This is a genomic window from Pseudomonas sp. FG35, assembly GCF_057809295.1.
Map to the genome: position 1 here is coordinate 230687 of NZ_JBMDJR010000001.1, position 56065 is coordinate 286751.

At 60.5% G+C, this 56065-nt stretch carries 55 protein-coding genes (2 of these 55 cut by a window edge); 16 read left to right on the forward strand and 39 right to left on the reverse strand.

All coding sequences use genetic code 11. The features are described 5' to 3' along the window. Positions 1-2247 carry the 3' portion of an AAA family ATPase gene (locus ACODTD_RS01055; RefSeq protein ID WP_489104321.1) on the forward strand. Its footprint begins 192 nt before the window's first position, so 2247 of the gene's 2439 nt are visible here — the last part of the coding sequence; its start codon lies beyond the left edge, outside the window; its stop codon occupies positions 2245-2247. A gap of 68 nt (positions 2248-2315) precedes the next feature. Here ACODTD_RS01055 and ACODTD_RS01060 read toward each other — a convergent pair whose 3' ends face one another. The 7 genes from ACODTD_RS01060 to ACODTD_RS01090 form a co-directional block, all read right to left on the reverse strand. Beyond that, positions 2316-2951 (reverse strand): hypothetical protein, encoded by a 636-nt coding sequence (locus ACODTD_RS01060; RefSeq protein ID WP_489104322.1) that lies wholly within the window; start codon positions 2949-2951, stop codon positions 2316-2318. Positions 2952-3137: 186 nt separating this feature from the next. Then, on the reverse strand, positions 3138-3617 hold the full coding sequence (locus ACODTD_RS01065; RefSeq protein WP_489104323.1) for a hypothetical protein: 480 nt from the start codon (positions 3615-3617) through the stop codon (positions 3138-3140). 107 nt (positions 3618-3724) lie between these two features. Continuing rightward, entirely contained in the window at positions 3725-4492 is a 768-nt protein-coding gene (gene phnE / locus ACODTD_RS01070; RefSeq protein ID WP_489104324.1) for a phosphonate ABC transporter, permease protein PhnE, read from the reverse strand. Then, positions 4489-5316: a PhnE/PtxC family ABC transporter permease gene (locus tag ACODTD_RS01075; protein ID WP_489104325.1), complete on the reverse strand. Its 828-nt coding sequence runs from the start codon at positions 5314-5316 to the stop codon at positions 4489-4491. Before ACODTD_RS01075 ends, phnE begins: the two co-directional genes overlap by 4 nt. Continuing rightward, entirely contained in the window at positions 5310-6107 is a 798-nt protein-coding gene (locus ACODTD_RS01080; RefSeq protein ID WP_440811605.1) for a phosphonate ABC transporter ATP-binding protein, read from the reverse strand. The genes ACODTD_RS01075 and ACODTD_RS01080 overlap by 7 nt, the downstream gene beginning before the upstream one ends. After that, on the reverse strand, positions 6104-6955 hold the full coding sequence (locus ACODTD_RS01085; RefSeq protein ID WP_489104326.1) for a putative selenate ABC transporter substrate-binding protein: 852 nt from the start codon (positions 6953-6955) through the stop codon (positions 6104-6106). Before ACODTD_RS01085 ends, ACODTD_RS01080 begins: the two co-directional genes overlap by 4 nt. A gap of 109 nt (positions 6956-7064) precedes the next feature. Continuing rightward, entirely contained in the window at positions 7065-7904 is an 840-nt protein-coding gene (locus tag ACODTD_RS01090; protein ID WP_489104327.1) for a type 1 glutamine amidotransferase domain-containing protein, read from the reverse strand. Positions 7905-8005: 101 nt separating this feature from the next. Here ACODTD_RS01090 and ACODTD_RS01095 point away from each other — a divergent pair, with 101 nt between their 5' ends. Beyond that, positions 8006-8932: a LysR family transcriptional regulator gene (locus tag ACODTD_RS01095; protein ID WP_285355354.1), complete on the forward strand. Its 927-nt coding sequence runs from the start codon at positions 8006-8008 to the stop codon at positions 8930-8932. A 6-nt stretch (positions 8933-8938) separates the two neighbouring features. On the opposite strand, the gene ACODTD_RS01100 is transcribed toward ACODTD_RS01095, so the two are convergent. Together ACODTD_RS01100 and ACODTD_RS01105 are read right to left on the reverse strand one after the other, a co-directional pair. Then, the gene (locus ACODTD_RS01100; RefSeq protein ID WP_489104328.1) at positions 8939-9931 is read right to left on the reverse strand and encodes a zinc-binding dehydrogenase; all 993 of its coding nucleotides are present in this window, start codon (positions 9929-9931) and stop codon (positions 8939-8941) included. Between the two features lie 116 nt (positions 9932-10047). Beyond that, on the reverse strand, positions 10048-10944 hold the full coding sequence (locus ACODTD_RS01105) for a LysR family transcriptional regulator (protein WP_489104329.1): 897 nt from the start codon (positions 10942-10944) through the stop codon (positions 10048-10050). A 164-nt stretch (positions 10945-11108) separates the two neighbouring features. On the opposite strand from ACODTD_RS01105, the gene ACODTD_RS01110 reads away from it, so the two are divergent. Then, positions 11109-11858, forward strand: coding sequence for an SDR family NAD(P)-dependent oxidoreductase (locus ACODTD_RS01110; RefSeq protein WP_201818234.1), 750 nt, complete (start codon positions 11109-11111; stop codon positions 11856-11858). Position 11859: 1 nt separating this feature from the next. Here ACODTD_RS01110 and ACODTD_RS01115 read toward each other — a convergent pair whose 3' ends face one another. The 3 genes from ACODTD_RS01115 to gstA all read right to left on the reverse strand — a co-directional run bounded on the left by ACODTD_RS01115 (position 11860) and on the right by gstA (position 13891). Continuing rightward, complete coding sequence (locus ACODTD_RS01115; protein ID WP_489104330.1) at positions 11860-12531, reverse strand: paraquat-inducible protein A; 672 nt, start codon at positions 12529-12531, stop codon at positions 11860-11862. Further along, a complete protein-coding gene (locus ACODTD_RS01120) occupies positions 12528-13124 on the reverse strand; it encodes a paraquat-inducible protein A (protein ID WP_011333863.1) in 597 nt (198 codons plus the stop codon). The genes ACODTD_RS01115 and ACODTD_RS01120 overlap by 4 nt, the downstream gene beginning before the upstream one ends. A 152-nt stretch (positions 13125-13276) precedes the next feature. Continuing rightward, positions 13277-13891, reverse strand: a complete 615-nt coding sequence (gene gstA / locus ACODTD_RS01125) for a glutathione transferase GstA (RefSeq protein ID WP_489104331.1) — start codon at positions 13889-13891, stop codon at positions 13277-13279. A gap of 108 nt (positions 13892-13999) precedes the next feature. On the opposite strand from gstA, the gene ACODTD_RS01130 reads away from it, so the two are divergent. Then, the gene (locus ACODTD_RS01130) at positions 14000-14902 is read left to right on the forward strand and encodes a transcriptional regulator GcvA (RefSeq protein ID WP_489104332.1); all 903 of its coding nucleotides are present in this window, start codon (positions 14000-14002) and stop codon (positions 14900-14902) included. Between the two features lie 123 nt (positions 14903-15025). Further along, complete coding sequence (locus tag ACODTD_RS01135; protein ID WP_489104333.1) at positions 15026-15451, forward strand: cupin domain-containing protein; 426 nt, start codon at positions 15026-15028, stop codon at positions 15449-15451. Between the two features lie 65 nt (positions 15452-15516). Here ACODTD_RS01135 and ACODTD_RS01140 read toward each other — a convergent pair whose 3' ends face one another. From ACODTD_RS01140 to ACODTD_RS01155, 4 genes are all read right to left on the reverse strand, one after another. Next, positions 15517-16632 (reverse strand): alkene reductase, encoded by a 1116-nt coding sequence (locus ACODTD_RS01140; protein WP_011333867.1) that lies wholly within the window; start codon positions 16630-16632, stop codon positions 15517-15519. 150 nt (positions 16633-16782) lie between these two features. Further along, positions 16783-19020 carry a xanthine dehydrogenase family protein molybdopterin-binding subunit gene (locus tag ACODTD_RS01145; protein WP_489104334.1) on the reverse strand — a complete coding sequence of 746 codons (2238 nt, stop codon included), beginning with the start codon at positions 19018-19020 and terminating at the stop codon, positions 16783-16785. Further along, positions 19017-19490: a (2Fe-2S)-binding protein gene (locus ACODTD_RS01150; protein ID WP_221614836.1), complete on the reverse strand. Its 474-nt coding sequence runs from the start codon at positions 19488-19490 to the stop codon at positions 19017-19019. The genes ACODTD_RS01145 and ACODTD_RS01150 overlap by 4 nt, the downstream gene beginning before the upstream one ends. Next, positions 19487-20746: a c-type cytochrome gene (locus ACODTD_RS01155; protein ID WP_489104335.1), complete on the reverse strand. Its 1260-nt coding sequence runs from the start codon at positions 20744-20746 to the stop codon at positions 19487-19489. Before ACODTD_RS01155 ends, ACODTD_RS01150 begins: the two co-directional genes overlap by 4 nt. A 309-nt stretch (positions 20747-21055) precedes the next feature. Here ACODTD_RS01155 and ACODTD_RS01160 point away from each other — a divergent pair, with 309 nt between their 5' ends. Continuing rightward, the gene (locus ACODTD_RS01160; RefSeq protein WP_489104336.1) at positions 21056-22255 is read left to right on the forward strand and encodes an MFS transporter; all 1200 of its coding nucleotides are present in this window, start codon (positions 21056-21058) and stop codon (positions 22253-22255) included. 100 nt (positions 22256-22355) lie between these two features. Then, positions 22356-23273 carry a LysR family transcriptional regulator gene (locus ACODTD_RS01165; protein WP_285355362.1) on the forward strand — a complete coding sequence of 306 codons (918 nt, stop codon included), beginning with the start codon at positions 22356-22358 and terminating at the stop codon, positions 23271-23273. A gap of 118 nt (positions 23274-23391) precedes the next feature. Here the strand turns inward: ACODTD_RS01165 and ACODTD_RS01170 are convergent, their stop codons facing one another. The 3 genes from ACODTD_RS01170 to ACODTD_RS01180 all read right to left on the reverse strand — a co-directional run bounded on the left by ACODTD_RS01170 (position 23392) and on the right by ACODTD_RS01180 (position 26360). Next, on the reverse strand, positions 23392-24594 hold the full coding sequence (locus ACODTD_RS01170) for an NAD(P)/FAD-dependent oxidoreductase (RefSeq protein ID WP_011333873.1): 1203 nt from the start codon (positions 24592-24594) through the stop codon (positions 23392-23394). 223 nt (positions 24595-24817) lie between these two features. Continuing rightward, positions 24818-25192: a response regulator transcription factor gene (locus ACODTD_RS01175; RefSeq protein WP_041475244.1), complete on the reverse strand. Its 375-nt coding sequence runs from the start codon at positions 25190-25192 to the stop codon at positions 24818-24820. 148 nt (positions 25193-25340) lie between these two features. Next, positions 25341-26360, reverse strand: a complete 1020-nt coding sequence (locus ACODTD_RS01180; RefSeq protein ID WP_011333875.1) for a GlxA family transcriptional regulator — start codon at positions 26358-26360, stop codon at positions 25341-25343. 275 nt (positions 26361-26635) lie between these two features. Between ACODTD_RS01180 and ACODTD_RS01185 the strand changes: the two genes are divergently transcribed. After that, the gene (locus ACODTD_RS01185; RefSeq protein ID WP_011333876.1) at positions 26636-27595 is read left to right on the forward strand and encodes an MBL fold metallo-hydrolase; all 960 of its coding nucleotides are present in this window, start codon (positions 26636-26638) and stop codon (positions 27593-27595) included. 144 nt (positions 27596-27739) lie between these two features. Here ACODTD_RS01185 and ACODTD_RS01190 read toward each other — a convergent pair whose 3' ends face one another. From ACODTD_RS01190 to ACODTD_RS01210, 5 genes are all read right to left on the reverse strand, one after another. Further along, the gene (locus ACODTD_RS01190) at positions 27740-28114 is read right to left on the reverse strand and encodes a response regulator transcription factor (RefSeq protein ID WP_064381874.1); all 375 of its coding nucleotides are present in this window, start codon (positions 28112-28114) and stop codon (positions 27740-27742) included. A 126-nt stretch (positions 28115-28240) separates the two neighbouring features. Beyond that, positions 28241-28765, reverse strand: coding sequence for a hypothetical protein (locus ACODTD_RS01195; RefSeq protein WP_285355371.1), 525 nt, complete (start codon positions 28763-28765; stop codon positions 28241-28243). 15 nt (positions 28766-28780) lie between these two features. Then, a complete protein-coding gene (locus tag ACODTD_RS01200; protein WP_489104337.1) occupies positions 28781-29491 on the reverse strand; it encodes a GlxA family transcriptional regulator in 711 nt (236 codons plus the stop codon). A gap of 47 nt (positions 29492-29538) precedes the next feature. Continuing rightward, a complete protein-coding gene (locus tag ACODTD_RS01205) occupies positions 29539-30993 on the reverse strand; it encodes a sensor histidine kinase (protein ID WP_011333880.1) in 1455 nt (484 codons plus the stop codon). Between the two features lie 346 nt (positions 30994-31339). Then, positions 31340-31987, reverse strand: coding sequence for a response regulator transcription factor (locus tag ACODTD_RS01210; RefSeq protein ID WP_011333881.1), 648 nt, complete (start codon positions 31985-31987; stop codon positions 31340-31342). A 402-nt stretch (positions 31988-32389) separates the two neighbouring features. Between ACODTD_RS01210 and ACODTD_RS01215 the strand changes: the two genes are divergently transcribed. After that, on the forward strand, positions 32390-33364 hold the full coding sequence (locus ACODTD_RS01215; RefSeq protein WP_011333882.1) for a LysR family transcriptional regulator: 975 nt from the start codon (positions 32390-32392) through the stop codon (positions 33362-33364). A 108-nt stretch (positions 33365-33472) separates the two neighbouring features. On the opposite strand, the gene ACODTD_RS01220 is transcribed toward ACODTD_RS01215, so the two are convergent. Together ACODTD_RS01220 and ACODTD_RS01225 are read right to left on the reverse strand one after the other, a co-directional pair. Continuing rightward, entirely contained in the window at positions 33473-34291 is an 819-nt protein-coding gene (locus tag ACODTD_RS01220; protein ID WP_489104517.1) for an alpha/beta fold hydrolase, read from the reverse strand. A gap of 345 nt (positions 34292-34636) precedes the next feature. After that, entirely contained in the window at positions 34637-36811 is a 2175-nt protein-coding gene (locus ACODTD_RS01225) for a TonB-dependent siderophore receptor (RefSeq protein ID WP_489104338.1), read from the reverse strand. 406 nt (positions 36812-37217) lie between these two features. On the opposite strand from ACODTD_RS01225, the gene ACODTD_RS01230 reads away from it, so the two are divergent. Beyond that, positions 37218-37658, forward strand: a complete 441-nt coding sequence (locus ACODTD_RS01230) for a hypothetical protein (protein WP_041475246.1) — start codon at positions 37218-37220, stop codon at positions 37656-37658. 121 nt (positions 37659-37779) lie between these two features. Here ACODTD_RS01230 and ACODTD_RS01235 read toward each other — a convergent pair whose 3' ends face one another. The 5 genes from ACODTD_RS01235 to ACODTD_RS01255 form a co-directional block, all read right to left on the reverse strand. Continuing rightward, complete coding sequence (locus tag ACODTD_RS01235; protein ID WP_064381867.1) at positions 37780-38199, reverse strand: organic hydroperoxide resistance protein; 420 nt, start codon at positions 38197-38199, stop codon at positions 37780-37782. A 302-nt stretch (positions 38200-38501) separates the two neighbouring features. Further along, complete coding sequence (locus ACODTD_RS01240; protein ID WP_489104518.1) at positions 38502-39419, reverse strand: AraC family transcriptional regulator; 918 nt, start codon at positions 39417-39419, stop codon at positions 38502-38504. An 81-nt stretch (positions 39420-39500) separates the two neighbouring features. Beyond that, on the reverse strand, positions 39501-39758 hold the full coding sequence (locus tag ACODTD_RS01245; protein ID WP_011333888.1) for an Atu4866 domain-containing protein: 258 nt from the start codon (positions 39756-39758) through the stop codon (positions 39501-39503). 19 nt (positions 39759-39777) lie between these two features. Then, the gene (locus ACODTD_RS01250; RefSeq protein ID WP_489104339.1) at positions 39778-40074 is read right to left on the reverse strand and encodes a hypothetical protein; all 297 of its coding nucleotides are present in this window, start codon (positions 40072-40074) and stop codon (positions 39778-39780) included. A 177-nt stretch (positions 40075-40251) separates the two neighbouring features. Then, positions 40252-41016: an SDR family NAD(P)-dependent oxidoreductase gene (locus ACODTD_RS01255; RefSeq protein WP_489104340.1), complete on the reverse strand. Its 765-nt coding sequence runs from the start codon at positions 41014-41016 to the stop codon at positions 40252-40254. Positions 41017-41300: 284 nt separating this feature from the next. On the opposite strand from ACODTD_RS01255, the gene ACODTD_RS01260 reads away from it, so the two are divergent. Together ACODTD_RS01260 and ACODTD_RS01265 are read left to right on the forward strand one after the other, a co-directional pair. After that, positions 41301-42245: a helix-turn-helix domain-containing protein gene (locus ACODTD_RS01260; RefSeq protein WP_489104341.1), complete on the forward strand. Its 945-nt coding sequence runs from the start codon at positions 41301-41303 to the stop codon at positions 42243-42245. Positions 42246-42425: 180 nt separating this feature from the next. Next, entirely contained in the window at positions 42426-43160 is a 735-nt protein-coding gene (locus ACODTD_RS01265; protein WP_489104342.1) for an SDR family oxidoreductase, read from the forward strand. 70 nt (positions 43161-43230) lie between these two features. On the opposite strand, the gene ACODTD_RS01270 is transcribed toward ACODTD_RS01265, so the two are convergent. The 4 genes from ACODTD_RS01270 to ACODTD_RS01285 form a co-directional block, all read right to left on the reverse strand. Further along, positions 43231-44583 carry a c-type cytochrome gene (locus tag ACODTD_RS01270; protein ID WP_489104343.1) on the reverse strand — a complete coding sequence of 451 codons (1353 nt, stop codon included), beginning with the start codon at positions 44581-44583 and terminating at the stop codon, positions 43231-43233. Between the two features lie 17 nt (positions 44584-44600). After that, a complete protein-coding gene (locus tag ACODTD_RS01275) occupies positions 44601-46850 on the reverse strand; it encodes a xanthine dehydrogenase family protein molybdopterin-binding subunit (RefSeq protein WP_489104344.1) in 2250 nt (749 codons plus the stop codon). Next, positions 46850-47305, reverse strand: a complete 456-nt coding sequence (locus tag ACODTD_RS01280; protein WP_489104345.1) for a (2Fe-2S)-binding protein — start codon at positions 47303-47305, stop codon at positions 46850-46852. The genes ACODTD_RS01275 and ACODTD_RS01280 overlap by 1 nt, the downstream gene beginning before the upstream one ends. Positions 47306-47382: 77 nt before the next feature. Further along, positions 47383-48315, reverse strand: coding sequence for an AraC family transcriptional regulator (locus ACODTD_RS01285; protein ID WP_201818266.1), 933 nt, complete (start codon positions 48313-48315; stop codon positions 47383-47385). A gap of 229 nt (positions 48316-48544) precedes the next feature. Between ACODTD_RS01285 and ACODTD_RS01290 the strand changes: the two genes are divergently transcribed. Then, a complete protein-coding gene (locus tag ACODTD_RS01290) occupies positions 48545-49753 on the forward strand; it encodes an MFS transporter (RefSeq protein ID WP_011333897.1) in 1209 nt (402 codons plus the stop codon). A gap of 194 nt (positions 49754-49947) precedes the next feature. On the opposite strand, the gene ACODTD_RS01295 is transcribed toward ACODTD_RS01290, so the two are convergent. The 4 genes from ACODTD_RS01295 to ACODTD_RS01310 all read right to left on the reverse strand — a co-directional run bounded on the left by ACODTD_RS01295 (position 49948) and on the right by ACODTD_RS01310 (position 53894). Continuing rightward, positions 49948-50946 carry an NADP-dependent oxidoreductase gene (locus ACODTD_RS01295; RefSeq protein ID WP_489104519.1) on the reverse strand — a complete coding sequence of 333 codons (999 nt, stop codon included), beginning with the start codon at positions 50944-50946 and terminating at the stop codon, positions 49948-49950. 67 nt (positions 50947-51013) lie between these two features. Further along, positions 51014-51883 (reverse strand): alpha/beta fold hydrolase, encoded by an 870-nt coding sequence (locus ACODTD_RS01300; RefSeq protein WP_221614826.1) that lies wholly within the window; start codon positions 51881-51883, stop codon positions 51014-51016. An 82-nt stretch (positions 51884-51965) separates the two neighbouring features. Next, positions 51966-52754 carry an SDR family NAD(P)-dependent oxidoreductase gene (locus ACODTD_RS01305; RefSeq protein WP_011333900.1) on the reverse strand — a complete coding sequence of 263 codons (789 nt, stop codon included), beginning with the start codon at positions 52752-52754 and terminating at the stop codon, positions 51966-51968. A gap of 39 nt (positions 52755-52793) precedes the next feature. After that, positions 52794-53894, reverse strand: coding sequence for an alkene reductase (locus tag ACODTD_RS01310; RefSeq protein WP_489104346.1), 1101 nt, complete (start codon positions 53892-53894; stop codon positions 52794-52796). 150 nt (positions 53895-54044) lie between these two features. Between ACODTD_RS01310 and ACODTD_RS01315 the strand changes: the two genes are divergently transcribed. The 3 genes from ACODTD_RS01315 to ACODTD_RS01325 all read left to right on the forward strand — a co-directional run. Then, positions 54045-54641 (forward strand): TetR/AcrR family transcriptional regulator, encoded by a 597-nt coding sequence (locus tag ACODTD_RS01315; RefSeq protein WP_011333902.1) that lies wholly within the window; start codon positions 54045-54047, stop codon positions 54639-54641. Positions 54642-54770: 129 nt separating this feature from the next. Then, positions 54771-55391 carry a TetR/AcrR family transcriptional regulator gene (locus ACODTD_RS01320; protein WP_011333903.1) on the forward strand — a complete coding sequence of 207 codons (621 nt, stop codon included), beginning with the start codon at positions 54771-54773 and terminating at the stop codon, positions 55389-55391. A gap of 198 nt (positions 55392-55589) precedes the next feature. Then, positions 55590-56065: the 5' end (the start) of an OmpP1/FadL family transporter gene (locus ACODTD_RS01325; protein ID WP_011333904.1), read on the forward strand. 796 nt of this gene lie beyond the right edge of the window; only the first 476 of its 1272 coding nucleotides appear in the window; the start codon lies at positions 55590-55592; its stop codon lies beyond the right edge, outside the window.

The following is a 56065-nucleotide window of genomic DNA, read 5'->3' on the forward strand; positions in this document are numbered from 1 at the left end:
CCGGTAATGGTCTACAACAACGATTTCATCGCTACGAATTTCACAGATTCGAAGCAGTTCAAAGGTGTTTTCACGCTGGGACAGGCCGAGCAGGCGCAACTTGACCGGCTGGAAGAGTTGAAGAAAGAAAGAGATCGCCACGCGTTGTTCAAAACTAAAGCGCAAGAAAACCTGAATGGCCCGGACGGCAAGAGTGGGAAGATCGGTGAAAAAAATTCTCTGGAAGCGAAGTTAGTAGCACGGTGTTGGGAACAAAAGCAGAAGTACGACGATGAGTTTCAGGGTGCTTTCAAAGGTCTGCGAAATAACCGGGAGGCGTTCAAGAACAGGGTATTACAAGAAAGCAAAAGTAACACCTCCCAGTTGGTTACTATCGAAGACCTGCGCAAGCGCGCACAGGTCCTTTATGTTGATGCACCATCACCCATGAATGCTGTTTCCAACCTTGACCTGTCTCGTTTAGTCGCGTTTGAACAAGACCCTATCCTGAGCAAGAAAGTAGTTGGTAAAGAGGATGTCAATGTTTCCGCGATGATCCAGCACCTAGGGAACAGTGACTGGATTAGGCAAGGTATGAAGTACTTGGTAAATGCCGACGATGACTGTCCTTTCTGTCAACAGAAACTGCCGCATGAGTTCGAAAAAAGCCTGGCGGACTATTTCGACGAAAAATTCGAGGCTGATACTAAAGCGCTATCGCAGTTTCGGGATGTTTATAGTTCTGTAACAGATGGGCTATTAGCACAGGCTCAAACAATCCTAGCCACGGATTGTTCTCACTTAGATAAAGAGAAGCTTGATCTTGAGTTGCAAGCCTTGAATGCAATTGTACTAGTGAACAGGCAGCGCATTGATCAAAAGGTGGCTAGCCCGAGTGTTGACGTAGCGTTGGAAGGTTTTGCGGAGATTCCGCTTAGAGTTTCTGAACTGATAAATTCAGCCAATCTCAAGGTTGCTGAACACAATCGTCTTGTTTCGGGGTTTACCGTCGAGCAGGGTAAGTTAACAGATGCGGTGTGGCGATATCTTCTTGATGTTGAGCTTAAAGATGATCTTGCTGATTACGCAAAAGATGCTGGCGGTATCGGCCAAGCAATTGATAGCATCGCTGCAAGCATGGGTAGAGCAACGCTAGATATATCAGTGGCTGACGCGGAAATTGTAAGAATTGAAACTTCGCTGACAAGCGTAAGACCTACTGTCATCGCAATCAATAAAATTTTGAAAGATTTTGGGTTTCGAAGCTTCTCCCTGGATCCTGCGTGTGCCGATAATTCATATCGGCTGATCCGAAGCGATGGAACTGACGCTAAAGCAACACTTAGCGAAGGCGAAAAGACCTTCGTCACTTTTCTGTATTTCTATCATTTGCTCAGGGGAAGTATCACAACGTCGGGGATTAGTACTGATCGAATAGTCGTCATTGATGACCCGGTTTCAAGTCTGGATAGCGATGTTCTGTTTATCGTGAGCAGCTTAATAAAAAAACTTTTTCACGAGGTTCGCCAGAAGGGAAATAACCTAAAACAGGTCTTCGTCTTGACTCATAACGTGCACTTTCATAAAGAAATCACCTTTAACCCCAATAGGGCTGGAGATGCTTCCATTAAGGATGAAACGTTTTGGGTAGTACGCAAGCCCGATCACTTCTCAAAGATTGAAGGCTTTGAGAGTAATCCTATTAAAACGTCCTATCAACTGTTGTGGGCAGAGTTGTCGAGAAAGCCATTGCCGACGCTTACTATACAAAATACCATGCGCAGGATTTTGGAAAATTACTTCAAGATCCTAGGGGGCATAGATACGCATGTTATTATCGAAAAGTTTGAAGGGCAGGAAAAGGTTCAATGCCAATCATTGATTAGTTGGGTTAATGACGGATCTCACTATTCGCCAGACGATCTGTATGTGGCAATAAGCGATGGTATGGCGCACAGCTATATGAAAATCTTCTTCAAGGTCTTTAAGGCTATGGAGCATATGCCTCATTATAAAATGATGATGGGGCGAGATTTTGTCGATTTAGATCTTATTGAGGAGCCGACGGAGGATGAGGAAATAGTTGGCGAAGCAGGTGAGGCTGCCGTTGGTGCAGATGCACTAATCATAATTCCAGGAGCCTCTGATGATAAAGGTGCCACCAAGCCATTGAGCACTCCTGCGCTTTTGGTAATCCCCACTGAGGCGCAGCCTCCTGAGCCATTCCCAGCAGGGGCGAGCGGTTCGGACCCTGATATTCCATTCTGAATCGCTTGATCATGGACAAAAGGGGTCTGATTTTTTATAAAATAAATCTGACCTCTTTTTGCTTTTTTTTAAGCGAGACCAATTTTGATAAATAGCTTGCAAAGGCTCGTTGGTAAAATTGCCCCGCCATCCATGCCGCCATTATTTTTTCCAAGACCGGCATTCACGAACGCGAGAAGTAAAGATTCATCCATTTTTACGGATTCTTCAATCGTCGTATTTGAGAAATCTCTCATCTTATCTATATCAAAGGAGGGGATTTTTTCAAGTGCAAACAAAATACGCCTAAGCTCTTCGAAAGAAATTTGTCCCTTCGCAAATGCTCCAAAACACTTTGCAGCTAGCTCTGGTTTTTTGTCGCTTTCCATTCTATCCAATATTTCTATGACGGATGCACCGAATCTTCCAGAAAATTTATCATCCTCATTTAACTTTTCTACCATGGCTATTCGTTCTGGTTCCGATATCTCAGACAGTTGACTGATGAATTTTAGAAGCTTGGCGGTCAGCAACTGGTCCCTAAAGGAGCCAGCAACGTTGAATGCACCAACCAGGGTGTTTATGAAGGGAATATCTTTTAACACTCCAGACTCAAGAGCCGCGTCAACCCCAAACTCCAAATACTCCTTTCCTATGCTCACAACTGAGTCTGATCGCAAAGCATTGATGAGGGCTGAACCGCGTTTAGTATCATTTTTCTGCATGGTTTCCTCCGTTAATGTCTGTTGTACCGTTGCTCTCAAGGGGATGGTCAAGAAGGCTAGGGTAAGTTAATTGCTCTAAAATAAATATACTATCTCGATTCTTGTATTTTTTATTCGACTTTCTGATGTGGAGGTTTTTTATCGAAAAAAATGGCGTTAGATATTTATTGTGAGATGCAAACGATTTTATTTGGCTCTGAATGCAATGGGAAGATATTCGCCAGTAATGTAAAAGGTATTGGTGCAATCCGGGCATGAAAACTTCATTGAGGTTGATCCGCTTTGTCGAACTGCCTTTAGAACCGAGCGATGTCCCTTGTCATAGCAATTTGTACAGCACAGATGAGCGGGCTCCGTTTCTTGAAACTCTTTTTTCAGAGCATATACCACCTTGGCTGGACCAACGCCCAGCAACTCGTATCGATTAAGTACGTTTTGCTTGCTGCTCACTTTATGAAGGTTTTCTTCAAGTTCGGCGACCTTTTTGATCAATGCCATTTGTTCCAACTGGCCCTGCATCATTTGTTGTTGAAGCTCCATCAGAGTGCCAGTCAGATCCATAACTCGGCCTCTCACCATATCTTCATCACGCAGGGTGATGAGGCTCTTGGCGATATCGCCCGCCGTTTTTGCACTGGTGAACGCAGCAGCAACCCAATCAATCATTGTCATACCCTATGGGGTTATTTATTAGAATGGTCTGAAGAGCTTAATTGCGTAGCGTGGGCCGTCTAAACACCCTTGAAAATATCGAGATACGAATCTTGACGGCATTAAGCCTTAACCCACCGCCCTCGACCCCAACCACTCAACCAATCCACTCCCCACACCAAAATCAGCATAGCCAATATCACCGTCCCCGCCTGCGCCTCCTGAAACAAACTCAAGCTCACATACAACATCTGTCCCAACCCCCCAGCCCCGACAAACCCCAGCACGCTCGCCATCCGAATATTGTTCTCCCACCGATACAAACAGTACGCCAGCAACTGCGGCGCCAGGTTCGGCAGGGTGCCGTAGCAGAACGCCAAAACCGGATTCCCCCCTTGCAACCGAATCGCATCCGCCGGTTCCGGCGGCGTGTTTTCCAGTGCCTCAGCAAACAACCGCCCCAACACGCCCGTGGTGTGTAGGGCGAGCGCGAGTGTCCCGGCATTCGGCCCAAGGCCAGCCGCCAGCACCATCAACGCGGCCCACACCAGTTCAGGAATGGCACGCAGTGCATTGAGCACCAGGCGCGCAGCACTCTGAAAAAACCAGCCAAACCGGCCAGCAGCGGGGAGCGCCAATAACAGGCCCAGCACGGCAGCGAGCAGGGTGCCCAGCGCAGACATGGCCAGCGTTTCCATCGAGCCACGCAGGATGGCGCTCAGGTAGTCAGCGCTGAAATCGGGACTGAGAAAGCGCGCCACATACAAGCCCATTTGTTTCAGGCTGGTAGGGCTTCCGAGTTCTTCAAGATCAAGGCCCAGATAGGCAAACGAGGCAATGACGGCCGCAACCATGGCGAGAATCAGCACCGAATTGATCAGTCGTTTCATGCCAGCCTCCAGCGCAGCAGGCGGCTGAGTTGGTCGGCGCCGAGGACGAGGAGGAGGAAGGTCAGGAGCATGCTGGCGACTTCGCCGCCGGCGAACATGCGGATCGAGAGGTCGATCTGTTGGCCGAGGCCGCCGGCGCCGACGAAGCCCATGACCACCGAGGCGCGGATGGCGCATTCCCAGCGGTAGACGGTGTAGGAGAGCAGTTCCGCCGCGACGTTGGGCAGTACGCCGTAGGCGAAGCTGGCGAGGCGGCCGCTGCCGGCCTGGAGCAGGGCGTGGGCCGGGCGTTGGTCGGTGGATTCGTAGATTTCGGCGTAGACCTTGCCGAGCATGCCGCTGTAGGTGATGGCGATGGCCAGCGCGCCCGCCGCCGGGCCAAGGCCGACGGCGCGCACGAACAGCAGGGCCCAGACGATTTCCGGCACGCTGCGCAGGAAGATCAGCAGCCCGCGCACCGGCCATCGTAGCAGGCGGCCCAACAGGCTCGGCCGGCCGCTGCGTGAGGCGGCGGTCAACGACAGGGCGCGGCTGGCGAGCAGGCTGGCCGGCACCGCCAACAGCAGCGCCAGGGCCATGCCGGCGGTGGCGATGGCCAGGGTTTGCAGGGTGGCTTTGAGGAGTAATTGCAGAAACTCGCGGTCATGGGCCGGTGGCCAGAACATCGACACGAAGCGGCCCATTTCACTCTGGCTGTCGGCGTGAAACAGCACGCCCAGATCCAGCTCGCTGAGCTGGATACCGGGCCACAGCAAGGCAATCGCCAGCCCGGTCAGCAGCAACCGTGGCAGTGCGGCGGGGTCGCGGGTATCGGCGCTCAGCATCGCGGAATCTGCACAATCAGCGGGGGGACGGCGGGCGCCGGGGATTGCAGTTGTTCGTTGGCGTAGAGGGTGTCGAGCATGTCGCGGCTGACTTGCGCGGACGGGCAGTCGAACAGGATCCGACCCTCGCGCAAACCGATGATTCGCGGGAAGTGCGCCAGCGCCAGCTCCACCGCGTGCAGGCTCGCCACCAGCGTGACGTTGTGCTCGCGGGCATGGCGCGACAGGATCGACAGCGTGTGCCCGGCCAGCACCGGGTCCATCGCCGAGACTGGTTCGTCGGCCAGCAACACCTCCGGCGCCTGATACAACACGCGAGCGATGCCGACCCGCTGCAATTGCCCGCCGGACAGTTGTTGGCATTGGCTGAAGAGTTTGTCGGCCAGATCCAGTTTTGCCAGGGCCGCGCGAGCGCCGGGCACGTCGAGCGGATGCAGCAGGTTGATCAGGCTTTTGCCCAGGCTCCATTGCCCGAGTTTACCGGCCAGCACCGCCGTCACCACCCGTTGCCGGGGCGGCAGCGGCGGCGCCTGATGTACCAGACCGATGCGCGCACGCAGGCGTTGCCGTTGGCGCGCGGACAAGTGCCAGGCGCGCTCGCCCAGCACTTCGATGTCGCCGCTGCTGGGCCGAATCGCGGTTGCCAGCATATTCAGCAGGCTGGATTTGCCGGCGCCGGACGGGCCGATGATCGCCACCTGTTCGCCGGCCTCGATCTGCAAATCCACGCCACGCAAGGCCTCCACGCCATTGGTGTGGTGCAAAAAAGCCTGTTTGAGGCGCAGCGTCATTTCAGCAAGTCGGCGGCGCGGGCGGCTTCCTCGATGCCTTTGTAATTGTCCGGGCTGGTTTCGATGAAGCGACTGGCGGCTTGCAGGTCGAGGATTTTCTTGTGCTCGGGGTTGGCGGGGTCGAGGTCGAGGAAGGCTTTTTTGATCTTCGCCGCCAGCGCCGGATCGAGGGTGCCGCGCACGGTCCAGTTGTAATCGAAGTAGGTCGGGGTGGTGGCGAAGACCTTGACCTTGTTGGTGTCGACCTTGCCGGCGTCCACCAGTTTTTGCCAGACGCTGGCGTTCAGCACACCGGCGTCGACCTTGCCGGCCTGCACCCAGGCGACGGTGGCGTCGTGGGCGCCGGAGTAGCCGACGCGGCTGAAATAGCTTTCCGGTTTGATGCCGTCCTTGAGCATGAAATAGCGCGGCATCAGGCTGCCGGAGGTGGACGACACGGAGCCGAAGGCGAAGGTCTTGCCCTTGAGATCGGCGAGGCTTTTGACATCCGGGTCGGCGGTGATGAATTTGCTGGTGAACTGGGCGTCTTGTTCGCGCTGCACCAGCGGAATGGCGTTGCCGGTTTTCAGCCGCGCCTGGACGAAGGTGAAACCGCCGAGCCACGCCAGATCGAGGCGGTCAGTGGCCAGCGCTTCAACCACCGCCGGGTAATCCGCCACGGGGACGAACTGCACGTCCATGCCCAATTGCTGTTGCAGGTATTTGCCCAGCGGCTCGAACTTGCGCAGCAGCTCGGTCGGGGCTTCGTCGGGAATCGCGCTGACCTTCAACACCTCCGCGGCTTGCGCCAGCACGGCGGACAGGGACAGGGCCAAACCAGCGGTCAGTGCCAGGGTTCGCTTGAGCATGGAATTCTCCGTTTCGTGGGCATCAAGGTCGATGCACCCGTCGATGGGCAATCATCGTCGGGTGCAACGTCAGGTTAGACGAAACGGTGAAAGTGCGAGGGCGCCGAGATTACTTCAAGCGGTCAACGAGGGTCTTGCCCACGGCCAGGGCCGACGCCGGGTTCTGTCCGGTGACCAGTTCGCGATCAACCACTACGTGGCTGGCCCACGGCGCCGTGTTACTGCTGAAAACACCGCCAGCCTTTTCCAGTGCCGTCTGCGGATAGAACTTCATCGCGCCGCCGTTCAACAGGCCTTTGGCGATTTCTTCTTCCTGATTGCTGATGACCGTGAATGTGTAGCCGGCATACGTCCAGTTGTTTGCCGTCGCGGCTTTGCCGGTTTCCAGTCGGCGGGTGAATGCGGTCGGATCCGTCAGGGTCGACAGCAGTGCAATCGGGCCGTGGCACACCAGCGCTGTGGTTTTGCCTGTTCGATGGAAGTTGTTCAGCAGTTTGCCCAGCGCCTGGCTGTGCAGCAGATCCTGCATCGGTGCGTGGCCACCCGGAATGTAGACGGCATCGAAATGCTCGTAGCCGACTTGCTCGACCCGCGACAGGCTGATGACCGGCGATTCACCGGGCGAGGTGATCTTCAGTTGTTCCAGCAGCGCCTTGTGGGTCTGCAAGGCTGCCACGTCATTGTTGAAATACATCTTGTCGTCGGAGGAGCGATCCAGCGTCGGCGCCTTGCCGGTCGGGGTGGCGAAGGTCACGGTGTGGCCGGCATCGAGCAGCAACTTGACCGGTTGCATCAGTTCGTTGAGGTAGAAACCGGTGTTGAAGACCTTGTCGTCCTTCAGATCGAGATGATCGGAGTCCGACAGCACCACCAGCACATTGGCCGCCTGGGCGTTCAACGCGGCAACGGAGAGAGACAAGGCGAAAGCAAGACGTGTAATTGAGCGCATGGCGATTCCAGAAGATGAAGGAAAGTGCGGCTCACTGTATTGATGCTCATGGCGGCGATAAACTCGCGCCACAGCAAAGCATTTGTTCTCTGGAGATCAAGATGAGTCGCCGATTCGATTATCTGGCCGACGTCGAAGTGTTCGTCACGGTGGTGGAGAAGGGTTCGCTGAGCGCCGGTGCAGTGTTTCTCGCAACCACGCCGTCGGTGGTCAGCCGGGCGATTTCGCGGCTGGAGGCGCGCCTGGGTGTGCAGTTGCTGCGGCGCACCACGCGGCGTTTGAGCCTGACCGATGCCGGTGTGTTGTATCTGGAGCAATCCCGGGCGGCATTCGGCCTGATCGACGACGCCGAGCGCACGATTCAGGGACAGGACGGCGAACTCAGCGGCCGCGTGCGCCTCAGCGTGCCGACCACTTACGGCCACTATCGTTTGCCGGCGATGCTCGCCCGTTTCACCCGGCAGCATCCGCAAGTGCGCGTTGAGTTGAGCATCAGCAATCGCAACGTCGATCTGGTGGCCGAAGGGTTCGACCTGGCTATTCGGCTGGGCGCGTTGCCGGACAGCGGGCTGATCGGTCGCAAGCTGGAGGACGCGCGTTTGTGTGTGGTGGCCGCGCCGGATTATCTGCGACGGGCCGGAACACCGCAGCGCGTCGACGATTTGCAGCGGCATGCGTGCCTGCCGTTCGTGATGCCCAGCACCGGGCGCGTCGGGCCGTGGCTGTTCCGTGAGCAGGGCGAAGACCGCGAATGGCTGCCCAGCGCCAATATTCAGGTGTCCGACGATGTGCTGGGGATTGTGTCGCTGGCGGAGCAGGGGCTGGGCATCTGCCAGACCTATGACTTCATTGTCCGCGAACGGATCGAAAGAGGGCGACTGGTGCGGCTGCTTGAACAGTCGGGCGGGCGCTCCCGACCGTTCTCGGTGATCTATCCGCCGCACCGGCAGCTGTCGGCTTCGGCGCGGGCGCTGATTGATTGTCTGACCCGAGAGGTCAGTCAAGGCACTGGGGAAGGCCTCGACTGACGCGATTCAAACGGCGGGCAGACGCGTCACCCATTTCCCGCCACCCGCGCCGTCCTTCAGGGCGCGCAAGGCCTGGGGCAATTCATCGAAGTTGAACATCTGCAGCGCCGGGCCGATCAGGCTGCCGTCGAGCAGCGCTTGCAGCAACTGCTCGCCGTTGCGGCGCAAGGTCTGGCGATCGTGCAGGCTGGCGTGGACGTGGAAGCTGTTCAATGCCACTTCATGCAGCGAAATCGCGGTGGTGAACGCCGGCAGCGGCGCGCTTTCCTGACGATCCTGAATGCACACCAGATGGCCGTTGTAGCCCAGCAGGTCGGCCATTTTCGCCGCGTGAGCGCCGCTGACCGTGTCGAATACGGCGTGCAAACGACGTTCGCCGAGGCTGGCTGCGAGTGCGGTTTGCCAGTCCGGTTCGCGGTAATCGAATACGCCGACTGCGCCCAGGGCCTTGAGCTTTTCATGATGCGCGCCGGACGCGGTCGCCCAGACCCGCCATCCGCGTTGTACCGCCAGTTGCACCAACAGCAGGCCGACCGCGCCGCCGGCGCCGATCACCAGCACATCGGCCGCGCCAATCGCGGGGACTTTTTCCACGGCTTGCCACGCGGTCAAACCGGGGCAGGGCAGTGACGCCGCCGCGGCATCATCGAGCGCGGCGGGCACTGACAGCACGGTAGCGGCGTCGAGCAGGCAGTACTCGGCGTAGCTGCCATCGTTCGCCAAGGATTGGTGATACGCCACGCGACTGCCGGGTTGCAGTGTCACGCCGGCGCCGGCCGCGACCACCACGCCCATGCCGTCGACACCCGGCACACGGCCGGTGTGCCACGCGGAGTGGCCCCACTCGATGATCTTCCAGTCCACCGGGTTCAAGGCGATGGCGCGGTTGGCCACCAGCACTTGCCCGGGGCCGGGTTGCCGGAGAGGTTTGCGGGTCAATGTCAGGCCATCCAGCCCTTGGCCGGACGTCCAGGCCCAGGCAGCGTAATCGGTTTGCATTGTGCGGTTTCCCATGACTGTCAATGGCCGCCAGTATCGGTGGCAACGGGCATGAGAAGAACCGGCCCTGGGTCAAAGGTGTTTTGCGTAAAAGTCAGCAATGCTTCCGCAGTACGTCAATCAACCTGCGCAAACCGCTCCACCAGCCAATCGATAAACACCCGCACCCGATTGCTCAAATGTCGGTTTGGCGGGTACAGCACATGAAACGGATAGGCCGGCGGGCGCCAGTCCTCGAGGATCGGCACCAGTTCGCCGCGCTCGATGGCGGTCCTGACCGTGTAGCTGAAGGTGTGGATGATCCCCAGTCCGGCGAGCCCGGCCGCCAGGTGCGCGTTGCTCTCGTTGACGCTGATCAGGCCTTTGCCTTCGATCTGGTGGCGTTCGCCGTTGCGCTGGAAGTTCGACGGCAGGATGCGCCCGGTGGAGGCCGAGCGGTAGGCGATCAGCTGATGGCTGGCCAGGTCGAGCGGGTGGCTTGGGGTGCCGTGGCGTTGCAGATAGTCGGGCGTGGCGCAGGTGGTCCAGGACACTTCGCCGAGGCGGCGCACGGCCAGGGTTTGTTCGGTCAGCGGGCCGCCGCGAATCACGCAGTCCACCCGTTCACTGATCAGGTCCACCGGGCGGTCGCTGACGCCCAGATCAACCTGGATATCCGGATAGCGTTCGAAGAACCTCGGCAGTTCGGGGATCACCAGCATCGTCGCGGTCGAGCCGCCGATGTCCACGCGAATCTTGCCGCGCGGCAGGCCTTGCGCCTGGCTGAAACCCTGATCGATGTCGTCCAGTTGATGCAGCAATTGTTGTGTCAATTGGTAATAGGAAGCGCCGTCTGCGGTGACGGTGAGGCGGCGGGTGGTGCGTTGCAGCAGGCGCACGCCGAGGTGGTTTTCCAATTGGCCGATCAGTTTGCTGACCGTGGTTTTCGGCAGGTTCAGCGAGTCGGCGGCTTTGGTGAACGAACCGCTTTCCACGACGCGGGCGAAGGTGCGGATCGCCATTAACTGATTCATCGGTTCGAGCTCGGTGGGGTAGATGCGGTTGAGTATTGTGCATGTCTGTGCACAAACAAAACCGATTTTGCGGATTTTTCAATTCAATTCATCGGCCTAAAGTCGCTTCCAACGGCTCACCTACGACCCGTCACCTACCTCGAAACGGTTACTGGAGATTCATCATGAGCAACAGACTTGAAGGCAAAATCGCACTGATCACTGGCGGCACCACCGGCATCGGCCTGGCCTCGGCGCAGGAATTCGTCGCTCAGGGCGCCACGGTATTCATCACTGGCCGTCGTCAGGCCGAACTGGACAAAGCGGTCGCCGCCATCGGCCCACGGGCCATCGGCATTCAGGGCGATGTGGCGAAGCTGGAGGATCTGGATCGCATCTACCGCGAGGTTTCCGCCAAGGCCGGGCACCTCGACATCCTGTTCGCCAACGCCGGCGGCGGGGACATGCTGCCGCTGGGCTCGATCACCGAAGAGCACTTCGACCGGATTTTCGACGCCAACGTGAAGGGCACGCTGTTCACCGTGCAGAAGGCCTTGCCGCTACTGCGCGATGGCGCCTCGATTCTGCTGACCTCGTCGACCACTTCGGTGCAGGGCACGGAAAACTTCAGCGTCTACAGCGCGAGCAAAGCGGCGGTGCGCAACTTCGCTCGGTCATGGTTGCTGGACTTGAAACCACGGCGCATCCGCGTCAACGCCATAAGCCCTGGCCCGGTGCGCACGCCAGGGCTGGCAGGGCTGGTGCCGGCGGAACACACCCAGGGGCTGTTCGATCAACTGGCGTCTATCGTGCCGATCGGGCGTCTGGGCGAGCCGAGCGAGATTGCCAAGGCCGCGCTGTTCTTGGCCTCGGATGACAGCAGCTTCGTCAATGGCATCGAGTTGTTCGTCGACGGCGGTACTGCGCAGATCTGATTTAAACCGCTTGATGCCCCGGCATTTGTTCAGTCGAGTGCCGGGGTTCTTCCGTTTCTTCGTCCGGCGCGTTATCCCAGATCAGGCGCGGGTCGAAACTCATGGCCGAGAGCATGGTGAACACGACCACCAGGCCGAAAAACAGAATCCCTACGCGCGGCTCGATATCCCCCAGCGCCTGGAATTTCACCAGCGCCGCCACCAGCGCGACCACCAGCACATCGAGCATCGACCAATAGCCGATCAGCTCGACGAAGCGGTACAGCTTCGAACGCTCCTTGCGCGCCGAATGGCTGTCCCGTTGCACGGTGACCAGCAGCAAGGTCAGCGCCACGAATTTCACCCCCGGCACGGCGATGCTGGCGACGAAGATGATGACGGCGATGTCCCACGCACCGTGTTCCCAGAACTCCAGCACGCCGCTCATGATGGTGCTGTCGGCGCCGCTGCCGAGCAGGGTGGTGTTCATCACCGGCAGCAGATTGGCCGGCACGTAAAACGCCAGCGCGGCGAACATGTAGGCCCAGGTGCGGGTCAGCGAGTTGGTCTTGCGCCGGTGCAGCGGCGCGTCGCAGCGCGGGCATTGGTGCGGTTCGCCGGTCATGTCGCAGGCCAGTCCGCAGCTGTGGCACAGGCACAGGTTGAGTTCGCTGGCAGTCGGTGGCCGTTTCATAGGATGTCCCACAGTTCACGCACGTCGCGCCCGGCGATGCGGATCAGCAACAGGCTGAGCACGGCCAAGGCAAACAGGCCGATGCCGGGAATGACGTCGAGCATGCCCGCCAGTTTGAACACCGCCACCATTGCGCCAAGCAAACACACTTCGAGCATGCTCCACGGCCGCAAGGTTTCCAGCCAGCGCATGCACAGCTTGAACCCCGGTGAACGGCGCGAGGCGAGGGCGAAGCTCAAGACCCAGATCAACAGAACCAACTGGAAGGCCGGGGCGATGATGATCGAGATTGCCGCGACCATCGCCATGAAGGTGATCGGCCCCTGACTCAGGGCCAGCACTGAATCCCAGAGGGTCGCGCTGTTTTTCAGGCCCTTCATGCTGATGCTCATCACCGGGTAGAAATTGGCGAACAGCCACAGCATCGCCGCGGTGAAGCTCAGGGCCAGCCGTTGCTCCACGCTCAGGTTGTTGTAGCGCTGGAGCACGGCGCCGCAACGCACGCAGAGGGTCTTCTGGTGTTTGGCCAGCACGACTTTTTCGTACACGCAGTCGCAATGCTCGCAGATGATCAGTTGATCGGTGCTGGCCATGGGGCGCTCGGCGGGAGGAGGGCTTGAACCCTTTCACTATAGAAGCGCTGGGGCATTCAACAACTGTCACCTTGCGAAACGCGCGTGGGGCGATGAAATCAGCAATCCGGCGGGCAACAGCAACCCGTTCTGGTAGCGGTTTTCCGGTCTTGTCAGAGCACCGGTTGCGTGGCGTCCTCTTCCGCAATGGCAGCCCGCACGCTGGGCCGCTCGGCGATGCGTGTCATGTAGCTCGCCAGCGCTGGCCAGTCCTCAATGGCGATACTGAAAGTCGGCAACCACTTCAGCACCGTGAACAGGTAGGCATCCGCTACGCCGAAAGCCTGCATCAGAAACGGCTGGGTCGCGAGAATGCGGTTCAGGTAATCCAGACGCTTGAACAGCTTGTGTTTGAAGATCGTTTTGGTGGTTTCCGGGATTTCGCTGCTGAACAACGGCGCGCTGCCCCCATGAATTTCCGAGCTGATGAAGTTCAGATATTCCTGAAGACGCGAGCGTTCCCAGCTGCCGTTGGCCGGGGCCAGCGCATGACCAGGCACGAGGTCGGCGAGGTATTGCAGAATGGCCGGCCCCTCGGTCAGCACTTCACCGTTGTCCAGCATCAGCGCGGCCACGTAACCCTTAGGGTTGATCTGGCGAAAGTCCCGGCCGTCGGCGGTTTGCTTGGTCTGGTTGTTGACCCGGATCAGCTCGAACGGCAGCTCCAGCTCACGCAACACAATGTGCGGTGAAAGCGAACAGGTCATGGGGGCGTAGTACAGTTTCATGGGGGCTCCTTGCAGATGGAGCCTCAGAATCCGCTATGACCGCGCCGCTTCGCAAAGGACAAATCCAGTGCTAGCGTATGACAAAATCTCATGGACTGAAGAGGTCATATGCTCCCCCGACTGCCATCGCTCAACGGATTGAGAGCCTTCGAATGCGCCGCCCGGCATATGAGCTTCACCCGCGCCGCTGAAGAACTAAACGTCACACAAACTGCGATCAGCCATCAGATCCGTCGCCTCGAGGATGAGCTTGGCGTGCGTCTGTTCATGCGCTTGAAAGACGGTTTGGCATTGACCGATGAGGGCAATGCTTACTTGCCCGGCATCCGCTCGGCGTTTCTTGAATTGCGCTACTCGACTGAAAAGCTGCTGGAGTCGAGCAACTACAGCGTCCTGACCATCAGCACGCTAGTGTCGGTGGCGTCGAAATGGTTGTTGCCGCGTCTGCCGTCATTTCGCGAGGCGCATCCGCAGATTGATGTGCGGATCAGTGCTTCCACCGAGTGGGTGGACTTTCGCAAGGGCGGCATCGATGCGGCGATCCGCTACGGCGACGGGAATTGGCCTGGACTTCGGGCCGACTGGTTGATGGCCGACGAGATCTTTCCGGTGTGCAGCCCGCGCTTGTTGACTGGCAAGAACGCCCTGAAAACTCCGGCAGATCTGGCGCATCACCCCTTGTTGCAAGTCAGTGGCGTGACCGCCAATGACTGGAACGATTGGCTGCATGCGGCAGGCCAGCCACCGCTGACGGCCAAAGGCCCACGATTGACCTTCGACCTGGCGATGATGGCGGTGCAGGCGGCGATTGACGGGCAGGGCGTGTGCATCGGTCGCTCGACCTATGTCGATGACGATCTGCGCGCGGGCAGGCTGGTGGCGCCGTTTGATTTGCGCTTGAAATCCGCTTCCGGCTTCTACCTCGTCACGCCCCACGATCAGGCCGAATCGAAAAAGATCGTGGCGTTCAGAGGCTGGCTATCGCAGGTGCTGGCCAAACCCTTTGTATAAGCGTGTATCCATCGCGCCGCCGTACACAAACGGGTAACAAACCCCGTCATCAGGACACATCCTGCGTACATGCCTCGGCCAAAGTAGTGGCCAACACATCACTACTTCCAAGAGGACAACACCATGCGCCGCACACTTCTGATGACCGCTGCCGCCGTACTCGTATCGCTGACCGGCCTCGCACAGGCGGCTGAAACCCCATCTGCCGCCCCGACGAAGAACTGGCAACAAGGCCTGAGCCGTACCGATCTGGTCCGACAGGACCTGGGTGCGGCGGATCGTGAGGTGATCCAGGCTCGCGTCGATTTCGAACCGGGCGTCACCTCGCCCAACCATGCGCATCCGGGTGTGGAAGTGGCTTACGTGATCAGCGGCACGTTCGAATACCGGCTCGAAGGGCAGGCACCGGTGACGCTCAAGGCGGGGGATTCGCTGTTCATCCCGGCGGGTGTGGCGCATATCGCTAGGAACGTCGGCAACGAGAAGGGCTCGGAACTGGCGACCTACATCGTCAAGAAGGGCGAGCCGTTGCTGATTCTCAAGCAGTAACGTTCCGCGAAAACGAAGAAGGCCTGCCGATGTGGCAGGCCTTTTTGCGTCCGCTGTTCAGCGTATCAGTGGGCGTAAACCGGGTAGTCGGTATAGCCACGCTGATCGCCGCCAAAGAACGTGCTCGGGTCCGGTGCGTTGAGCGTCAGGCCTTCGCGGATTCGCCGAGGCAGATCGGGGTTGGCGAGGAACGGTCGGCCAAACGCGATAATGTCGGCGCGACCGTCGGCCAGGGCCTGTTCCGCCGACTCGGGGTCGTAGCCGCCGGCAATCATCAGCACGCCATCCCAGGCATCACGCAACTGAGCGATGATCGCGTCCCAGCGCGGATCGAAGTTTTCATCCTTGACAGTGCCGACCACGGCCGGCTCGACCAAGTGCAGGTAGGCCAGCTTCCAGCGGTTCAACGAGCGCACGATGTAGCCGAATGTGGCCTCCGGCGATTCATCGCCCATGCCCATGAAGCGGCCCATGGGTGTCAGGCGCACGCCGACACGGTCGGCACCGACTTCGTCGACCACGGCCGCCACCACTTCCAGTAACAGGCGCGCACGGTTTTCCAGGGGGCCGCCATAACCGTCGGTGCGCTGGTTGCTGTTGCTGTTGATGAACTGGTCCAGCAGATAGCCGTTGCCGGCGTGAATTTCCACGCCATCCATCCCGGCGTTCAGTGCATTGCGCGCAGCGCGGCGGTAGTCGCTGATGATGTCGGCGATCTCCGACGTTTGCAGTGCGCGCGGCACCGGCACGTCGCCCCAGACACCGTTGCCCTCGTCGTCGACGATGAAGGTCTTGCCCGGCACAGGCAATGCGCTAGGCGCCACCGGCAGTGCGTTGTCCGGTTGAAAGCTTGGGTGCGACACGCGGCCCACATGCCACAGTTGCATGAAGATCAACCCGCCGGCCTCGTGTACCTGGCGGCTGACTTCACGCCAGGCTTGCACTTGTTCATCGTTGTAGATGCCAGGCGTCCACGCATAACCCTGGCCCTGGCGGGAAATCTGCGTGGCCTCGGTGATGATCAGCGCGGCGCTCGCCCGCTGGCGGTAGTACTCGGCGTTCATGGACGTCGGGATGTCGCCCGGTTGTCCGGCACGGGAGCGGGTCAACGGCGCCATCGCCACCCGGTGGGGAAGTGTGTAGGGGCCGAGGGCGATGGGACGGAACAGTTGTTGTGTCATGGGGGTTCTCCAGTCTTCGAAAAGGATCGGCAGGGCGGTGTCGGGACATTTGGCCCGACACCGGATGGCCCTACGTTAAGCGGCTGTCCGGTGCTTGATAATCCACACGCGACGCCACGCTGCATTGCGTGAAATGCAACGTGGCGCAGTTCAGGAAGGCTGTTGCGAGCGGGTCAGCGGAAGGTTGAGCCAACGCCGGCCGGTGGCATTCGCCACGGCGTTGCCGATGGCGGCCGCCATGGGGCCCTGGACGATTTCGGCGGCCCCCAGAAACGGTTGCCCCGGCTGGTCGAGCAGGTGAACGTCGACCTTTTTGGGTACTTGCGAGAAGCGCAGGATCGGGTAGCCGCTCCAGTCGTAGCTGCGGATGCCACCGGCGTCATAGGCGACCTTTTCATACAGCGTCCAGCTGGTGGACTGCACGATCCCGCCCTCGACCTGGTTACGCAGGCCATCGGGACTGACGATCTGGCCCACGTCCACTGCGGTCACGACGTGATCGATCTGCACTTCGCCGGTCTGCGGATGCACCCGCAAACGCACGGCAATGGCGCAGTAACCCATGATGTTTTTGTAACGCGCGAAGGCGAAGCCAAGGCCTGCGCCGGGTTCACTGCTTTTTTGCGGCCAGCCGACGGCATCGCGAACCTTTTCCACAACAGCCCGTGCCCGAGGATCGGTCAGGTGCGCCAGGCGCAGGGCAACCGGATCCAGTCCGGCCTTGGCGGCCAGCTCGTCGATGCAGGCTTCGATGGCGAAGACGTTGATGTGGGCGCCCAGCGAGCGCATGGCCGAGGTGCGGAACGGCATTTCGGTGACGAAGTTCATGTCGATCCGCGAAGAGGCCACGGTGTACAGCGGCACCGCGTTGCGATCGCCGTCGCCTTCGGGCTGAGCGATCGGCACCGAAGGTGCGGAGGCGAACGGCCGGGCCAGCAGGCGTGCGGGCAGCAAGCGCCCGGCGTTGACGATGCGTTCGTTGTGCGGCGTGGTCCACAGCTCATAGTTCCAGTCCTGCAGCCGACCCTGTGCGTCAAGGTTGGCTTGCACTTCGGTGACCATCGCCGAGCTGTACGGCTCCCAAAGGTTTTCCTGCTCGCGCATCCATTGCACCCGCACCGGCGTGCCCGGCACGCGCATGGCAATCAACGCCGCGTCGGCTGCTGCATCGTCCGCGCCGTTATGGCCGTAACAGCCGGAACCTTCGGTGTGGATGCAGCGCACGCGCTCGGGCGGCAACCGCAGCATTTCGGCGATCCCGGCACGCAGCGGATACACGCCCTGGGTGTGGGTCCAGACGTTGAGGGTGCCGTCCTTGAACCAGGCCACGGCGCAGGACGGACCGATCGAACCGTGCATCAGGTATTGCTTGGTCACCCGGGCGCGATATTCGTTGTCGGTCGCGCCTTGTGGGGTGCCTTCATGGCTAATCGGATAACGACGCGAGGGCAGGCGCTTGAGGAGCGCATGGATGTCGCGCGATTCGGGAATCGCCTGTCCGCCGCTCCAGCGCGCCGAGGCGTATCCATGACGCATGGCTTTGATCGCTTGCCATTCGTCCCGCGCGACCACGGCCAGATAATTGCCGTCGCGAATCACCTGCACCACCCCGGACAGCGCCTTGATCGATTCAATATCGATGGCGTCCAGCGTGCAGCCGGGACGCGGCGGGCGGATGACCCGGGCATGGAGCATGCCCGGCAGGCGAATGTCCTGCACGAACGCGGCGCCGCCGCTGACTTTGCCCGGAATGTCCAGGCGTGGCAGCGAATGGCCGATGAGCTTGAATGACGCCGGCGGCATCGAGGGTGACTCGGACGTTGCATAGCGGTGCAGATCCACATCCCGGACGGCGTCGGCGTAGGACATGCGTTGGCCGGTCGGGCCGAGAATGCTGCCGTCGCGAGTCGTCAGCAGTGCCGGCGCAACGTTCCAGCTGCGCCCGGCCGATTCGAGCAGCATCTCGCGCACTTGTGCCGCCGCGTTGAACAGCGCGGTGCCGCTGTCGAAAATCGTGTGGCTGCCGGCGGTGTAGCCTTCGTTCGGCGTCAGTGCGGTGTCGGCGGTGAGCAGGTTGATCGCTGTCGGGGAGACCTCCAGCCGTTCAGCGGCAATTTGCAGCAACGCGGTTTTGACCCCGGTGCCCAGTTCGACCTTGCCGGTGTAGACGGTGATGCCGTCGGGGCCGACGCGGATCCACGCATCGAGCCAAGGGTTGGTGCGCAGGCTGCCGGGCAGGTCCGGCGCCAGCACGACCGTGCCGAGGGTATCGACTTCGGTATCGGCCAAGGCGCGGCGCGAGACAGGCACCAAAGCAAACGCCACCAGCAGAGCGCCGCCGCGCAGGAACGCGCGGCGACTTTGATCGACTTCGCTGATCGCCGTCATTGCGCACCCCCGTTTTGCCGGGCGACAAGGTTGATCGCCTCGATGATGCGCAAATGCGTGCCACAGCGGCACAGGTTGCCTGCCATGTGTTCGCGAATGGTCTGCTCGTCGGGATGCGGATTGCGTTCCAGCAGTGCCTGCGCACGCATCAACATGCCGGCGATGCAGTAACCGCATTGAGCGGCCTGCTTGTCGATGAACGCTTGCTGCAGGGAGCCGGGGCGTTCGGCTGTTCCCAGGCTCTCGACCGTCCGCACCTTTTTGCCCTCAAGACCCGCGCAGGGTGTCAGGCAGGAAAACACCGGTTGGTCATCGACGATGACGGTGCAGGCGCCGCATTGGCCCAGGCCACATCCGTACTTGGCGCCGTTCAGGCCCAGGTGATTGCGCAGCGCATAGAGCAGCGGCATGTCCGGTTCCAGCTCGAGAGCCCGGGAAGATCCGTTGACGTTGAGGGTGATCTGAGTCATTTCGTCTCCTGACGTAGCGCTTCGAGGGTGGCGGAAAGGTCGGTCCACGGTTGATCGGGGTTGGCCTGATGGCGCAGGTAGACGGCCAGGGCGTTGAGTTGGGTGTTATCGAGACTGGCGGCGAACGAGGGCATCACCGGTCCCGGTTGGCCGGGTTCTGCCGGGATGCCTTCGAGTACGGTTTTCACAAAGTTGCGCGGGCTGGCGGCCTGCAGCGCCGAGGTGCGATCCAGAGCCGGACGGCCGTCGATGTCACGCATCGGCGCGCCTTGGGCATGGCAGCCGGCGCAGGCACTGGCGAACAGCAGGGCGCCAGAGGATCGATCCTCAGGTTCAGCGCTGGCGCTCGGAATTTCGTTGATCGCAGTTTTCGCCGGCAGACTCAGCAGGTATTCGGCAATCGCCTGTGCATCTTCCACGGGCAAGCGCGCCAGACCGAGACTGACCGGGCGCATCGGGCCCGCCGCCGTGCCGTGTCCGTTGACCACGTCGGCCCGCAGGTAACTCACCAGTTGCTCGCTGCTCCACGGGTTTGCCCGGTGCGCCATGCCCAGCAGTGAAGGCGCGTCCCAGCCATCCACGCTGCCGCCGGCCAGGCTTTCGCCGGACTTCTCGGCGCCGATCAGGTTCAGCGGCGAATGACAGCCCGCGCAGTGACCGGGCCCCTCGACCAGGTAACGTCCGCGATTCCACGCCTGCGATTGCTCCGCCAGCGGTATCAGCGGCTTCCCATGCAGGAACAGCAGGTTCCAGAACGACACCAGTGGCCGGATGTTCATCGGGAAGTTCATGCGGTTTTGTTGTGGCGGCGAGTCCACGGCCGGGCCGCTCATCAGGTACGCATAGGCGTCGGCGATGTCGTCTTGGCTCATGCGCCGGTAATGAACGTAAGGGAAGGCCGGGTACAGGAAGTGGCCGTCGCGGGAGATCCCTTCACGCATCGCCCGCTCGAAGGCCGGCAGCGACCATTGGCCGATGCCGGTCTGTGGATCCGGAGTGATGTTGGTGCTGTAGAGGGTGCCGAACGGCGTCACCAGCGGCAGTCCGCCGGCGAGGTATTGGCCGCCGGGTCGCGTGTGACACACCGCACAGTCGCCAGCCTCGACCACTCGTGCGCCGCGTTGCAGTTGCGCGGAGTCGAAGGTTTGCGGGCGCTCGAACGGCGCAATTGCCGGCCGCCACATCAGCGCCAGGGCCGCGATTGCCCCGATCGACGCGAGGGCTGCTGCGCTGATCCACAGCGTTCTGGATCTCATGAAATGGCCGTTCATGAGCGGTTGCCCAAGAAGCACGCGGTGGGCGTGAGGGACGGATTTGGCATCTTCGACAACTCCTTGAACGACCGGGGAAGGGCGCCGATGCAAAGCTCTGCGCCAGGTGCCCAAGGGTAGAGAAGGTGCATGCGTCCGGGTATTGCCGGACCGCGCAATAGCACGTTGCGCCAAGTGCAACGCCGGGGGGCGTTGCATTTGGCGCATCACTCAATTGCCTTTGGGATGGATACTCGAAGGCCGAAGCAGCCCTTAGCCTTGGCGTCACTTTTCCAAACTCATCGAGGTGTCATCATGCTTACGGGCAATCCGGCAGCGGCGGCCAAGGCCGAACCATCCGCTTCTCTTTCCGGCCTGATGGTCGCGTTCCTGGCATTCTGCTGCGGCGCGGTCGTGGCCAACCTTTATTACGCTCAGCCGATCGTCGAACTGATCGCGCCGCAGATCGGCCTGTCCAGTGCCAATGCCAGTCTGATCGTTTCCCTCACGCAGTTCGGTTATGCATTGGGCCTGCTGTTGCTGGTGCCGCTGGCCGACCTGATGGAAAACCGTCGGCTGGTGGTGGGCTTTACCCTCGCGGCGAGCGTGACGCTGTTGTGCGCCGGCCTGACGCATTCGCCGTCGATGTTCCTTGTCCTGTCGTTGCTGATCGGCCTCACTTCGGTGGCGGTGCAGATTCTGGTGCCGTTGGCCGCGCATCTGGCGCCCGAGGCGAGCCGTGGGCGGGTGGTGGGCAACATCATGAGCGGCCTGTTGCTGGGCATTCTGCTGTCGCGGCCACTGTCGAGTCTGCTGGTGGAAGTGTTCGGCTGGCGCGGTGTGTTTTTCAGCGCAGCGGCGCTGATGGCTGTCATCGCCCTGATCATGGCGATTGCCTTGCCGCGCCGCGTCCCGAGCCATCAGGCGACGTACGCTGCGCTGATCGGCTCGGTGTTTGCGCTGGCCCGTCGGCACGCGGTTCTGCGTCAGCGGTCGCTGTATCAGGGCTTGCTGTTCGCCAGTTTCAGCCTGTTCTGGACCCTTGCACCGATCGAGCTGATGCGGCACCACGGTTTCAGTCAGGCACAGGTGGCGATATTTGCCCTGGTCGGCGCTGTCGGCGCGGTCGCAGCGCCGATCGCCGGGCGACTGGCCGATGCCGGGCACGGTCGGCGCGGGACGCTCGTGGCACTGTTGCTGGCGCCAGCCTCGTTGCTGATCGCCGCGCTGCCGGGCAGCGGCTATGTCTGGCTGGTGATTTGCGCGGTGCTGCTGGACTTCGCCGTGCAACTGAACATGGTGCTGGGCCAGCGCGAGGTGTACGCCATCGATCCGCACAGCCGGGCCCGCCTGAATGCCGTGTACATGACCAGCATCTTCGTCGGCGGCGCCCTGGGATCGCTGGTCGCCAGTCCGCTCTACGAGCATTTCGGCTGGAACCTGTCCGCCGTGACCGTGGCGTTGCTGCCGGCGCTGGCCCTGGCGCTGTTCCTGAGCCGCAAGGCCGATGCCTGAACCGCAGGCACCGCTGAGTCCGATGAAGCACGGTCCTACAAGACGATCGGCGAACGGTGATGCACAATCATCACCGTTTCCTTTCGATCGGGCTCCACTTATGGACAAGTTGCTGGCACTGAAGATGTTCGTTGAAACCGTCCGTTGCGGTGGTTATTCCTCGGCGGCACGCAAACTCGGCATCTCTACCTCTTCAGTGACGCGCCAGGTGGCGGGGCTGGAACACGAGTTGGGCGCCAGCCTGCTCAACCGCACGACACGCAACACCAGCGTGACGGTCGCCGGCCAAACCTATTTCGAGAAAGCGGTGGCCATTCTCGATGCCATCGATGAGGCCGACGCGGTGGTCGCCGACCGTGGCAGCGATGCGCAGGGACGCCTGCGCATCAGTGTGCCGGTCGAATTCGGCCGACAGATCATTGCACCGCAACTGGGGGAATTGCTCGACCGCCATCCGGGGCTTGAAATCAGTGTGTCGTTGAGCGATCAGGTCAGCGATCTGCTGAGTGAGCAGATCGATGTCTCGGTGCGCCTGGGATCGTCGGTGGTCAGTGACGATATCGTCAGCAAGCGCGTGGGCGGCTTTCAGCGCTGGGTAGTGGCGAGTCCGGATTACCTGAGCGGTCACGCTGTGCCGGCGCATCCACGAGACTTGCTCGAGCATCAATGCCTGCGCTTCGACTACGGTGGTTCGCACCAGCACTGGACGTTCCAGGGTGACGAGGAAACCATCCAGCTCAATGTGCATGGCCGCCTGCAAAGCAACAACGCTGATATCCTGCGCGAAGCGGCGGTGGCGGGACGCGGGGTGGCCCTGCTGGCGGACTGGCTGGTGCGCGCCGATGTCGAGGCCGGTCGGTTGACGCGGCTGCTGGAGGGTTATGAAGTCAACCCCGGTAATGCGAGCTGCTGCATCAATGCGTTGTATCTGCCCAATCACCGGGGCTCCAGTCGTATCAATGTGTTCATCGACTTTCTGGAAGACATTCTGGCAGCGGAGCCATCGACTCAACGCTAGAGTGCCGTTTATTGCCGCCCGACGCTTTGTGAGTTCTGCATAAAAAAGCGCCCGCCAAAAAAACCGTGGCGGGCGCCTGGGAATGCGCAGCGATAGGGAAGTGTGAACCGTCGGGTGATCAGGCCACCGGAATCAATGGGTCGGCCGCGGCCAGTGCGGTTGCACGATCGGCGGCAGGCGGGTAGATCCACACGGTGTTGATCTGGGTCTTGAGGTCCTTGGCCTCTTGCCCGACCAGTTTCAATTGGCGGTCCCAGCCCTCGGTGAACACCGCGCCCCAGGCGCCGAGGTCAAGGCAGGTCACGTACTTGGGCTGGCGGTAGGTGACCGGTGCGACACCGATCAGATCAGCCGCCACATTGTTGCCGGCATAACGGCCCAGGCTGATCGCATGCTGGCAGGACATCGCGGCGTAGTTTCCGAGATCATCCGTGGCGGCATAAGCGACGTCGCCGGCGGCGAAGACATCCACGTGCCCCAGCACTTTCAAGTGGCCGTCGACGTGCAGGCGACCTTGCGGATCACGGCTGCCCGGAATCTGTTCAGTGAGCGGGCTGGCGCGGAAGCCAACGGTCCAGATGACGGTGTTGGACTCGATCCGTTTGCCGTCAGCCAAAGTCACGCCGCCGGCATCCACCGAGGCGACCGAGGCGTCGACTACCCATTCAATGCCCAGCTCTCGGGACGCTTCGACAATGGACGGGCGAATGCCGTCACCCAGAGTCGCGGCGATTTGCGGCGCGCGATCCACCACGATGACCCTGATCGGCGCATCGTCACCCAGTGCGGCACGCAGGCGGGCCGGCATTTCGGTGGCGGTTTCGATCCCGGTAAAACCACCACCGGCGACCACCACGGTATTACGCGCAGCGCTCGACGGCTGGTCCTTCAACGACTTGATATGGGCTTCGAGGCGTGCTGCTTCTTCGATCTGATCGACATCGAAGGCGTGTTCGATCATGCCTTTGAGCGGTGGCCGGATTACTCGGCTGCCGGCAGCCAATACCAGTCGGTCATAGTTCAGCGTGCCTTGTGTGCCGAAGGCATCGCTGTAGGTCACTTGCTTGCTGGCGGTGTCGATGTTGTCGGCGATGCCTTTGACGAATTTCACGCCCACGGCATCGAACAGTTCACCCAGCGGCGCTTTCATGTTGTGGACATCCGGCTCGTAGAAGCGCGGACGGATGCGCAGTTCTGCCTGGGGTGCGAGGACGGTGATCTGCACGTCGTTACGATCATGCTGGTCCAGCAGACGTGCGGCGCTCAGGGCGCTCCAGACTCCACCAAACCCTGCGCCTATCACTAAAATGTGCTGTTTCATCGGATGACTCCTGTGGAAATTCTGGTCGTTGAACGGCTTGTCCGTTGATGCGTGACCGTCTGCCGCTCTGCACGAAGCAGGTGGTTGTGAACAACCGCAGAGCCGGTTCGATTCGCTGGGGAAGATGCTATCGGGGAAGGTGCGGCGAGACACTTCTACATAGGGTCAGTGCCGACATGCTTAGGTATGGGGTGGGGTATACACAGGTATAGAAAGAGGGCCGTCAAACGGCGCGATTGAATGCGCTTTCGATGCAGGTGATGAGTTCGCCGCACGGGAAGGGTTTAGGGAAATAGGCGAGGGGCTCGGGGAATGCGGCGTTGACCCTTGGCGGACGCCCCTGGTAACCCGTGATGAAAATGATCGGGATGCGCACGCCTCGGGCGCACAGCTCATCGTACATCTCGATGCCGGACAGACCGGGCATCTGGATGTCCGAGATGATGCAGCCGGGGCGGGGCGGCGCCTTCATCGCCAGAAAAGCCTCCGCGTTCGGGTACAACTGCACGGTGTAGCCGTGCGAGCGCAACAGGCTGTCCAGCGCCATGCGCACGGACTCATCATCATCGACAACCGATACAACAGCGGTGTGGGACATTGCTTTACCAGGGCTGATCTCGGGTAGCCCGTCGAGGACGCCCGCCATTGCCGCACGATACGCCGCTCGGTTCGGCGGCGTACTTATACGTGTGTATAGCGACAGTATTTGAACGTCTGCGAGCCCGGTGCCATTGCGCTGTGTGGCGTCAGCGCGAGAACCGGCTGCGGTATTCCCGGGGCGAGACCGAGAGGTGACGGTAGAAGGTGTCGCGCATGCGTTCTTCGTCGCCAAACCCGCACAACTGCGCGATCTGGTCGATGTTGCGCTGAGAGTCTTCGAGCATTCGTCGCGCCGCTTCCAGGCGAAACAGCTCGAGTGCCTTGGCCGGCGTGCGGCCGATCTTGCGTTTGTAGACCCGCGCGAAATTGCGCGGGCTCATTTGCGCCTGTCGGGCCAGCGATTCGACGCTCAATTGCGGGTCGCCGAGGTTTTCGCTGATCCACAGGTGCAATTCTTCGAAGCAGCCTCTGTCGTCGATCTGCGCTTGCAGCAACTGGCTGAACTGCGCCTGACCGCCAGGGCGTTTGAGAAAAACCACCAGCTCACGCGCCACCTTCAACGCCACGGCGCGGCCGCAGTCGGCCTCGACCAGCGCTAGCGCCATGTCGATTCCGGTGGTGACCCCGGCGGAAGTCCAGACGTTGCCTTGCTGGATGTAGATCGCATCAAGGTCGACATCGACACTCGGAAAACCACCCTTGAGCATGTCGCACATGCCCCAGTGGGTGGTTGCGCGCAAGCCTTCCAGCAGCCCGGCCTGGGCCAGCAGAAAGGTGCCGCTGCACACCGAGGCGGTGCGTCTGGCCTTGGCTGACGCCGCGCGCAGCCAGTCGACCAACGCAACATTGTCGAGCATGGCCTGACGGATGTTCGGCGCACCGGGCACGATCAGCGTATCGATGGTTGTCTCGTCAAAGGTGCGCAGGGCCAAGGTGTTGACCGACAGCCCTTCGGCGGTGGCGATCAATCCGCCGTCCAGGCTGGCGGTGTGCAACGCGTAGCCAGGCAAGCCGCGTTCGGCCATGGCCTTGGACGCGGCCCAGAACACGGTTTGTGCGCCGGTCAGGTCCAGCAAGCCCATCTGCGGATACGCCAGGAACACCAGCGTGCGCGGTTGCGCGAGCAAGCAGGTGAGAGGGTCGGGTTGGTGAAAAATAGAGTTCATGACTGCTCAGGGACCTGATGATCGCCCGCTTTTCGGCGATCCGGTGCGCCGTAGTTTCGGTGTTTGCGGGCAGGAGCGCGAATATACATTGGTATGGGCCACTGCCACCTCAACAGCGGCGTTACTCGGTCGATGTGGTTCAAGCCCTATACCCGCGTATGGTGTTGGACGTCGTGGTCGCGATGCACACTCGATTTCAAGGCGCGCCATTCAGCGCTTGCGCCAGCAAGGGCATTCGTCCGGGAAATTTTGACTCAGCCAAGAGGAAAGCGACCATGTCAACGTATCTGAATCACTCCAATCAAACCAACGCAACCGATGACCGGCAGGCGTCCGTCACCCGCCAGCCATTCGCTCCGGCGCAGGAGCTGGTGCCATCGCGCTACGCACTGCAGGTCGGCGACATCGACGTGGTGGTGATCAGCGACGGCGTGCTGCCGCTGCCGACCTCGACCATGTCCACAAATGCCGACCCGCAGGCTCGCGCCGCCTGGTTCAAGGACATGTTCCTGGGGCCGGACGCGTTTGACTGGGCACTCAACGTGCTGGTGGTGCGCAGCGGCGAGCAGATCATTCTGGTCGACGCCGGGCTGGGCGGGCAGTTTCCCGGCTTCCCCCGGGCCGGCCAGTTGCCGAAACGCCTGGAAGCGGCGGGCATTGATCTGGCCAGCGTGACTGACATTGTGATCACGCACATGCACATGGACCATGTCGGCGGTCTGCTGGTCGACGAGGTGAAGAGCCGGTTGCGTGCGGATGTGCGCATTCACGTCTCGGCAAAAGAGGTCGAGTTCTGGGAGACGCCGGACTTCACCCAGACCGTCATGCCGGCGCCAGTGCCTGACGTTCTGCGCGCGACGGCCAATCAGTTCATCAACGATTACCGCCGCCAGGTGCGCACCTTCGAGGATGAATACGAAGTGGCGCCGGGGGTGGTGGTGAAACTCACCGGCGGGCATACGCCGGGGCACAGCATTGTCTACGTCAACTCGGGCGGCGAACGCCTGACCTTTGCTGGCGACGCCCTGTTTCCGGTGGCCTTCGAGCATCCGGAATGGCACAACGGTTTCGAGCATGATCCTGAAGAGTCGGTGCGTGTTCGCATGCGTCTGATGCGCGAAGCGGCGGCGAGTGGCGAGTGGTTTGTTGCCACCCATCTGCCGTTCCCGTCGGTAGGTCGAGTGGCGGTCGATGGCGATGCGTTCCGCTGGATTGCAGCGTTCTGGGATTACTGATCGGCTGTCGGCGGCCCGGCTGCATTCTGCCGGGCTCGATAAAAATCAGGCCCCGCAAGTGATGAGCTTGCGGGGCCTTTTTTTGCTTTGAGGTTTGTTGGTCGGGCAGCGGCGGCTCTGCATCCAGTTATTCGTCAGGGCCGCTCAACGGCGGCGCATCAGCGCCTGTTCGATGCAGGCCAGCAATGCCCCGGTATGGAACGGTTTGGAGAAATAACCTTCCGGCGTCTTCACCCGCGCACTGAACTCGGGGGGCAGGCCCGGTTTGCCAGTGATGAAAATCGTCGGAATATGGATCTTCCTGGCCGCCAGCGCCTCGTACATTTCGACCCCGCACATGCCGGGCATCTGAATGTCCGAGATCAGGCACCCGGTCTGCTCTGGCGCGCTCGATTCAAGAAATGCAAAAGCGCTGTTGAATGTCTTGACCGTATAACCGCAAGACCGCAACAAACTGTCCATTGAAACCAGAACAAGTTCGTCATCATCGACAACTGAAACAATAGCTGAGTTGAACATGGGAAACCTTGCGTTCTTTGCGGGTGTCTGTCGCGCCCGCCATACTTGCAAGATACGCTTTCAAAAATTGTGGAATAGTATACGTGGGTATGTTTAGTTGGTTTTTTTGTTAGTTGCGAAAGTTAATCAATGTTCAGCAAATAAATGGTTGTTGATTAACGAAAGAAAGTAACTGTTATGTCGAGTGCAGGCTTCAAAGAGTTGTCGGCTGGCGCAGTCGTTGTTGGCAATTGCGCTGGCGCGACAGTCGCGGAACAAGGCATCGGCGGCCCGCAGTCGGCTCAGGGCGCGGTCAATGCCTTTAAGGCAGTCGGCAAAGCATAAAGGTTCGGGAGCCTCATTGAGGTCGTAGAGCGCGTCGCGCTGGGCATGGCCGCCCAGGTCGGTGATGCCGGTGACGAGAAAGTCGGCGTAACGGGTATTGGCATTCAACAGCCTGCGAAACAGCGTCTGCACCGGTAGAAAGCTGACGGTGCGCATTGTCTGCTGGCTGTGTCTGAGTCGCGCCAGAATGCTCAGCGTCGCGCTCAGGGTCTGCGTCAATGCGTCGATGATCTCCACGCGCTCAGCGGTGGACAACGATGTGTGCGTGCCATAGCGGGTGATGCAGGGCGGGTGACTGACCAAATACAGTTTGTGCGGTGCGTTCATGACCACCGTCTCCGGCTAGCGCTCGTGCGCGATGGAATGTTGTGATTGCAGCAGCGGACTCCACTGTTTCTGGTTGTCCGGGCGTCGGTAGTACACCACCATGCGCCGGGCGACCTGCATGGCCAGCTCGCGACCGTGATCGGCCTCGACCATTGCCAGCGCCAGATCGATCCCAGCGCTGACGCCGGCGCAGGTCCACACCGATGCCTGGTGAACGAAGATGGCCTCGCGATCCAGCTCGACCCTGGGGAACAGCCGCTCGAACATGTCAGCCATCAACCAGTGTGTCGCCACGCGCAGGCCGTCGAGCAGTCCGGCCTGAGCCAGGAAAAAAGCACCGCTGCATACCGACGTCGTACGGTTGGCAGTGGCTGACGTGGCGCGCAACCAATCGACCAGCGGCGCGTTGTCTCGCAATGCCTGGCTGATGAACGCCGAGCCTGGAACGATCAACGTATTGATCGGCTCGTCGCCGAGCTCATCCAGCCGCCGGGTTTGAACCACCAGGCCTTCGCCGGTCTGCACCGGCCCGCCTTGCAGGCTCGCGGTGTGCAAGGCATAACCGGGCAAACCGAGTTGCGCCAGTCCGCACGTCGCCGCCCAGAAAACGGTCTGCGCACCGGTCAGATCCAGCAGGCCCATTTGCGGGTATGCCACGAACACGACGGTTCGTTCGTGTACCGGGGTTTCGGGTTCTGCGCCGGGGTTTGTACGTTGGATAGACAATGCGGGTCTCCATATCGCCACCGGGCGACATCAGGGGTGGATGGTTGTCATTGATCGTGTTCGAGCGCAGCCAATGGAATCGCAAACACAAACTGCGTGCCGACGCCCTCGGTGCTGTTGACCCAGATGCGGCCGCCGTGGAATTCAATGATCGAACGGCAAATCGAGAGGCCCATTCCCAGGCCGGTGGGCTTGGTGGTGAAAAAGGGGTCGAACAGCGAAGGCAGGATGTCCTCGGCAATGCCGACGCCGGAGTCGGCGATTTCAAGCACGGCCTCGTTGTGCAGGATCGAGGTGGTGATCCGCAGCGTCCGGGCGCGGTCAAGCACATTGGCCATGGCCTGGCAGGCGTTGATGATCAGATTGATGATGACTTGCTGCAGTTGTACCCGGTCACCTTTGATCCGCGCACCGTGAGTGCCCAGTCGGGCGTGCGGGCGAACCTCATGGAAGCTGATGTCATGTTGCATCAGCGTCAGCGAGTCACTGACGATGTCGTCGAACACTTCGACATTGCGCTGCACCTCGCTGTGTCGCGATAACGCTCGAATACAGGCGATGACATCGGAGACCCTGACCGAGTTTTGAATGATCCGGTCCAGCGAACGGCGGGCTTCTTCCAGGTTGGGTTCGGGCCGGTTGATCCAGCGTTTGCAGGATTCGCCGCTGGTGATGACCGCTGCCAGCGGCTGATTGATTTCGTGGGCAATCGACGCGGCCAGTTCGCCCATGGAAGTCAGGCGCGTGACGTGGGCGAGGGTGGCTTGCGAGTGAAACAACGCCTCTTCCGACTGTTTGCTGGCGGTGACATCCATCAGCGCCCCGGCGTATTGCGTGCGCCCGCGATGTCTGGGCAACGGGCTGGCGATCATCTGCACGTGCTTGATCCGACCATCCGGCATGAGCAGCCGATGCTCGACTTCGACCAGCTCCTGCCGGCGCGCAAACTGCTCCAGCACCTGATCGATAACCGGCAGGTCGTCGGGATGAGTGCGTGACTTGACCAGCGCCAGTGTCGGGGTGACGTCCGGCGAATACTCGAAAATACGCGACGACTCTTGCGACCATGACACGCTGACTTTTTTATCGATGATGAAGCCGATACTGCCGGTGTGGGTAAGTTTCTGTGCGCCCAGAAAGAACGCTTCCTTGCGCCGCAGCGTTTCAGTGGCGCGTTTGCTGCGCAACGCGAGAAGGGAAATGGTCGTCAGCGCGATCAGGCACCTGACGAATCCGGCGATGCTGCGGTGATCGCGATAACCTTCATCGACCAGGAAGTCGGCCGTCAGCAGTGTGAGGCAACCCAATGCGACGGCAAGAAATACCGGTACCGGGAAGATGTTCGCTGACATGAATACCAGCGTGATGTAGAACAACGTCGGCGCAACGTCCAGATCGAGGTACGCGTTGGTGATATAGATCATGCTGCCGACCGCTATGGCGCAAAGCCAGGCGAAGGCGTCTGAACAAAGAAGTTGTGCGCGACGTTTGATGATAGACATTTATTCTTCCAGATTTTTGCTATCGGACGGCAGGTCGTGTTCTTTCGATGAAGCAGGCAAACGCTATGAAAGGCGTATTAATGAAGAGGTTAAAAAGTCTGAAGTTGTTTTTCAGACATGACGGTTGTTGGCGACTGTCTGTCATTCACCAATCGTTGTATTGAGTAATGGTTATTTGAATAAAGATCTTATTCGAAGACTTCTACGCTGGCACTGCTGCATTGGGTCACTTGCAATATGACTGCGTATGAAATGGATATACCCAAGTGTTAGTTGTTCGGAACTTGAGTGTTGATTGTGCCGGGCAGCCACGGCGGCTTGAGCCATACCGTATCGTTTCATTCGGTCACCGATGTGCAGGCAGCGCCGCGATGACTTCGGCCATGCGCACGAGGTCGGCAAATGAGCGCGCGCCCATCTTGCGCATGGCCTGGCCCCGGTGGATCTTCACAGTGATTTCACTGAGGCCGATTTCCCCGGCGATCTGCTTGTTCATCAAGCCTGAGGCCGCCAGAGCCATGACCGTCTGCTCCCGGGGTGTCAACGTCCCATGACGGGCGCGCAGCTCATCGGCATGCCGCCCTGACTCGCGACGCTGCTTGTCCCGCGAGTGTGCGGCGCAGACGGCATCGATCAGGTCCTGCTCGCGAAACGGTTTGGTCAGGAAGTCCACTGCGCCGGCTTTCATCGCGCGCACGGTCATGGCGATATCGCCGTGTCCGGTGATGAACACGATTGGCACATTGATTCCGGCGGTGGCCAGTTCATTCTGGAAATCCAGCCCGCTGCTGCCTTGCAGGCGCACGTCGAGTACCAGGCAACTCAGCGTGTCCGGACGTTGATACGTCATGAACTCGGCGACCGATCCGAATAGCTCCACCCGCAGACCAATGGAGCGCAACAGGCTGCCGAGGGATTCGCGCAACGCGGCATCGTCGTCGACGATGAATACCACCGGCTCGCTGGGGTTGTTGCTGATGGGATTGTTGTTCATTGCTCTTTTCCCAAAAGGTTGTGACGTTGTGGCGAATCCCTTGGCCGGGCGGCCGGTGTTTGCTCGTGCGGGTTGATGCCCGACCAGAGACACGGTCCCGCTGGCGATAGCGCCGTGCGACACGTTGCGCAGGTGTGGGCGTGAGTAGATAGACGGTTAAGCATCGTAGTGGCGCAGCACGCCGTCAGCTAGGACAAAAAACCCGAAAAAACGGCCATTGCACCGGTCTTTGCGCGGCCCGATGCAGCTATCGGTTTCAAACGGTTCATACACAAGTATCAAAACACTCACCTAACGCATGATCCCGCTGTCCCCAAGTACCACAGACGTCCGGCAGGCGCGCCCTTAACCTTTATCAGCTCTCCGTCGATTTCAATGGCCGCGTGCCGGGTGGTGAACTTCATGAACAGAAATGAACTCCGTCGTGTCGACATCAATCTGCTGGTGGTCTTCGAGACGCTGATGCATGAGCGCAACGTCAGCCGGGTCGGCGAGAAACTGTTTCTCGGTCAACCGACCATCAGTGCAGCGCTGGGGCGTTTGCGTGTGCTTTTCGACGATCCGTTGTTCGTTCGTGCGGGGAGGGTGATGGAACCGACAAGGCGGGCCGAGGAAATTTTCGCCAACCTGACGCCGGCGCTGGATGGCGTTGTCGCGGCGTTGAGCCGTTGCCAGCCCTTCGCCCCAGCTACCAGCGAGGTGACCTTTCAGGTCGGCCTGTCCGACGATGTCGAATACGCGTTGCTCCCGCGACTGCTGCGCCAGCTTCGTAGCGAGGCGCCGAATATTGCCTTGGTGGTACTGCGCGTCGATCAGCAGCAGATGTCGCAGCGGCTGTTCAATGGCGAGATTTCTCTGGGCATCAGCCCTACGCTCGATCTGCCGGCCAACGCTCGACGCAAGAGTCTACGGTCGATCCGGCCAATGCTCCTGCGCTCGGATACCCGCCCGGGCCTGCTGGCGCTCGATGAGTTCTGCGAGCGCCCGCATGCCATCGTGTCGTCCATGGGCAAGGCCAGGGATGACACCGACCACGCGCTGGACCTGCTCGGACGTCGGCGCAAAGTGGTGCTGGCAGTGCCGCAGTTCAGTGCCTTGCCAAGGTTGTTGGCGCAGAGCGACATGCTGGTCATCGTTCCGGATTACGTGGCCAGGGCCATGGCCTCGGTGAATGGCATCAGGGCCGAGCCGGCCCCTCTGTTGCTGCCATCGCGGGAGCTTTCCATGGTCTGGCGTGCCGCTGCGCACAACGATTGCGCTCAGCGTTGGCTGCGCTCGCGTTGCCAGGCATTTCTTGGCACGCCGATTGAGTTGCAGGTAGTGCCAAAATTACGCCCCGCGTTGCCCGTCGATCAGACGTTGATGATGGCCCGGTAGATAACTGCAACGGCTGTGTGATTCGCCCAATAAAAAGCTCCGACTCGATCGGAGCTTTGTTTTTAAGGGGGTGTATGTGGCTTGCCGTCAGGAGGGCACCCCGGCAAATCACGCATTGATAAACGCCAGAAGATCCGCGTTGATGGTGTCGCCGTTTGTGGTGCACATGCCATGGGGCTGGCCGGGGTAGGTTTTCAGCGTACCGTGCTTGAGCAATTTGATTGAGAGGTGAGCCGAATTGGTGATCGGCACGATCTGGTCATCTTCACCGTGCAGTACCAGGGTCGGCACATCGATGTTTTTCAGGTCATCGGTGAAGTCGGTTTCGGAGAACGCGCTGATGCAGTCGTACTGCGCCTTGATCCCGCCGTTCATGCCCTGACGCCACCAGTTTTCGACGATCGCTTCAGACACTTTCGCACCTGGGCGATTGAAGCCGTAGAACGGTCCGCTCGGGAAGTCACGATAAAACTGGCTGCGATTCTGCGCGAGTGCCTTGCGCAACCCGTCAAACACCTCCATCGGCAGGCCTCCGGGATTTTTTGCGGTGCGCAGCATGATGGGCGCTACAGCGCCGATCAGCACGGCCTTGGCCACCCGGCCGCGACCATGCCGCGCCACGTAGCGCGCCACTTCACCGCCGCCGGTGGAGTGGCCGATGTGCACGGCGTTGCGGATGTTCAGGTGCGCCATCAACTCGGCAACGTCGGCGGCGTAGGTGTCCATTGCGTTGCCCTCGGCGGTCTGCGAAGAGCGACCATGGCCACGTCGATCATGGGCGATGACGCGAAAGCCCTTGTTGAGGAAAAACAGCATTTGCATGTCCCAGTCATCACTCGAAAGGGGCCAGCCGTGGTGGAAAACGATCGGCTGGCCGTGGCCCCAGTCCTTGTAGAAAATCTGCGTGCCATCCTTGACGGTGAACATTCCCGAATCGCTGCCTTTACCGGCGCTTTTGCTGCCCCCTGACGCGGATGCCGGTGTCTGCTGCGTCGCCAGCGCCGGCAATGCCACCGCCAGGGTAGCGGCCATGGCACCCGTCGTGATCAAGCCACGACGGGTGGTTCCGTTTTTCTCGTCAGTCATTTTGAACACCCATTGAGTTAAAGAAGTTGCACAGGCGGCGCAAGGCTGCAGCCCTGGCCGAAGGCAATCTTTGGGCAAAGGGGTACGACTGACCACCAGACATGGGTTTTTGAAATTAACGCTTTGGTATGTAGGTGTGGCGGGAGGAATCTTGGCGGGGGTGGCGCGTCCCTGCGCCTGGACAAATTAGAAGGTGTATTTGGCTGTCAACATCATGTTGCGCGGGCTGCCATAGCTGTCGCCGCCGTAGCTGACGGAGTTGGCGATGGTGGAGTAGTACTTGCGGTCGAAGATGTTGTTGGCGTTGAGTTGCAGGTCGAGGTTTTCATTGACCCGGTAGCCGGTCATCAGGTCGGTCACGGCGTACGCGCCTTGCTTGAGTCGGTAGTTGCCGCCATCGAGCAGTTCGATGTCGTTGTACATGCGGCTCTGCCAGGAAATGTTGCCGCCCACGCGCAGTTTTTCCAGCGGGCCCTGGAAGTTGTAGCGGGTGGTCAGTTTGAACAGGTGCTCCGGCGTGTCGGTGTCGAACTGCTTGTTCACGTTCTGCGGGTTCTCCGCATCCTTGATGGTGTGCGTACGGGCGTAGGTGTAGCCGCCGCCGATCTGCCAGTTGTCGGTGAGCGCGCCTTGCAGTTCGAAGTCGATACCCTGGCTGCGGATCTCGCCGGAGGCTTCATAGCAGGAAGCCTGCGGGCAGTTCGGCACGAACACCTGCACCGCGCGGTTTTCCTGATCGACGCGGAACACGGCGAGGCTGGCGTTCAGCGCGCCGCCCAGGTATTCGCCCTTGATGCCGACCTCGTAGTTCTTGCCCACGATCGGCTTGACCGGGTTACCGGAGGTGCCCTTGTTGCTCTGCGGGGTGAAGATGTCGCTGTAGCTGGCGTACACCGAATGATGGTCGTCCAGCTCGTAGATCAGGCCGGCATAGCGGGTGACGTTGCGGGTGACTTTGTAATCGCCGTCGCCATCGCGGTTGTCGTAGTCGTACCAGTCCAGACGTCCGCCGAGGATCAGTTTCAGCGGGTCGGCCAGGCTCAGGCGGGTGGTCAGGTATACGCCGTCCTGAGTGGTGACTTCACGTGTGTTGTTGGTGTGGACGAAGTCCGGCTTGCCGGCGTTGATCGGCCAGTTGGTGTCGTACGGCGAGTAGTTGTGGGTGGTCAGGTCGTAGATGCGTTTGCTGGCGCCGACCACCAGTTCATGGCTGCGTCCGAAGGCTTCGAACGGGCCGCTGAAGAACGCGTCGAGACCGGCCTGGTTTTCATCGGCCTTGGATTGGTAAACCGTGCGGGCCAGGGTGTCGTTGACCCAGCGCGACTGGTACGAGCCGGAGAACAGCGCGTTCTGCTCGGAATAGTTGGCGTTGACCTGCAGCTTCCAGTCGTTGGCCAGTTGCTGACGGATCTCGGCGAAGACGGTGTTGATTTCCTGATCCTTGTCTTCCCAGGAAGTGCCGGGGTTGTACGAGCGCGGGAGGTCGAGGTGATGGCCGTCGAGGCCGATCATTGATGAACCCCAAAAGTAGTTGGTCCTGTCCTTTTGGTGCGAGAAACCGAGGGTCAAAGTGGTGTCGTCGCTCAGATCGGCTTCGGTGACGGCGTAGAACAGGTTGTGTTGCTCGTCGACGTCATCGATGAAGCTGTTGGCGTCGTGGTAGGACGTGACCACCCGGCCGCGCAGGGTGCCGCTGTCATTGAGCGGGCTGGAAGCATCGAGCTCGCCGCGATAGTTGTCCCAGGTCCCGGCGGCGCCGGTCAGGGTCACGCGCTGCTCGGCCAATGGCCGTTTGCGCACCAGGTTGATCGCCGCCGAAGGGTTGCCGGCACCGGTGACCAGACCGGTCGCGCCCCGAACGACTTCAACCCGGTCGAACATCGCCAGATTCGGCTGGGAGCCGACGTTCACGCCGTCGTAGCCGCTCGGAATGCCGTCGTACATCAGGTTGTCGATGTTGAAGCCCCGGGCTTTGTAGGCCTGTCGGCCGGGGCCGTTGGAGTAGTCGAGGAACAGCCCCGGCGTGGCGTTGACCACGTCGTTGATGCTGGTCATCGCTTGATCGTCCATGCGCTGGCGGGTGATGACGGTGACGGCTTGCGGTGTTTCGCGCAGGGTCAAAGGCAGCTTGGTGGCGGTGGCCATGGTGCCGGTGGTGTAGGACTCGGAGCCTTCGGTGGTGCTGCCCAACTGGGTGGACGTGATGGCGGTCGCGCCGAGTTCGAGGGTGGCGGGCGGGGCGCTGTCCTGCACCTCGCGGGTTTCATCGGCCAGCGCCGGGGTCATGACGGCCATGCAGATGGCCATGGACAGGAGGTTGCGTGACGGGTTGAAACGATGTGGCGAGGTGGGGCGCGACATGGAGGCTTCCTGATTATTAAATAGCAAACAAAGCGCTGTTGAGAATCATTGCCAATAATTGTGTCAGGGTTTTTTACAGCGACAAAGCGATTCGTGAAAGAAATGTGAAATCGCGCAACGGGAGAGGGAGCTGGGTCTGTGTCGTTACGGAACCGCTCAAGCACGGCCCTTGGCGCTCAGACAGCCGAAAAGCCGCTTGTCAGTTTCCAATGCAAACCAACAGGTTGGCGTCTACTTTTGTGGCCGGGTCAGTCAAATGACAGGAGAAATTCTGAAGTCATTCATGCGCTTTCGAACTGGCCCCGTGACGTTGATTTCAGGATGGATCTTGAATGAGGCGCGGAGCAACGCCCAGGCGATGCGTAACGGAGAACCCGCGCCTTTGAGCTTGTTAAGGAGAACGCAGATGGCAATCAGCCGAGTCACCGAAACAACCGATAAAACCGCACTCGTCAAAGCCGAGGTGTACCGCTGGTACAACCTCTTTTTCCCGTGGTCGCGCGGCGTGGCTTCCCAGTCGGAAGACGCGATAAAGCCTTTGTACGATGCCCTGGCGAACGATTTCCGGGTGGTGCTCACGGACGGTCAGATCATGGATCGGGAGAACTACTGGGAACGCCTTTGGGGACTGCACGGCAAACGTGCCGGAAGCCCCGAGTCGCACATCATCAATCTCTCGATCACGCCGCTTCCCGGTGACTTCTTCCTCACGGTTTTCGACCTGGTCAAGAACGGGATCACCAAGAAGAAAGTCGACTCGGCGCTGATGCGCCTCGACCCGGATTCGCCATCGGGAATCTCGTGGATTTACGTTCACGAAAGCGAGCACGAGACGTCGTTCGCGTAAATCGTTCAATGACCGTTCGCTCCTCTGGTTGTTTGAACCGGAGGAACGGCATCGCTCAACCCTGTAAAAAAACCGCCCGAAGCCGTGCATCGGGCGGTTTGCAGGATCAAACAGGGCTGATTCAGATCAGCCGCAGGGTGACGTCGATGTTGCCGCGAGTGGCCTTTGAGTAAGGGCAGGTCTGATGCGCCGCGTCCACCAGCGCCTGGGCAACCGAAGGCTCCAGCCCCGGCAGGCTGACACTCAAGCGTGCCTGAAGGAAGAACGCATCACCGGTCTTGCCCAGATCGATTTCGGTTTCGACCGCCACATCCGCTGGAAGCCTGATCTTCTGTGCCGCAGCTGCCTTGCCCATGGCGCCGATGAAGCAGGCCGACCAGCCGGCTGCCAACAGTTGTTCGGGATTGGTGCCGCTGCCATTTGAACCGGGTGGCGAGAGCTTGATGTCCAGGTTGCCGTCCGAACTGCGCGATGCGCCATCGCGCCCGCCGGTGGTGCGGGTCTTGCCGGTGTACAGCACGGTGTCGATTTGATTGATCATGGAAATACCTGCCTGAGTGATGGGTGAGGTCGGACAGCGAAGGTTCCGATGGCCCACACTTTTGCATTGGCATGTACCCGGGATGTGTCGTGCGGCGGCGTTTTTGTATCGCTCTGTAGCCTGGCCTGGACGTCGGGGACGAGGCAGGCCATTGGTTCCTGTCGCTTATCACGTCAGACGATACGCATTGACCGCTTACAGCCATCGCTGTGCATTGCGCAAAGGGGCAGGCTTGGGTCTGCCTGCCTCTTTCGCGATCCGGGCGGATAACCGTTCCCGGCGTCTGCGTCAACGTGCGGGGTTTACCCCGTGCGACGCGTGCGGCTGGCATCTTTGGAAGGTGGGCAGCCAAACTGGCGACTGTATTCCCGGCTGAATTGCGACGGGCTTTCGTAGCCCACTCGATAACAGGCGCTCGCCACATCCAGCCCTTCGCCGAGCAACAGCCGGCGGGCTTCCTGCAGGCGCAGTTGTTTCTGATACTGCAGCGGACTCATGGCGGTCACTGCCTTGAAGCGATGATGCAATGTGGAGTTGCCCAAATTGGCGACCCGGGCGAGTTCTTCGATGCGCAAGGGTTGGGTGTAGTGGTTGTTCAACCAATCGATTGCCCGCGTAACCCGACGTGTTTGCGAGTCGCCGAGGGCAAGCTCATACAAACGACGGCCGTGCATGCCGCGTAGAAGGCGGTAATACAGCTCCCGCAAGGCCAGAGGTGCCAGCATGCCGATGTCTTTCGGGGTGTCCAGCAGTCGGACCAGTCGAAGCATGGTTTCCAGCAGGGGCACATCGACCCTTTCAAGGAAAAGGCCCAGTTCCGGCTCGTCCGGTACGCCCGCCGGCGGCGCGTCGGCGATGACCTGGGCAATTTCCGTGGCCTCGAAATCGAACCGGATACACAGGTAGGGCGCTTCCGGACTGGCCTTCAGCACGCGCCCGGCAACCGGGAGCGTCACCGAGACCACCAGGTAACTGAGCGGATCGTAGAGGTAATGATCGTCACTCAGGCTGATTTCTTTTTGGCCTTGCACGATCAGGCAAAGTGCCGGTTTGTGCACGGTATGGATCAGCTCCGAAGGTGCATCGAAACGAATCACATGCAGCGGAGCTATGGCGGTCTCATAGATCCCGGGTGTGGTAAAGCGTTGCGTCAGCAGGCGAACCAGTTCGTCACGGTAGACGGCTGTGTTTTGAAGGATGAAAGCATCGCTTTGTTCCATTTCAAGGCTCTCACTAGTGTTCATCAGCGTCTGCCCGGAACTGCCCGGGCAGACGATATTCACCCGACATCATCAAAGTACTCATTGCCGATGGAGGATCATTCCGGCGTGATACAGCACGTCGTCATGAAAGTGGCCATCAGCGGTGAAGCCGGTGTCGTCCCAGTACTGGATGTAATCACCAACCAGTTCGTAGCGGCCCTGATAGGCGCTCTTGTTTTTACCACGGGCCTCGTCGTAACGACCAGTCGTCAGAAGCTCATGACGGATGAATCCATCCGCGGTGACCCACATGCCTGCGTAACGATGGTCCTGAGTGGTTTTTTTGGCATCTTTCATCACTTTTCTCCTCGGATGTTCAGACTGAGCCGATACGGCCCAAAGCCGTGCGATCAGAGCCGTTTTCGGCAACGCGGAACCCTGGAGTGCGATCACTGCCGCCTTCAGTAATGCGCATGCCTGGCGTGCGGTCCGAACCATCTGCGGCAACGCGGAACCCTGGAGTGCGATCACTGCCGCCTTCAGTAACGCGCATGCCTGGCGTGCGGTCAGATCCGTCAGCGGCCAGGTACAGGCTGGTCGAGGAAAGGTTGATCGCGCAGGCCACCATCGCGCCGATCACCAGTGAAAGGGAAAGCCGTTTTGCGTTTTTCATTGTTCAGTCCTCATTGACGTTGTTCATCTGAGCGGCCTGCCGTGGCCTGTGTGTGCATCCGTTGCGTGCTTTCAGATTACGTAGCCGAGCGCAGCGGTGTTAGGACGAAACTGCCGCAGATTTGCCTGATCCTCTCGGGTTGGTCGGGCGTGTCCTGCGGCGCATTTGTGCTGCGGCTCAGCCGGCCGTGACCGTCATGCCGCCGTCGGCCATGACCACCGAACCGACCATGAAGCTGGCCCGATCCGAGGCGATGAAGGCGACCACTTCGGCGATTTCTTCCGGTTGGGCGGCGCGGCCGATCGGTGCCGCTTCGCCATGTTGGGCGAGAAAGGCAGGGCCGTCGTCGACCACATTGTTGAGGATGTTGGTCACCACATCGCCGACACCGACAGCATTGACGCGGATGCCGTGGCCAATGACCTCAAGCGCCAGGGTGCGCGTCAATTGGGCCAGCGCGCCTTTGGAAGCGGTGTAGGCGGCAATGGTGGGGAAGGCGAAATAGGAAGCGTAGGACGCGATGTTGACGATCGATCCGGACTTGTTGGGCATCATCGCTTTGACCGCCTCCCGGCTATGCAAAAAGGCCGCCGTGGCGTTGACCGCCTGAATGCGTTCCCAGTCTTCGCGGGTCATGTCGATGACCAGTTTGTTGATGACGATGCCGGCGTTGTTGACCAGAATGTCCAGCCGACCGAATTGCTCGACGGCCAGGGCGACCGCGCGTTCGGCTGCGCCGTCCTGAGTGATGTCGGCCACCAGGGGGACCAGGCCAGGGCGGGCCAGCGCTTCAACCTCAGGGTTTATATCTTCAGCAATGACTTGGGCGCCGCGGGCGTGCAGCAGCAGTGCGATGGCCTTGCCGATGCCACTGGCCGCGCCAGTGACCAGCGCGACTTTACCGGCCACTTCGTTTGGGGTGCTGTTCTTGAAGTCGGTCATGATGTTCTCCAGCGTTTTGATCGAGTAGGGATAAGCCGTGTTGGCGCCGGCGAGGCGCTGTCATCGGCGACGGGCCTACTGTCTCGCAGCGAGGCAAAGTCGGCTTTCGTGAGATTGCCCACGCTGTCGGGGTTTTGCGCTGAATGTCAGTGAGGGAGGTTCGGTGCTCGATTCAACCCACGGCAAAAGCCCGATATTATCGAGCCGGTCTGCTGACACGGCGTGCGGGCAAGCGTCCGAGACCTGTCTGGCTTGGCACAGCCGAATCTGAAAAGGACGAGTTCATGGCACATACCGGGCGCACCTCCCAGGAACCGATGTCGACATCTTCTCGAGACTTGCGCATCACCGGCGAGTCGATGGGGGAGTTCCTGCCAGGCGAACCGCAGGCGTTACCCTCGCGCCCGGAAATCACCGACGTAGTGATTCAGCTGTTTACCCATCGCAGCGTTCCTGAGCCCATTCTCGTGCCTGCAGTGGTGGAACCGCTGCTCGTTCTGGTTCTGGCCGGGGCGGCGACGGTAGAGGAGCGCGCATTGGGTGGCGAGTGGGAAGCTGCCGAGGTCAGTGCCGGCGATTTTTTCCTTACCAGCTCCGATGAGCCGTATGAAATGCGTTGGCAGACGCACGGAGGCGATACCTTCGAAGTCATGCATCTTTATCTCGGGCTGCCGCTGATCGAGCAAGCGTCTCGAGAGCTGTCGGGTCAGTACGCAGGGACTGTGCGTTTGCGCGATGTTTCAGGGGCACGGGACGAGCGCGTCGCGTTTGTCATGGAGCAGTTGCGCACCGAGCTGCTCCTGGAACGCTCGCCCAGCGCTCTTTTCGCCCGCTCGCTGGCGCAGGCGCTGGCCGTGCATCTGGTACGCGGTTATCTCGCAGAAAGCCAGCCCGGGCGTCGGGTCAACGCCTTGCAAGCCTACAAACTGCGCAAAGTCACCGACGCCATGCGCGCGCATCTGAGCGATGAATTCAGCCTGGCCAAACTGGCCAGCCTTGCCGAGCTGAGCGAGTACCACTTCAGCCGCCTGTTCAAGCGGGCGACGGGGCTTTCGCCATCGCAGTACTTCATTCGCTTGCGCATGGCTCGCGCGCGGCACCTGTTGCTGGAGACCCGTCTTGGCGTCATCGACATCGGGCTGGAGGTCGGCTACTCAAGCCCCAGTCATTTCTCGCAGGTATTTCGTCGCGAAGTGGGCGTAACGCCCAGCGAGTTCCGTGGGGCCTGAGCGCCCCTACGCTACAAATTTGCAGGCGATGCACAAAGACACGAATAGGCAAAAGTGGCGCAGGTTTCGGCACGCGCCGACGATGCCTGTGCCCTTAATCTTTTCGACGTACCCCGCAGCAACGACCGCGTCTTCAGCGGTCGGTGCTGAACTTCAATGCAGACAGCAGGAGCTACGGATATGTCGAACATTCAAAACAAAGTCGTCCTGATTACCGGTGCAAGCAGTGGTATCGGCGAAGCGGCCGCCAGGTTGATCGCCGCCAAAGGCGCGCATGTGGTCCTCGGTGCCCGCCGGACCGAGCGTCTGGACAAACTGGTCAGCGAGATCCAGGCCGAAGGTGGCTCGGCAAGTGCCTGCGCACTCGACGTTACGGATCTGCAATCGATGCACGCCTTCGTGGCGTTCGCCAAGAACCAACATGGCAAAGTCGATGTGATCATCAACAACGCGGGGGTGATGCCGTTGTCTCCGCTGGCTTCGTTGAAGGTCGATGAGTGGAACCAGATGCTCGATGTCAACGTTCGCGGTGTGCTACACGGTATTGCCGCCGTCTTGCCGGACATGCAGGCGCAGGGTTTCGGTCAGGTCATCAACATCTCGTCCATTGGTGGACTCGCGGTTTCTCCGACAGCGGCAGTGTACTGCGCGACCAAATTCGCGGTCCGGGCTATCTCGGATGGACTGCGCCAGGAAACGGACAAGATCCGGGTGACCGTGGTGTGCCCGGGTGTCGTCGAGTCCGAACTGGCCGATACGATTTCCGATGAGGTGGCACGCGAAGAAATGAAAGCCTTCCGGCGTGTGGCGCTCAATGCAGACGCCATTGCGCGGGCGCTCGCCTATGCCATCGAGCAGCCTGACGATGTGGACGTGAGTGAGATTGTGGTTCGTCCGACCGCCAGCCCACACTGAGCAGTCTGGAGGCTAGCCAGTCCCGCGCCGTGCGCGGGACCAGCAAGTCGATGCTTTATCAATCTTTCCTCTAGCGCATCTGCAGGATGATCGGACTGCTGCTGGCCGGATCGGTGTGTTCACGCAGTTTGCCCACCGTCTGCGCATCAACGGCACTCCCCTGATTGCCCCAAGTGCTGCGCATGAACGTCAGCACTTCGGCGATCTGCTGATCCGACAGCTGCTCACGGAAGGCAGGCATGCGATAGGCATCCGGCACGCCGGCCGCCACCACTCGTTGCGAACCATTCAAAGTGATATTGATTGCCGAGGCACTTTCCTTGGCCAAAGCCGAGGTAGCGCCCGCCAGCGGCGGCATCCATTGCGCTTGACCCTTGCCGTCCAGACCGTGGCACGACGCACAGCGCGTCACGTAGGTCTGTGCACCGGGCGATTCCAGACGTTGCGCTGCCGAAACCGCTTGATACTGCCAAGGCGCGCCATCCCGTTCGCGATCTCCCGGAAGCGACTTCAGGTAGTGGGCAATGACCGTCAGATCGTCGTCGCTCATGAACTGTGTGGAGTTGTTGAACGCCTCGGTCATCGAGCCGTAGACCACCGCGTGCTGGTTGCGACCGGTCTTGAGGAACTGCACGATCTCTTGCTCGCTCCAGCGGCCCAGGCCGGTGTTGTGGTCATCGCGCAGGCTCGGTGCGTACCAGCCATCGAGCAGGGCGCCGGCCAGGTATGGCTTGCCGGACTCGTCCAGTGCCTTCTCGTTGAACGCCAGGCCGCGCGGTGTGTGGCAACTGCCGCAGTGCCCGGCGCCCTGAACGAGATAGGCGCCGCGGTTCCATCGTTCATCCTGCGACGGTTTGGCCGCATATGGTTCGACATCGACAAACACACCGTTCCACAGCGCAATTGGCCAACGCAGGTTCAGCGGAAACGGAATCCCGCTCGGGATGTTCGCTTGTTTCACCGGTACCACGCCTTTCATGAAGAAGGCATACAGCGCTCGTACGTCTTCATCACTGAGCTTGGCGTAGGACGGGTAGGGCATCGCCGGGTACAGACGGCGACTGTCGGGCGCCACGCCGTGGCGAACGGCACGGTCGAAGTCCGCCAAGCTGTAGTGGCCGATGCCGGTTTCCGTGTCCGGGGTGATATTGGTCGCATGGATTGAGCCCAGCGGCGTGGCCATTTCCAGGCCGCCGGCGAACGGCGCGCCGCCCGGCACGCTGTGACAGGCCACGCAATCGCTGAGCCTGGCGACGTATTCGCCACGGGCCACCAGCGCCGGATCGATGTCGGCCACGGCGATCTGATGGTTTTCCAGGCGCGAGACAGGCTCGCGGTTGACATACCAGGCCAGCAGGCCTGCCGCGACCAGACACGGCACGGCCAGCCAGCCAGCGGTTCTTGCGAATCGGCTGTTATTCATGAACGCTCCGGCGCTGATCAACTGAAGGTGTGTCGGCTCAAGGGCAGGCTGCGTACCCGCTGACCGGTCAGCGCTGCTACCGCGTTAGCGACAGCGGGCGCGACCGCAGGCAATGGCGGTTCACCGATGCCACCCATTTTTTCCCCGCTCTCGACCACCCGCACATGCACCCGTGCCATCCGCGCAGGCGGCAGGATCGGGTACAAGTCGTAGTTGCGCGCCCGGGGTTTGCCATCCACCCACACGGCTTCCTCGACCAGCGTTTGCGACAGTCCCAACGCCACGGCGCCGTTCACCTGAGCCTCGACAATCGCCGGATTGACGAGGCTGCCCGGATCAATCGCCTGCCAGATGTCGTGCACCTTGACCTGGCCGTTCTCGATGGACACCTCAGCGATCACCGCCGTCTCGGTACCGAACGGCGAAGCCATGGCCACCCCTCGCGCACGTCGGCTGCCGTCCTCGGCAGTAAACGGGCCGCGCTTCCAGCCGCCCGACAGCTCACCCACGGCTTGCAGCAGTGTGGTCAGCCGTTGGTTGTCGCGCAGCAAATGCAGGCGCAGGTCGAACGGATCTTTGCCACCCTTGTCGGCCAGTTCATCGAGGAACGACTCGTAGAAGAAGTCGTTGAGCGAATTACCCACCGAACGCCAGTAGCCGAGCATCGCCGGGCCTTTGACGTAGATCTGCGCGATGCGCTTGTTGGGGATCGCATAGGACTTGCCCGACAAGCCTTCAAGCGCCGTCGGATCGAGTTTTTCACCTTGCTTGCCGGCGAGGGCCTCGGTCGGGCCTTCGGTGGCACTTATCGCTTCGATTGCCAGCGGCCAGCCGTCGCTGTCCAGTGCGGCACGGAAATTCACGGCGGCAACCGGGCGAAGCACGTCACGCAGGAACTCTTCTTCGCGACTCCAGATCAGTTTGACCGGGTGGCCAACTGCTTTGGCCAGCGCGATGGCCTGAGGGTAGGGACTGGCCGAGTCGTAGAGGAAATGCCGACCGAAGAACCCGCCCAACAGCGGCGAATGCAAGGTGATGCGTGACGGATCGAGCCCGGTGCGCTTGGCGATGTCGGCGCGGAACATGTCCGGCGCCTGATTCGGCAGCCAGACCTCAAGCGAACCATCCGGATTGAATCGGGCCAGTGCTGAAGGCGGCTCCAGCTGTCCGTGGTTCAGGTATTGGTTGTGGTAAGTGGCGTCGATCCGGGTCTTGGTCTCCTTGAGAATCGAAGCCACATCGCCTTCGTGTTCATCATCTCTGGCGGGGCTTTTATCTTCAGCGAGGCGCTTGAACCAGGCATCGCTGGAAAAGTCAGCGGGCATCGGCCGCACTTGGCTGTCGGCCGTCGGCTCTTGCCAGTCGACCTGAATCGCCTCGACGGCACGTTTGGCGTGCCACCAGCGCTCGGCGACCACCGCTACGGCGCCCGGCAGACGGTGCACGGAATGCACGCCTTTCATCGCCTTGACCTGATCTTCGTTGCGCAGGTTGCCCACGGTCATCCCCAGGCGCGGGGCATGTTGAACGGCGGCATGCAGCATGTCGTCGACCTTCAGATCGATGCTGTACAGCGCCTTGCCCGTGGATTTGTCGTAGGCATCGAGGCGCTTCACCGGTTTGCCGATCCAGCGGAACTGACTCGGATCGCGCAGCTTTACAGAGGCCGGATCGGGAACCGGCAGATCCATTGCGCGCTCGGCCAGTTCACCGTAGGCCAACGAACGCCCGGACGTGGCATGCACGACCTTGCCCGGCTCGGTGCTCAACTCGCTCACCGGCACGCCCAGTTGCTGCGCGCCGGCCTGCAACAGCATGGCGCGGGCGAGGGCGCCGAGGCGACGCATGACCGGGTAACTCATGCGCACCGACATGCTGCCGCCGGTGATGCGCATGCCGTTTTCCATCACCACGTAGGCTTCTCCGGGCGGCGCTGCTTCGACCAGGAAGGTCGCCGGGTCCGCATCCAGTTCTTCACCGACGATCTGCGCCATGGCGGTGAACGTGCCTTGCCCGCCTTCCATGAACGGGCAGAGCAGACGCACGCGGTTGTCCGGGCGGATTTCGAGAAACGCCGGGACTTGGGTGCCACGCTCGGCAGTCGCTGCCGCTGCCGCTTGTACCCGTGTCGCACCGAGCGGCAGACCGAAGCCGAGCACCAGTGCGCCGACGGCGGTACCGGTCAGAAAACGTCTGCGCGACACATTGATCGGTTCCTGCAGATCCAGTACTGAAGCGTGTTGTGAAGGGTCGATACGAACGTTCATCACGCGTCCCCCTTGCCGGCAAGCTCATGCACGGCGGCATGAATGGCGTTGTAGGTACCGCAGCGGCACAGGTTGACCATCGCCGCCTCGATCTGCGCATCACTCGGTTTGGGGTTCTGCTTGAGCAGCGCGGTGGCAGCCATCACCTGCCCGGACTGGCAGTAACCGCACTGGGCGACTTGCAGATCGACCCAGGTCGAGACCACCCGTTTGCCCACTTCATCGGCTTCGATGGCCTCAATCGTGGTGACCTCGCGGCCAACCACACCCGCCACCGGCGTGACGCAGGAACGCATCACATTGCCGTCCACCAGCACCGAGCAGGCGCCGCATTGCGCCAGTCCGCAGCCGTACTTGGTGCCGGTCATGCCCAGATCATCGCGGATCACCCACAGCAAGGGCGTATCGGCGTCGGCATCGACCTGGTAGGTCTTCTGGTTGATTCGTAGTTCCATGATTCACCCGCTGATCATCGGTTGACGTGCGTTGTTATAAGCGGTGACACGCGGCGAGGCGCATCACCGGTTTTCGTTCAATTCGCGACTGTGCCGAGCGCTGCTGCCTCGAAGGGCTGCCCGCGCAAAAGGGCCATGTCGCGGCTCGGTGCGGTGCCGAACAGCCGGCCATATTCGCGGCTGAACTGCGAAGGACTTTCGTAGCCGACTGCAAACGCTGCGCGCGAAACGTCCAGGCGCTCGACCAGCATCAGTCGGCGGGCTTCGTTGAGCCGCAGCCATTTCTGGTACTGCAGCGGACTCATGCCGGTGAGCTGGCGGAAATGATGGTGAAAGGTCGGCGCGCTCATCTGCACCCGCGCGGCCAGATCATCGATGCGCAGGGCATCGGTGTAGTTGACCTTGAGCCAGTCGATGGCCTTGGCGATGCGATAACCCTGACCGTCGACGGCAGTGATCTGCCGCAGCCGTGGGCCTTGGTCGGTGTGCAGCAACCGGTAGTGGATTTCCCGCAGAATCAGCGGCGCCAGGACCGGGATCGCCTCGGGTTCATCGAGCAGGGCCAGCAGGCGATCGAGCGCGTCTTCCAGGGCAGACGACAGGCTGCCAATCGCAGCGCCCGTACCCGTTGATGGCTGGCGTTTCGAGGGCAAGCCGCTCTTGGTAATGACCTCGGCAAGCATGCTGACATCCAGCTTCAGCACGAGGCCGACACAGGGCTGTTCAGGACTGGCGAGCATCACTTCGGAGTTGGCGGGCAGATCCAGTGAAGTGACCAGAAACCGCGAAGGGTCATAGCTGTAACCCTCACCACCCACCCACAGGCGCTTTTCGCCGCGGCCCACAAGAATCAGGCTGGGCTCGATCATGCACACAACGGGTGGTGCCGGTTGGTCGCGACGAAACAGAGACAGACCGGGTATCGACGTGGCGAAGTCGCCCGGTGCGCGCACGTGCGGGTCGATGTGCCGTGCCAAAGGTGATTCCTGGGGCAGAGGGGTCGGGATCATGTGGGCTCACTCCTTTGACCGAACTCTAATGCGCGCGCGAGACGTTTCCTATCCATCTCCCTGCATCGCCAGAGGATCAGGCAAGCATTCAAGAGGAATGCGCTAGGGAAGCACCGGACTGACCGGGAGAATGTGTCTATCTGTTACAGGGACAGTGCCCGGACGGGCGACAAACTGTTTGCCCCTGCGCATCACACCCCACACGTTTTTCGCACCACAGGTAGTTTTCATGACGTTTCCTTCTACAGATCCTTCTAAAAGAACAGGCGGCTGGAGCGCCGTGCTGGCGATGTCGCTGGCCGCATTCGCTCTGGTCGCTTCCGAGTTCATGCCCGTCAGCCTGCTGACGCCGATTGCGGCAGACCTGCACATCACCGAAGGTCAGGCCGGGCAGGGTATTTCCGTGTCCGGTGCCTTTGCCTTGATCACCAGTTTGTTGATCGCCTCGGTCGCCGCTCGCGTCGAACGCAAGAAGCTTCTGCTTTGCCTGACCTTGTTGATGATCGTCTCCGGAACGGTCGTCGCACTCGCCCCGGGCTACCCGTCGTTCATGTTCGGACGTGCGTTGATCGGGATTGCGATTGGTGGTTTCTGGTCGCTATCGGCGGCGACTGCCATGCGCCTGGTGAAGCCTGAACAGGTTTCCCGTGCGCTGGCCATCGTCAATGGCGGCAACGCTTTGGCCACGGTCATCGCCGCTCCGGCCGGCAGCTTCCTTGGCTCGTTGATCGGCTGGCGCGGCGCATTCTTCTGTGTGGTTCCAGTCGCAGCGCTTGCCGCCGTGTGGCTGCTGATCAGCCTGCCGTCCTTCAAGGCCGAGCGCCAGGCCGGTAGCGGCAACGTTCTGCGGTTGATGAGGCAATTGCCAGTGGCTTTGGGCATGGTCGCCGTCAGCGTCTTTTTCATGGGCCAGTTCATGCTGTTCACTTACCTGCGGCCATTTCTCGAAGGGGTCACCGGTGTCAGTGTTTCAACATTGTCTTTGATGCTACTGGGCCTGGGGCTGGCAGGTTTTATCGGCACCTTTCTGATCGAACGGTTTATGGGGCGTGGCCTCTATCGCACGTTGACCGCCATTCCGCTGATCATGGCGGTGATCGCGCTGGCGTTGGTCAGCTTCGGCAAATCGCCGGTGCTGACCGCCGTGTTGCTCGGACTTTGGGGACTGGTCGCCACAGCTGCGCCGGTTGGCTGGTGGACGTGGCTGGCGCAGACGCTTCCGGATGACGCGGAAGCCGGAGGCGGCTTGCTGGTGGCCATCGTCCAACTGGCGATCGCCGGCGGCGCAATCGTTGGCGGCCTGGCGTTTGATCTGAGCGGTTACAAAGCCACCTTCGAGCTTAGCGCCGCTGTTCTGGTCGCCGCGTCTGTGCTGGCCTGGCTGGCCGGACGCAATGCCACGGAAGTTCATCTTGTCGAGCCGAACGCGACAGCCTGACGAGATCACCTGCAACCTTCCTTATGGCTCAAGCATCAAACTGCGCCAAACGATAACGGGCGGTTCAACCCGCGCAACATCCGGTTGCGGCGCTTGCTGTTCCTGCTCCTCTGGCGAAATCAATTCGGCTGAGGGCCGCTCCAGCAGTAAAAGCTGTGCAGTGTCTACGGTCGATTCATGAGTAGGCGGCGTGGTCATTTGAGCGCAACAACGACCTTGCCCTTGGCGCGTCCCCGCTCAACGTACTTCAATGCCTCGGCCGTTGATTCAAAGGGGAAGGAGCGATCAACCACAGGTTTGATGATTCCGTCCTCAACGAGCGAAGTGATGCGTTGCAGTTGAGCGCCATTGGCCCGCATGAACACGAACGCATAGCTGACGTCCTGCTTGCGCGCTTTGCGACGAATGCCAAGGCTCAGCAGGCGCATGACTTGCTGCAATGGCCAGGACAATCCTTGCTCCCTCGCGAACTGCACAGTGGGTGGGCCCGAGATGGAAATGAGTTGGCCGCCGGGCTTCAGGACCTTGAGTGACTTCTCCAGCACGTCGGCGCCGAGGCTGTTCAGCACCACGTCGTAGTCATGCAGGACACTTGCGAAGTCCTGCTGTGTGTAGTCGATCACCAGATCGGCCCCCAGCGCCTTGACCCATTCGATATTGGCGGTACTGGTGGTTGTGGCGACAAACGCACCGAGGTGTTTGGCAAGCTGAATGGCAACGGTGCCGACGCCGCCTGAGCCTGCGTGAATCAGCACTTTCTGGCCCTTTTGCAGCCGGGCGGTTTCAACCAGTACTTGCCAGGCAGTCAGTGCAACAAGGGGCAAGGACGCGGCTTGTACCATGTCGGTATTGGCGGGTTTCAGGGCGACCGCGTTTTCGTTCACGGCGATCAATTGGGCGAACGTCCCGATCCGCGCTTCGGGCGGGCGAGCGTATACCTCGTCTCCCGGTTTGAAGCGTGTCACCTGCGGGCCGACTTCAACCACGACACCCGCCAGGTCATTGCCCAATATCAACGGAAAGGCGTAGGGCAGGATCAGCTTGAACTCGCCTTTGCTGATCTTCGAATCCAGCACGTTGACACTGCTCGCATGGACCTCGATCAACACGTCGTGGGCACCGACTGCGGGGGCGGGCGCTTCGCCAATGCGTCCGGGGTTCTTGCCATAGCCATCAATCAGAAATGCTTTCATCGTGGTGCGGCTCTTGCTGGTTGTACGGAGGGTAGTCGGTGGGTTGCGGTGTCGCTGCGTGATGTGATCAAGCATCGAGAAACGCCTGCGCCTTGGCCACAAAGTCGGCGTGATGCTGGAAAATCCCGCCGTGCCCGGCATCCTCATAAATCACCAACTGTGCGTCGGGGATAAGCCTGGCCAGTTCAAACGAGTTAACGCTGGGCACCATGATGTCGTTGTCGCCGTTGACGACCAGTGTCGGTGTGCGCAAGCGTCCGAGCGCTTGCCGCGGTTGTTTGCCCCACGCCGTGATGGCTTTCAATTGCCGCAGGAAGGCGCGTGGCGTCGGGCCCTTGTCGCGATTGTTCTTGCGTGCCTTGAGGCGTCTCAAATACTGCGAGGCAGATCGTCGCCCATTGGCCGACGAGGTGAAGAAAAGGTAGAACTTGGGATCGCGCAGGGTCAGCAAGCCTTTGAGGATCAATGGCCATGACACTGTGCCGACCTTGTCGATGCCGGTGCCGCCCGCCGGTCCAGTACCGGTCAGAATCAACCGGCGTACCAAGTCAGGCGCCTTGAGGGCAATGTCCTGAGCGACGAAACCTCCGAGGGAAAATCCGAGCACATCCACGGTTTTCAGCCCCAGCGCCCTGATCAGCTGGATGGCATCGTCGGCCATTTCACCCACCGTCAGTGGCGCGGTACCACCCGAGTTGCCGATGCCGCGATAGTCGGTGGTGATGACGCGTCTGGTTTGCGCCAGGCCATCGATGATCGCGGGGTCGAAGTTGTCCAGCACCGCGCCCCAATGATTGAACAGCACGAGGGGCACGCCGGTTGCGGGCCCGGTGTCGCGGTAGGCAAAGGGAATGCCGTTGACCGTGATCGACTGGTTCGCCGCGTCGATGAATGACGTCGGCGAACCCGAGCGGGAATTTGTCTGCATTGAACTCATTGTCACTCCGGCAAGCCGGCAGGATGCGATGCAATGCCATGTGTCTGCATCGAACCCGGCGCGAATGCTCGCTAGCAAAAAATCACTGTGGCGTCTGGTAGCGTTGGGCAACCGCAGACTGGCGGATTTGTCCCAGCAGGCCCTGGCGTGCGCCCTGCAGGTCATCCCAGCGCTCGGCTTCGTGCAGCGGCGGGATGGTCACAGGTTCGCGACGATCAAAACCGACCAGTGCGGCATCCACCAGATCACCCACTTCCATGATTTCGCTCAGGGTGTTGATGTCGACGCCGGAGCGATCCCAGATTTCCGTGCGGGTGGCGGCGGGTAGCACGGCTTGCACGTAGACGCCCTGCGGCGAGAGTTCCAGGCTCAGGCCCTGGGACAGGAACAGCACGAAGGCCTTGGTCGCACCGTAGACGCTCATGCCGAACTCCGGCGCCAGGCCTACCACCGAACCGATGTTGATGATTGCGCCGTCGCCGGCCTTGGCCAGGCGTGGGGCGATGGCGCTGGCGAGCCGCACCAGCGCCGTGGTGTTGAGGGCCACCAGTTGCGCGACGCTGTCGGTGCTTTGGTCGACGAAGTGGCCGGACAGCGCGGCGCCGGCGTTATTGACGAGAATGCCGATGCGGGCGTCGTCGCGCAGGCGGCTTTCAACGGTGGTCAGATCGGCGAGTTGGGTCAGGTCTGCCGGGATGACATCGACGGCGACGTCGTGCTCGCTGCGCAGGCGCGCTGCCAGTGTGTCCAGGCGGGCCTGATCGCGGGCGACCAGTACCAGATCGTGACCACGTTTGGCGAAGCGTTCGGCATAGACGGCGCCAATGCCGGTAGAGGCGCCAGTGATGAGAACAGTAGGGCGAGTGCTCATGGGGTATCTCTCTTTCAGGAGGTGAGAAACAGAACGCGCTCAGCTTGCGCTGACGCTCGATTCAGCCAGCGTCGGGTAGTCGATGTAGCCCGCCGCGCCGCCGCCGTAGAGGGTGGCGGGATTGAACGCGGACAGCGGCGCGCCCTGCTTGAGGCGCTCCACCAGATCCGGGTTGGCAATGAACGGGCGACCGAAGGCGATCAGATCGGCCTGGTCTTCGGCCAGCCGCGCAGTCGCCAGGTCCAGGTCATAGCCGTTGTTGGCGATATAGGTGTTTTTGAAGCGCTGGCGCAGGGCGCCGAAATCGAAAGGGGCCACGTCGCGCGGGCCGCCGGTCGCGCCTTCGACCATGTGCAGATAAACCACACCGAGGGCGTCGAGTTGCTCGACGATGTAATTGAATTGCGCCTGCGGATCGCTGCTGGAGACGCCATTGGCCGGCGACACGGGAGACAGGCGCACACCGGTGCGATCCGCGCCGATCTCGTTGATGACAGCCGCTGTCACTTCGAGCAACAGACGCGCACGATTTTCAATCGAGCCGCCGTAAGCGTCGGTGCGCAGATTGGCGTTGTCCCTGAGGAATTGATCCAGCAAATAGCCGTTTGCACCGTGAATTTCCACGCCATCGAACCCGGCGGCGACTGCGTTGGCCGCAGCCTGGCGGAAATCGGAGACGATCCCCGGCAGTTCGCTAGTTTCCAGGGCGCGGGGTTCGGAGACGTCTTCAAAGCGGTTGTTGACGAACACTTTGGTCGCGGCACGCAGCGCAGAAGGGGCCACCGGTGCGGCGCCGTTTTCTTGCAGGTCAACGTGTGAAACGCGGCCGACATGCCACAGCTGCAGGAAGATTTTTCCGCCTTTGGCGTGGACGGCATCAGTGACTGTGCGCCAACCGTCAATCTGTGCCTGTGTGTAGATCCCGGGGGTGTCCTGATAACCCTGACCCTGTTGGGAAATCTGCGTCGCTTCGCTGATCAGCAAACCGGCGCTGGCGCGCTGGCTGTAATAGACGGCCGCGAATTCGCTGGGGACAAAGCCCTGGCCTGCGCGGTTGCGTGTCAGCGGTGCAAGAACGACGCGGTTCGACAGCGTGAGACTGCCTAGCGTGTAAGGGGAGAAAAGAGTCTGCTTGGTCATCTGATGAATCTTCCGTGCCCGTGGATGAAGATCGGTGGGGATGTGAAATTAGGATGATGATCGAAATCTAAGCTGTCAACTGTTTTGATTATGGCCAACATCTATGTATCATCGAGCGCAGAAAATCCCGCTTAACACGAGGTATTGCACGTGAGAGTGACCAAGGCCCAGGCACAGGCCAATCGAGAACACATCGTTGAAACAGCCTCAGAGCTGTTCCGTGAGCGTGGCTTTGATGGCGTCGGTGTGGCCGATCTCATGGCGGCTGCCGGTTTCACCCATGGAGGCTTCTACAAGCACTTCGGCTCGAAGGCCGACCTGATGGCCGAAGCCTCGGCCTGCAGTCTTGGCAAATCGTTGACCGGCGCCCAGGCGCTCGACGTACCAGGTTTCATCAACGTCTACGTGAACAGAGAACATCGCGACGGACGCGGCAGCGGTTGCACGATGGCCGCACTGTGTGGCGACGCGGCGCGTCAGTCGGACGATGTGAAGGCAACGTTTGCCGCAGGCATTGAACAGATCCTGCAAACCCTGGCGGAAAAATATCCTGTGGGCACGGATGCCGCAGAGGGCGAGGGGAGAAAGAAAATGATCGACCTGCTGTCGCGGGCGGTCGGCGCGATCGTCCTGTCACGCGCTTGCCCGGATGATTCGGCATTGGCGGACGAAATTCTTGAGGTTTGCCGCGCTGAAATGTTTGCTTCATTACCGGTGCTGCCGGTCGATCAAGTGGAAACACCGTAGAAGGGCCGATCCGCCCTTCGCGATGACTTGAACGTCAGCCTGTTATCAGCCGATCAGCCGGCTTTTCGTGACCATGTACTCTGTTGGTCACGATTTGTAAGTCCTCGACAGGGTGAGTAAGCTACGCCCATGAATCAGCCATCCCTATCTTCGCCCGGCCCACGTGGCCCAGTTGATCACGAGATTCGTGATCAGATCGTCGCGGCAGCCAATGAACACTTCAGCCAATACGGCTATGGCAAAACCACGGTTTCCGATCTGGCCAGGGCCATCGGTTTTTCCAAGGCGTACATCTATAAGTTCTTTGATTCCAAACAGGCGATCGGCGAAGCGATCTGCTCGAATTGTCTGGGCCAAATCGTTTCCGCGGTAGAGCAGGCTGTCAACGCAGAGGGGATTTCGCCGACCGAGCGTTTCCGCAGACTGGTGAAAACCGTGATTGCCACGGGTGTGGACCTGTTCTTCAATGATCGCAAGCTCTACGACATCGCTGCATTTTCCGCCGGGGAGCGCTGGCCCAGTGCGCAGATGTATGAAGACCAGATCAAGCGCTTTATCTTCGACATCGTGCGTGAAGGGCGAGAGCTCGGAGAGTTCGAGCGCAAGACCCCGCTGGACGAGACCGTCGAGGCGATTCATCTGGCCCTGCGCCCCTTCGTCAACCCGTTGCTGCTGCAGCACAATCTGGATTTTATCGAGGTTGCGCCCACGCTGACCTCCAACCTCATTCTGCGTAGCCTGATGCCCTGACCAATCCGGATCACCAGTTCAGGTGAGCTGAGCCAGAGCGCGACATCCCCCAACCAGGTTTCCTGTTACCGGCACATGCGTGCCGGTACGACGTTGTTTTTTGCTTCATGTGACCATTGACTGAAATGGTCACTTGGATAATATGGCTTCGCTGTCGTTCTCGATGTTGTTTTTCAGTGATCCCATAGAGTCCAGATAATGAAAAAAATAATGCTCAAGAATCCCGTCGGCCTGGCGGTCGCGCTGGTGTCCTCCAATGTGTTGGCCGGTGGTTTTGCCCTCAACGAACAAAGCATCAGCGGGATGGGGTCCGGGTTTGCGGGACGATCTTCATCCGCCGAAGACGCCAGTACGATCTACGGCAACCCGGCAGGCATGGCGCGGCTTAAACGAGAGCAGGTGAGCGTGGGGGCGGCGACGCTGTTCGCCAAATCGGACATCAGCCAGACACGCAGTACGTTTGGGGGGAAGGAAGACGGCGACATGGTGCCCGCCACCACAGTACCGATGGGGTATTACGTGAAACCGATCGATGAGCATTGGGCATTCGGCGTCGGGTTTTATGTGCCTTTCGGGCTGATCACCGACTACGGCAGTGGTTTTGCCGGCCGCTATTACGCCAACAAGAGTGAAGTCACCACGCTGACCTTTCAGCCGACCATCAGCTACGCCTT

Coding starts and splice junctions, on each gene's coding strand:
- gstA (WP_489104331.1), bottom strand. CDS start 13,891: ATGAAACTGTACTACGCCCCCATGACCTGTTCGCTTTCACCGCACATT.
- ACODTD_RS01190 (WP_064381874.1), bottom strand. CDS start 28,114: ATGTTCAACTCAGCTATTGTTTCAGTTGTCGATGATGACGAACTTGTT.
- ACODTD_RS01105 (WP_489104329.1), bottom strand. CDS start 10,944: ATGAATCAGTTAATGGCGATCCGCACCTTCGCCCGCGTCGTGGAAAGC.
- ACODTD_RS01115 (WP_489104330.1), bottom strand. CDS start 12,531: ATGAAACGGCCACCGACTGCCAGCGAACTCAACCTGTGCCTGTGCCAC.
- ACODTD_RS01075 (WP_489104325.1), bottom strand. CDS start 5,316: ATGCTGAGCGCCGATACCCGCGACCCCGCCGCACTGCCACGGTTGCTG.
- ACODTD_RS01255 (WP_489104340.1), bottom strand. CDS start 41,016: ATGACCGACTTCAAGAACAGCACCCCAAACGAAGTGGCCGGTAAAGTC.
- ACODTD_RS01290 (WP_011333897.1), top strand. CDS start 48,545: ATGACGTTTCCTTCTACAGATCCTTCTAAAAGAACAGGCGGCTGGAGC.
- ACODTD_RS01060 (WP_489104322.1), bottom strand. CDS start 2,951: ATGCAGAAAAATGATACTAAACGCGGTTCAGCCCTCATCAATGCTTTG.
- ACODTD_RS01235 (WP_064381867.1), bottom strand. CDS start 38,199: ATGATCAATCAAATCGACACCGTGCTGTACACCGGCAAGACCCGCACC.
- ACODTD_RS01175 (WP_041475244.1), bottom strand. CDS start 25,192: ATGTCCCACACCGCTGTTGTATCGGTTGTCGATGATGATGAGTCCGTG.
- ACODTD_RS01245 (WP_011333888.1), bottom strand. CDS start 39,758: ATGAAAGATGCCAAAAAAACCACTCAGGACCATCGTTACGCAGGCATG.
- ACODTD_RS01210 (WP_011333881.1), bottom strand. CDS start 31,987: ATGAACAACAATCCCATCAGCAACAACCCCAGCGAGCCGGTGGTATTC.
- ACODTD_RS01160 (WP_489104336.1), top strand. CDS start 21,056: ATGCTTACGGGCAATCCGGCAGCGGCGGCCAAGGCCGAACCATCCGCT.
- ACODTD_RS01300 (WP_221614826.1), bottom strand. CDS start 51,883: ATGAGTTCAATGCAGACAAATTCCCGCTCGGGTTCGCCGACGTCATTC.
- ACODTD_RS01230 (WP_041475246.1), top strand. CDS start 37,218: ATGGCAATCAGCCGAGTCACCGAAACAACCGATAAAACCGCACTCGTC.
- ACODTD_RS01215 (WP_011333882.1), top strand. CDS start 32,390: ATGAACAGAAATGAACTCCGTCGTGTCGACATCAATCTGCTGGTGGTC.
- ACODTD_RS01100 (WP_489104328.1), bottom strand. CDS start 9,931: ATGCAAACCGATTACGCTGCCTGGGCCTGGACGTCCGGCCAAGGGCTG.
- ACODTD_RS01080 (WP_440811605.1), bottom strand. CDS start 6,107: ATGACGCTGCGCCTCAAACAGGCTTTTTTGCACCACACCAATGGCGTG.
- ACODTD_RS01275 (WP_489104344.1), bottom strand. CDS start 46,850: ATGAACGTTCGTATCGACCCTTCACAACACGCTTCAGTACTGGATCTG.
- ACODTD_RS01265 (WP_489104342.1), top strand. CDS start 42,426: ATGTCGAACATTCAAAACAAAGTCGTCCTGATTACCGGTGCAAGCAGT.
- ACODTD_RS01185 (WP_011333876.1), top strand. CDS start 26,636: ATGTCAACGTATCTGAATCACTCCAATCAAACCAACGCAACCGATGAC.
- ACODTD_RS01250 (WP_489104339.1), bottom strand. CDS start 40,074: ATGAAAAACGCAAAACGGCTTTCCCTTTCACTGGTGATCGGCGCGATG.
- ACODTD_RS01270 (WP_489104343.1), bottom strand. CDS start 44,583: ATGAATAACAGCCGATTCGCAAGAACCGCTGGCTGGCTGGCCGTGCCG.
- ACODTD_RS01220 (WP_489104517.1), bottom strand. CDS start 34,291: ATGTTCACCGTCAAGGATGGCACGCAGATTTTCTACAAGGACTGGGGC.
- ACODTD_RS01110 (WP_201818234.1), top strand. CDS start 11,109: ATGAGCAACAGACTTGAAGGCAAAATCGCACTGATCACTGGCGGCACC.
- ACODTD_RS01135 (WP_489104333.1), top strand. CDS start 15,026: ATGCGCCGCACACTTCTGATGACCGCTGCCGCCGTACTCGTATCGCTG.
- ACODTD_RS01165 (WP_285355362.1), top strand. CDS start 22,356: ATGGACAAGTTGCTGGCACTGAAGATGTTCGTTGAAACCGTCCGTTGC.
- ACODTD_RS01085 (WP_489104326.1), bottom strand. CDS start 6,955: ATGCTCAAGCGAACCCTGGCACTGACCGCTGGTTTGGCCCTGTCCCTG.
- ACODTD_RS01155 (WP_489104335.1), bottom strand. CDS start 20,746: ATGAGATCCAGAACGCTGTGGATCAGCGCAGCAGCCCTCGCGTCGATC.
- ACODTD_RS01095 (WP_285355354.1), top strand. CDS start 8,006: ATGAGTCGCCGATTCGATTATCTGGCCGACGTCGAAGTGTTCGTCACG.
- ACODTD_RS01170 (WP_011333873.1), bottom strand. CDS start 24,594: ATGAAACAGCACATTTTAGTGATAGGCGCAGGGTTTGGTGGAGTCTGG.
- ACODTD_RS01285 (WP_201818266.1), bottom strand. CDS start 48,315: ATGATCCCGACCCCTCTGCCCCAGGAATCACCTTTGGCACGGCACATC.
- ACODTD_RS01310 (WP_489104346.1), bottom strand. CDS start 53,894: ATGACCAAGCAGACTCTTTTCTCCCCTTACACGCTAGGCAGTCTCACG.
- ACODTD_RS01130 (WP_489104332.1), top strand. CDS start 14,000: ATGCTCCCCCGACTGCCATCGCTCAACGGATTGAGAGCCTTCGAATGC.
- ACODTD_RS01195 (WP_285355371.1), bottom strand. CDS start 28,765: ATGAACGCACCGCACAAACTGTATTTGGTCAGTCACCCGCCCTGCATC.
- ACODTD_RS01260 (WP_489104341.1), top strand. CDS start 41,301: ATGGCACATACCGGGCGCACCTCCCAGGAACCGATGTCGACATCTTCT.
- ACODTD_RS01065 (WP_489104323.1), bottom strand. CDS start 3,617: ATGATTGATTGGGTTGCTGCTGCGTTCACCAGTGCAAAAACGGCGGGC.
- ACODTD_RS01320 (WP_011333903.1), top strand. CDS start 54,771: ATGAATCAGCCATCCCTATCTTCGCCCGGCCCACGTGGCCCAGTTGAT.
- phnE (WP_489104324.1), bottom strand. CDS start 4,492: ATGAAACGACTGATCAATTCGGTGCTGATTCTCGCCATGGTTGCGGCC.
- ACODTD_RS01120 (WP_011333863.1), bottom strand. CDS start 13,124: ATGGCCAGCACCGATCAACTGATCATCTGCGAGCATTGCGACTGCGTG.
- ACODTD_RS01150 (WP_221614836.1), bottom strand. CDS start 19,490: ATGACTCAGATCACCCTCAACGTCAACGGATCTTCCCGGGCTCTCGAG.
- ACODTD_RS01205 (WP_011333880.1), bottom strand. CDS start 30,993: ATGTCTATCATCAAACGTCGCGCACAACTTCTTTGTTCAGACGCCTTC.
- ACODTD_RS01225 (WP_489104338.1), bottom strand. CDS start 36,811: ATGTCGCGCCCCACCTCGCCACATCGTTTCAACCCGTCACGCAACCTC.
- ACODTD_RS01240 (WP_489104518.1), bottom strand. CDS start 39,419: ATGGAACAAAGCGATGCTTTCATCCTTCAAAACACAGCCGTCTACCGT.
- ACODTD_RS01280 (WP_489104345.1), bottom strand. CDS start 47,305: ATGGAACTACGAATCAACCAGAAGACCTACCAGGTCGATGCCGACGCC.
- ACODTD_RS01180 (WP_011333875.1), bottom strand. CDS start 26,360: ATGAACTCTATTTTTCACCAACCCGACCCTCTCACCTGCTTGCTCGCG.
- ACODTD_RS01295 (WP_489104519.1), bottom strand. CDS start 50,946: ATGAAAGCATTTCTGATTGATGGCTATGGCAAGAACCCCGGACGCATT.
- ACODTD_RS01090 (WP_489104327.1), bottom strand. CDS start 7,904: ATGCGCTCAATTACACGTCTTGCTTTCGCCTTGTCTCTCTCCGTTGCC.
- ACODTD_RS01140 (WP_011333867.1), bottom strand. CDS start 16,632: ATGACACAACAACTGTTCCGTCCCATCGCCCTCGGCCCCTACACACTT.
- ACODTD_RS01145 (WP_489104334.1), bottom strand. CDS start 19,020: ATGACGGCGATCAGCGAAGTCGATCAAAGTCGCCGCGCGTTCCTGCGC.
- ACODTD_RS01305 (WP_011333900.1), bottom strand. CDS start 52,754: ATGAGCACTCGCCCTACTGTTCTCATCACTGGCGCCTCTACCGGCATT.